This window comes from Clostridia bacterium (genome assembly GCA_024685775.1).
In the GTDB taxonomy this organism is placed as follows: domain Bacteria; phylum Bacillota; class Clostridia; order Christensenellales; family CAG-1252; genus CAG-1252.
Window position 1 is genome coordinate 1 of sequence record JAIKVL010000038.1, and the last position, 57,671, is coordinate 57,671.

General features: G+C 52.1%; 46 protein-coding genes and 1 tRNA gene. 36 read left to right on the plus strand and 11 right to left on the minus strand.

Annotation, left to right across the window (positions count from 1 at the left end; translation table 11 throughout):
* Together K5753_06955 and K5753_06960 are read left to right on the plus strand one after the other, a co-directional pair.
* A partial coding sequence (locus tag K5753_06955) for an ATP-dependent RecD-like DNA helicase (protein ID MCR4726938.1) occupies window positions 1-2,190 on the plus strand: 2,190 nt, incomplete at its 5' end.
* A 579-nt stretch (window positions 2,191-2,769) separates the two neighbouring features.
* Window positions 2,770-2,961: a hypothetical protein gene (locus K5753_06960; protein ID MCR4726939.1), complete on the plus strand. Its 192-nt coding sequence runs from the start codon at window positions 2,770-2,772 to the stop codon at window positions 2,959-2,961.
* 450 nt (window positions 2,962-3,411) lie between these two features.
* On the opposite strand, the gene K5753_06965 is transcribed toward K5753_06960, so the two are convergent.
* A tRNA-Ser gene (locus K5753_06965) sits at window positions 3,412-3,499 on the minus strand.
* A 283-nt stretch (window positions 3,500-3,782) separates the two neighbouring features.
* Between K5753_06965 and purE the strand changes: the two genes are divergently transcribed.
* From purE to K5753_07010, 9 genes are all read left to right on the plus strand, one after another.
* The gene (purE, locus tag K5753_06970; GenBank protein MCR4726940.1) at window positions 3,783-4,280 is read left to right on the plus strand and encodes a 5-(carboxyamino)imidazole ribonucleotide mutase; all 498 of its coding nucleotides are present in this window, start codon (window positions 3,783-3,785) and stop codon (window positions 4,278-4,280) included.
* Between the two features lie 74 nt (window positions 4,281-4,354).
* Window positions 4,355-5,062 (plus strand): phosphoribosylaminoimidazolesuccinocarboxamide synthase, encoded by a 708-nt coding sequence (locus K5753_06975; GenBank protein ID MCR4726941.1) that lies wholly within the window; start codon window positions 4,355-4,357, stop codon window positions 5,060-5,062.
* A gap of 22 nt (window positions 5,063-5,084) precedes the next feature.
* Window positions 5,085-6,506: an amidophosphoribosyltransferase gene (locus tag K5753_06980; protein MCR4726942.1), complete on the plus strand. Its 1,422-nt coding sequence runs from the start codon at window positions 5,085-5,087 to the stop codon at window positions 6,504-6,506.
* 15 nt (window positions 6,507-6,521) lie between these two features.
* Window positions 6,522-7,556, plus strand: coding sequence for a phosphoribosylformylglycinamidine cyclo-ligase (gene purM, locus K5753_06985; protein MCR4726943.1), 1,035 nt, complete (start codon window positions 6,522-6,524; stop codon window positions 7,554-7,556).
* Window positions 7,553-8,155 carry a phosphoribosylglycinamide formyltransferase gene (gene purN / locus K5753_06990; protein MCR4726944.1) on the plus strand — a complete coding sequence of 201 codons (603 nt, stop codon included), beginning with the start codon at window positions 7,553-7,555 and terminating at the stop codon, window positions 8,153-8,155. Before purM ends, purN begins: the two co-directional genes overlap by 4 nt.
* Complete coding sequence (locus tag K5753_06995; GenBank protein MCR4726945.1) at window positions 8,152-8,865, plus strand: IMP cyclohydrolase; 714 nt, start codon at window positions 8,152-8,154, stop codon at window positions 8,863-8,865. Before purN ends, K5753_06995 begins: the two co-directional genes overlap by 4 nt.
* A 9-nt stretch (window positions 8,866-8,874) precedes the next feature.
* Window positions 8,875-10,062, plus strand: coding sequence for a phosphoribosylaminoimidazolecarboxamide formyltransferase (locus K5753_07000; protein ID MCR4726946.1), 1,188 nt, complete (start codon window positions 8,875-8,877; stop codon window positions 10,060-10,062).
* Window positions 10,063-10,079: 17 nt separating this feature from the next.
* Window positions 10,080-11,339 (plus strand): phosphoribosylamine--glycine ligase, encoded by a 1,260-nt coding sequence (gene purD / locus K5753_07005; GenBank protein MCR4726947.1) that lies wholly within the window; start codon window positions 10,080-10,082, stop codon window positions 11,337-11,339.
* Window position 11,340: 1 nt separating this feature from the next.
* Complete coding sequence (locus tag K5753_07010; protein ID MCR4726948.1) at window positions 11,341-15,024, plus strand: phosphoribosylformylglycinamidine synthase; 3,684 nt, start codon at window positions 11,341-11,343, stop codon at window positions 15,022-15,024.
* A gap of 71 nt (window positions 15,025-15,095) precedes the next feature.
* Here the strand turns inward: K5753_07010 and purB are convergent, their stop codons facing one another.
* Window positions 15,096-16,526 carry an adenylosuccinate lyase gene (purB, locus tag K5753_07015; GenBank protein MCR4726949.1) on the minus strand — a complete coding sequence of 477 codons (1,431 nt, stop codon included), beginning with the start codon at window positions 16,524-16,526 and terminating at the stop codon, window positions 15,096-15,098.
* 213 nt (window positions 16,527-16,739) lie between these two features.
* On the opposite strand from purB, the gene K5753_07020 reads away from it, so the two are divergent.
* The 7 genes from K5753_07020 (at window position 16,740) to K5753_07050 (ending at window position 24,325) form a co-directional block, all read left to right on the plus strand.
* Window positions 16,740-17,630 carry a class I mannose-6-phosphate isomerase gene (locus K5753_07020; GenBank protein MCR4726950.1) on the plus strand — a complete coding sequence of 297 codons (891 nt, stop codon included), beginning with the start codon at window positions 16,740-16,742 and terminating at the stop codon, window positions 17,628-17,630.
* A gap of 1 nt (window position 17,631) precedes the next feature.
* Window positions 17,632-19,149 carry a ComEC/Rec2 family competence protein gene (locus K5753_07025; protein ID MCR4726951.1) on the plus strand — a complete coding sequence of 506 codons (1,518 nt, stop codon included), beginning with the start codon at window positions 17,632-17,634 and terminating at the stop codon, window positions 19,147-19,149.
* A gap of 201 nt (window positions 19,150-19,350) precedes the next feature.
* Window positions 19,351-19,884, plus strand: coding sequence for a cupin domain-containing protein (locus K5753_07030; protein MCR4726952.1), 534 nt, complete (start codon window positions 19,351-19,353; stop codon window positions 19,882-19,884).
* A gap of 17 nt (window positions 19,885-19,901) precedes the next feature.
* Window positions 19,902-21,416, plus strand: coding sequence for an ABC transporter ATP-binding protein (locus K5753_07035; GenBank protein ID MCR4726953.1), 1,515 nt, complete (start codon window positions 19,902-19,904; stop codon window positions 21,414-21,416).
* Window positions 21,413-22,228, plus strand: a complete 816-nt coding sequence (locus tag K5753_07040) for an ABC transporter permease (protein MCR4726954.1) — start codon at window positions 21,413-21,415, stop codon at window positions 22,226-22,228. Before K5753_07035 ends, K5753_07040 begins: the two co-directional genes overlap by 4 nt.
* Window positions 22,228-23,055: an ABC transporter permease gene (locus K5753_07045; protein MCR4726955.1), complete on the plus strand. Its 828-nt coding sequence runs from the start codon at window positions 22,228-22,230 to the stop codon at window positions 23,053-23,055. Before K5753_07040 ends, K5753_07045 begins: the two co-directional genes overlap by 1 nt.
* A gap of 52 nt (window positions 23,056-23,107) precedes the next feature.
* Window positions 23,108-24,325 (plus strand): extracellular solute-binding protein, encoded by a 1,218-nt coding sequence (locus tag K5753_07050; GenBank protein MCR4726956.1) that lies wholly within the window; start codon window positions 23,108-23,110, stop codon window positions 24,323-24,325.
* Between the two features lie 77 nt (window positions 24,326-24,402).
* Here K5753_07050 and K5753_07055 read toward each other — a convergent pair whose 3' ends face one another.
* Window positions 24,403-25,335 carry an AEC family transporter gene (locus tag K5753_07055; protein MCR4726957.1) on the minus strand — a complete coding sequence of 311 codons (933 nt, stop codon included), beginning with the start codon at window positions 25,333-25,335 and terminating at the stop codon, window positions 24,403-24,405.
* Window positions 25,336-25,405: 70 nt separating this feature from the next.
* Entirely contained in the window at window positions 25,406-26,716 is a 1,311-nt protein-coding gene (locus K5753_07060; protein MCR4726958.1) for a Sapep family Mn(2+)-dependent dipeptidase, read from the minus strand.
* Between the two features lie 125 nt (window positions 26,717-26,841).
* Between K5753_07060 and K5753_07065 the strand changes: the two genes are divergently transcribed.
* Window positions 26,842-27,528: a DUF421 domain-containing protein gene (locus K5753_07065; protein ID MCR4726959.1), complete on the plus strand. Its 687-nt coding sequence runs from the start codon at window positions 26,842-26,844 to the stop codon at window positions 27,526-27,528.
* A 15-nt stretch (window positions 27,529-27,543) separates the two neighbouring features.
* On the opposite strand, the gene K5753_07070 is transcribed toward K5753_07065, so the two are convergent.
* A complete protein-coding gene (locus tag K5753_07070; GenBank protein MCR4726960.1) occupies window positions 27,544-27,756 on the minus strand; it encodes a helix-turn-helix domain-containing protein in 213 nt (70 codons plus the stop codon).
* Between the two features lie 110 nt (window positions 27,757-27,866).
* Here K5753_07070 and K5753_07075 point away from each other — a divergent pair, with 110 nt between their 5' ends.
* Entirely contained in the window at window positions 27,867-30,374 is a 2,508-nt protein-coding gene (locus K5753_07075; protein ID MCR4726961.1) for a leucine-rich repeat domain-containing protein, read from the plus strand.
* A gap of 70 nt (window positions 30,375-30,444) precedes the next feature.
* Window positions 30,445-31,173 (plus strand): hypothetical protein, encoded by a 729-nt coding sequence (locus K5753_07080; protein MCR4726962.1) that lies wholly within the window; start codon window positions 30,445-30,447, stop codon window positions 31,171-31,173.
* Window positions 31,174-31,390: 217 nt separating this feature from the next.
* Here the strand turns inward: K5753_07080 and proS are convergent, their stop codons facing one another.
* The 5 genes from proS to K5753_07105 all read right to left on the minus strand — a co-directional run bounded on the left by proS (window position 31,391) and on the right by K5753_07105 (window position 36,927).
* Window positions 31,391-32,854: a proline--tRNA ligase gene (proS, locus tag K5753_07085; GenBank protein MCR4726963.1), complete on the minus strand. Its 1,464-nt coding sequence runs from the start codon at window positions 32,852-32,854 to the stop codon at window positions 31,391-31,393.
* A 78-nt stretch (window positions 32,855-32,932) separates the two neighbouring features.
* Complete coding sequence (locus K5753_07090; GenBank protein ID MCR4726964.1) at window positions 32,933-33,745, minus strand: hypothetical protein; 813 nt, start codon at window positions 33,743-33,745, stop codon at window positions 32,933-32,935.
* On the minus strand, window positions 33,735-34,226 hold the full coding sequence (locus K5753_07095; protein MCR4726965.1) for a dihydrofolate reductase: 492 nt from the start codon (window positions 34,224-34,226) through the stop codon (window positions 33,735-33,737). The genes K5753_07090 and K5753_07095 overlap by 11 nt, the downstream gene beginning before the upstream one ends.
* A complete protein-coding gene (gene thyA / locus K5753_07100) occupies window positions 34,223-35,053 on the minus strand; it encodes a thymidylate synthase (protein ID MCR4726966.1) in 831 nt (276 codons plus the stop codon). The genes K5753_07095 and thyA overlap by 4 nt, the downstream gene beginning before the upstream one ends.
* 38 nt (window positions 35,054-35,091) lie before the next feature.
* Complete coding sequence (locus tag K5753_07105; protein MCR4726967.1) at window positions 35,092-36,927, minus strand: hypothetical protein; 1,836 nt, start codon at window positions 36,925-36,927, stop codon at window positions 35,092-35,094.
* A gap of 186 nt (window positions 36,928-37,113) precedes the next feature.
* On the opposite strand from K5753_07105, the gene K5753_07110 reads away from it, so the two are divergent.
* Complete coding sequence (locus tag K5753_07110) at window positions 37,114-38,583, plus strand: hypothetical protein (protein ID MCR4726968.1); 1,470 nt, start codon at window positions 37,114-37,116, stop codon at window positions 38,581-38,583.
* Between the two features lie 107 nt (window positions 38,584-38,690).
* Here K5753_07110 and spoIIR read toward each other — a convergent pair whose 3' ends face one another.
* Window positions 38,691-39,221 (minus strand): stage II sporulation protein R, encoded by a 531-nt coding sequence (spoIIR, locus tag K5753_07115; protein ID MCR4726969.1) that lies wholly within the window; start codon window positions 39,219-39,221, stop codon window positions 38,691-38,693.
* 89 nt (window positions 39,222-39,310) lie between these two features.
* Here spoIIR and sleB point away from each other — a divergent pair, with 89 nt between their 5' ends.
* From sleB to K5753_07185, 14 genes are all read left to right on the plus strand, one after another.
* Window positions 39,311-39,991, plus strand: coding sequence for a spore cortex-lytic enzyme (gene sleB, locus K5753_07120; GenBank protein ID MCR4726970.1), 681 nt, complete (start codon window positions 39,311-39,313; stop codon window positions 39,989-39,991).
* Between the two features lie 9 nt (window positions 39,992-40,000).
* On the plus strand, window positions 40,001-41,374 hold the full coding sequence (locus K5753_07125; GenBank protein MCR4726971.1) for a germination protein YpeB: 1,374 nt from the start codon (window positions 40,001-40,003) through the stop codon (window positions 41,372-41,374).
* A 269-nt stretch (window positions 41,375-41,643) separates the two neighbouring features.
* The gene (gene nifJ / locus K5753_07130) at window positions 41,644-45,219 is read left to right on the plus strand and encodes a pyruvate:ferredoxin (flavodoxin) oxidoreductase (GenBank protein MCR4726972.1); all 3,576 of its coding nucleotides are present in this window, start codon (window positions 41,644-41,646) and stop codon (window positions 45,217-45,219) included.
* A gap of 105 nt (window positions 45,220-45,324) precedes the next feature.
* A complete protein-coding gene (locus tag K5753_07135) occupies window positions 45,325-46,158 on the plus strand; it encodes an energy-coupling factor transporter ATPase (protein MCR4726973.1) in 834 nt (277 codons plus the stop codon).
* Window positions 46,143-47,000, plus strand: coding sequence for an energy-coupling factor transporter ATPase (locus K5753_07140; GenBank protein ID MCR4726974.1), 858 nt, complete (start codon window positions 46,143-46,145; stop codon window positions 46,998-47,000). Before K5753_07135 ends, K5753_07140 begins: the two co-directional genes overlap by 16 nt.
* Window positions 46,993-47,829 carry an energy-coupling factor transporter transmembrane protein EcfT gene (locus K5753_07145; protein MCR4726975.1) on the plus strand — a complete coding sequence of 279 codons (837 nt, stop codon included), beginning with the start codon at window positions 46,993-46,995 and terminating at the stop codon, window positions 47,827-47,829. Before K5753_07140 ends, K5753_07145 begins: the two co-directional genes overlap by 8 nt.
* 1 nt (window position 47,830) lies before the next feature.
* Entirely contained in the window at window positions 47,831-48,595 is a 765-nt protein-coding gene (truA, locus tag K5753_07150; protein ID MCR4726976.1) for a tRNA pseudouridine(38-40) synthase TruA, read from the plus strand.
* An 82-nt stretch (window positions 48,596-48,677) separates the two neighbouring features.
* A complete protein-coding gene (gene mscL, locus K5753_07155) occupies window positions 48,678-49,238 on the plus strand; it encodes a large conductance mechanosensitive channel protein MscL (GenBank protein ID MCR4726977.1) in 561 nt (186 codons plus the stop codon).
* A 307-nt stretch (window positions 49,239-49,545) separates the two neighbouring features.
* On the plus strand, window positions 49,546-51,321 hold the full coding sequence (locus tag K5753_07160) for an ABC transporter ATP-binding protein/permease (protein MCR4726978.1): 1,776 nt from the start codon (window positions 49,546-49,548) through the stop codon (window positions 51,319-51,321).
* A gap of 1 nt (window position 51,322) precedes the next feature.
* A complete protein-coding gene (locus K5753_07165) occupies window positions 51,323-53,059 on the plus strand; it encodes an ABC transporter ATP-binding protein/permease (GenBank protein ID MCR4726979.1) in 1,737 nt (578 codons plus the stop codon).
* Window positions 53,060-53,503: 444 nt separating this feature from the next.
* A complete protein-coding gene (locus K5753_07170; protein MCR4726980.1) occupies window positions 53,504-54,763 on the plus strand; it encodes a hypothetical protein in 1,260 nt (419 codons plus the stop codon).
* A complete protein-coding gene (locus tag K5753_07175; GenBank protein ID MCR4726981.1) occupies window positions 54,744-55,532 on the plus strand; it encodes a response regulator in 789 nt (262 codons plus the stop codon). The genes K5753_07170 and K5753_07175 overlap by 20 nt, the downstream gene beginning before the upstream one ends.
* A gap of 14 nt (window positions 55,533-55,546) precedes the next feature.
* Window positions 55,547-56,176: a lactate utilization protein gene (locus tag K5753_07180; GenBank protein MCR4726982.1), complete on the plus strand. Its 630-nt coding sequence runs from the start codon at window positions 55,547-55,549 to the stop codon at window positions 56,174-56,176.
* 617 nt (window positions 56,177-56,793) lie between these two features.
* On the plus strand, window positions 56,794-57,588 hold the full coding sequence (locus K5753_07185; GenBank protein ID MCR4726983.1) for an HD-GYP domain-containing protein: 795 nt from the start codon (window positions 56,794-56,796) through the stop codon (window positions 57,586-57,588).
* Window positions 57,589-57,671: the final 83 nt, after the last annotated feature.

The following is a 57,671-nucleotide window of genomic DNA, read 5'->3' on the forward strand; positions in this document are numbered from 1 at the left end:
TATCAGTTGACGATTATTTCTGCCGATGATTATTCTAGCAAATTCAACCGTTTTATCGTGTTTTCTAATCGTGATATTCCTTCATTCTACTCTATAAAACTTGATTTTATTGATACGTCTATTGATATTATTAATCGAAAAATGCCTGTCAGGATTATCAATAATTATGTAGTCGCGATTCGTCCGGTTGAATTGGAAGATATAGCCACAATTTTAGATGTTAAAAAAGTTAATACAAGCACAAAAGAATACAGGTTTATGATGGATTATCTGACCAAGACCGGCGTTAGTCTTACAGAAATAATCGATTATGATCAAAAATACTACGATCAGTTAAAAAGCGAGCTAATGAACAAATGTGATTCCAATAATTTTTTCACTATGCTTAATAAATGTCGGAATCTTTCAAAAAACAAAATGACAGGACATAATATTGTTCGCTACTTGTTATTACGGTTGCATCATAGTATTATGAAAGCACAAATACAGTCATCGGAAAACAACTGGATTTCTAATTTGTGTTTAGTAAACGAATCTCTGCCATTTGATAATATGCCTTTTGATGCGTCCCTTCATGACCATAATCCGTCGCTGTTCGATATTTTTTCAAGTATAAATATCAAGGGACATGAGGATGAAATGCTTTCAAGGCGGATACGAATCAACACCGAACAAAAAGTGCAATTGTTTACGCCGATAGAGGATGTCAAAAAATATGGCGACACAGAAACTTTGGTAAAAAAGTTTAATTCGCGTCTTATTCAAAAACATAAACGCACAAGAAGTTTAGTGATAGAAAATGGGCAAATATACATTAACGGATATGTGAACGATACAATTTGGATTATCAATGATCTGTTAAGAAGAAAAGGCAGCGGATTGGCAGGATATAAGAACTCGATGTCAGCGTGGGTGGATTCAAATCCCGCAGTTGATTCTGAAGAAAAAAAGAAGATCTTGCCTTGTATTTTTTCTGATTCCAATCTTGCTATGATTTACGGCGCGGCAGGAACCGGTAAAACAACATTAATTAAGTATTTAGCGGATTTCTTTGCAAACGAGGACAAATTGTTTTTGGCAAACACGAATCCGGCAAAAGAACATCTTCGCAGAGAAATAAACACCAAAAACAGTGAGTTTAGCACTATTGCAGGAAGTAAACAGTATTTGAAACAGGCTTATGACGTGGTGTTTATTGATGAATGTAGTACTGTAGATAATTTTGCGATGAAAAAGCTTTTAGAGCAACTATCATGCAAATTGTTGGTGCTTGTTGGAGATGTGTTTCAGATCCAATCAATTGCATTTGGGAATTGGTTTGGGCTTGCTCGCTATTTCCTGCCCAAAAACAACATATTTGAACTCACTACACCTTATCGTGTTAGTCAGAGCAGTAATTTACTTGGATTATGGAATCGTGTGCGGGAATTGGAGCCCAAGATTACTGAATACATTTATCGGAATAAATACTCTGCGCGACTGGAAGACGGAACTATTTTTGTAAGTGATTTAAAAGATCGGATAATCCTTTGTTTAAATTATGATGGCTTATATGGAATTAACAACATAAACCGGTTTTTGCAGAGCGATAATCATAACCCGCCTGTCGTATGGGATTCTTGGGTGTACAAAGTAGACGACCCAATCTTATTTAATGAAAATAACCGCTTTTACCCTGTACTTTATAACAATTTGAAAGGTTGGATTAGAGATATACATAAAGACGACATGTCCATAACTTTTTCGATTGAAGTAGATATGTCAATCAATGGTTTCGGGGCAGCAGAGGCAGGTTTTGAGTTGTTGGAGTGTGATATTCCGGGACATTCGATCATTCGCTTCTCGGTCAATAAATATGTCGATGATGATATCGGAGAACGGAAGAGAGATCAGGTCGTTCCGTTTCAAGTCGCATATGCCATATCAATACATAAAGCACAAGGGTTGGAATATGATTCTGTAAAAATCGTCGTAACAAATGAAATTGAAGAACTGATCTCTCATAATATCTTTTATACTGCAATCACACGAGCGAAGAGAAAACTGAAAATATACTGGACCCCCGAAACTCAACAGAAAATATTGTCTTCAATCGAACCGATTTCTAACCAAAGGGATGCCTGTATTTTGGAGAAAAAGTATGGCATGAAAATCGTAAATATGGTGAAGCAAGTAAAAAGAAAGCTCTAAATTTTTTTCTTCTAAATAACGAAAATCGGGTTTCCCGATTGTTCGGCGCGCAGACGGCGCGCTATACGAAATACGCCGATTTTGGCTATTTCCTTATCCTGCTATAGAAAAATGCCGGATAGCCAAATAAATAGCTAAAAAAATTTTCAAAAATGTGGTAAGGTGTTTGCTACAACGAACACCTTAACCTTTACAAAGGTGTTTGAAAGTGATATAATGTGATTACAAACTGAATACGGGTGGCAGGTAAAATACCATTGCCTGTCGCTAACGTTCGTTAAGCGATTATACTTGGCAGAAGCCGTATTGACTTAAACCGCATAAAAACCCAAGAGCGGGCGGAGAGAACAGTACGAAACCGCGAACCTTTAGACTTCGGGCGAACAGATAGACCTTATTTTTGCGTTGCAGAAACGCGCGTAAGGTTTTGTCTGTTCGCCCTTTGTTTTTTACGGCGCATATTTGTTTGAATACAACCACACAAGGAGGAATGCGTATGAAAGCACGAGATCGACCTACAAATTGACAGCTACGGACGGGATAGAAACGTCGTTTAGAATTTTGGGAATCTATAAGAAAATGGATGCTTTGGAAAAGCAGGTAAAGGGATTTCCCAAAATCATAGATTTTGCTCACCCGTTTCGTGGACAAGTGGGAAACCCACTTTTTCTTGTCGGCATTGCCGACAGGTATCTTTCTTATTGCCTTCTTTCTCCCCCAAAGAGGAGTTTCTTTTCTGGCGGCGCGGCAGTAACCAAAATTGAATTTTAAATCCTCTATTAAAAAATATGGTATTTTTACCGATTTTCCATAATGGAAAAGATATGCAAATACCTCCTTATGCAAAAGATGATGACTATTGCTTTCGAGTAGTAGCCTTTTTTATGTGGGTTCGGTATCTGTTCTTTTGCCCGTCCGTTAGGGATTCGAACTCACGGAAAAATGAACGGGAGCGAAAACGTCAGCAATATTCGATGATTAGAAAAAGAATAACCCAAGTCAAACTTTAGGGGTTCAACTTAGGTTACGCTTGGCGGAGAGTTAGGGATTCGCTCTTGCTCCTCAAGCCGCAATGCTTTTTAGTTGTTTTTATGCGGCTCTCGGAGCGGCGGTCATCGCTAAAATCGACAGAAGTCAACTGTCGATTTCTTAACGCTCTCGTTCGAATCCCTAACGTTAAGTAACATTAAAAAAGCCCGATTCTCGGGCTTTTTGTTTAATTGGCGGAGAGTTAGGGATTCGAACCCCAGGAGGCTCGCACCTCAACGGTTTTCAAGACCGCCGCATTCGACCGCTCTGCCAACTCTCCGCGGGTTGGATTGCGAACGGCGTCGCAAAACTCTATTATTGTAATGGATGCGGGGCGGTTTTGTCAATGGAAAAGCGATTGCGCGCCCAAGGGATTTCTTCGGGCGGCGTCCGCGCCCGTTCGGCTTGATTCGTTCAAGGGATCCCTAAAAAGAAAACGCCGATTTTTGAGAGGCAAACCGCCGCAAATTCCCTCCGAATTCATTTGACATTTCGCGACTTCGTTTTTTATAATTTTATTGTGACCGACGCGTAAGAACGCGCGAGAAAGAAAGGAGAGCCTGATGACGAAAAAAGTCGGAATCGTTATGGGAAGTGACAGCGATTTGCCCGTTTTGCAAAAAGCGATCGACACGCTTGCGTCCTACGGCGTGCCTTTCGAAGTCCACGTCTTTTCGGCGCACCGAACGCCCGAGGAAGTTCGGGTCTTCGCTTCTACCGCAAGGGAGAACGGATTCGGCGTGATCATAGCCGCCGCGGGAATGGCTGCCCATCTTGCGGGCGCGATCGCCGCGAACACGACGCTCCCCGTGATCGGGATCCCGATCAAGAGCGCGGGGCTCGGCGGATTGGACGCGCTGCTTTCGACCGTCCAAATGCCGTCCGGTATTCCGGTCGCGACCGTCGCGATCGACGGCGCCGTGAACGCCGCGACGCTCGCCGTCCAGATCCTGAGCGTATACGACGAGGGTCTTTGTAAAAAGTCGGACGAATTCCGCCTGAAAAACGCAGAAAAGGTCTTGTCGAAGAACGCCGCGATCGAGAAACAATATAACTTATAAACAAAACCGCAGGGATATACCGCCTGCGGTTTTTTATACAATAAAAATCCCGAAAGGGTAGGAGGGGAATTATGTTGGAAAAGAAAGAGCAACTGTACGAAGGCAAGGCGAAGAAAGTGTTTGCGACGAACGATCCTGATCTCGTTATCGTTTCGTATAAAGACGACGCGACCGCTTTTAACGGCGTTAAGAGGGGAACGATCGTCGGAAAAGGCGTCGTCAACAATCGAATGAGCAACTATCTGATGGAAAAGCTCGAAAAGGAAGGAATTCCCACGCACTACGTCAAGGAATTGAACGAGCGCGAGACCGCGGTCAAAAAGGTCTCCATCGTTCCTTTGGAAGTCATCGTTCGCAACATCGCGGCGGGCTCTCTTTCCAAGCGTCTCGGACTTCCCGAAGGGACTCCGATGAAGCGCACCGTCCTCGAATACTGCTATAAATGCGACGCGCTGGACGATCCGATGGTCAACGAATACCATATTCTCGCGATGGAGTACTGCACCGAGGAAGAGCTCAAAACCATCGCCGATATGGCGCTTAAAATCAATGCGTTTCTCGTTAAGTACTTCGCTTCGATCAACGTCGAACTCGTCGACTTCAAACTCGAATTCGGAAAGACTTCGGACGGGAAGATCGTCCTCGCGGACGAGATTTCTCCCGATACCTGCCGCTTCTGGGACGCGACCACGCACGAAAAGCTCGACAAGGATCGTTTCAGAAGAGATATGGGCGGCGTAGAGGATGCTTACAAAGAAATGATGAAGAGGGTTCTCGGTTAACCGGAACGGGAGGATTGTTAAAATGGGCGCTTTTTTCGGAGTGGTGTCCAAAGAAGATTGTATTTGCGACGTTTTCTTCGGTACGGATTATCATTCGCACCTCGGAACGAAACTCGGCGGACTCGTCGCGGCGGATCCCGCGCGCGGACTGCAACGCAAGATCCATAATTTGGGGAACGCACCCTTTCGGACGAAATTCGAGCATATTTTCGATGAAATGAAGGGGAACGCGGCGATCGGCGTCATCAGCGATTACGATCCGCAACCCCTTTTGATCCGCTCCCATCTCGGGACGTACGCGATCTGCTTCGTCGGCGTTATCAATAATGCGGACGAGCTCGTCAAGCGGCATCTTGCCGAGGGCGGTTTGTTTTCCGCCGCTTCGGGAGGCGAGATCAATTCGATCGAACTCATCGCCGCGCTGATCAACCGCAAATCGAACTTCATCGACGGGTTGAATTACGCGCGAAACGAGATTGAAGGAACGGCGAATATCCTCGTCCTGAAAGAGGATGGTACGCTTCTCGCCGCGCGCGACAGAATGGGGCGGCTTCCGATCTTGGTCGGAAAGAAAGAGGACGCTTACTGCGTCGCTTTCGAGTCGTTCGCCTATCAAAAACTCGGTTACAAAGATTATTCCGAGCTCGGTCCGAACGAGATCGCGGCGATCACCGCGGACGGCGTTACGAGATTGCAGGCTCCCGGAGAGGATATGCGGATCTGCTCCTTCCTTTGGACGTATTACGGCTACCCGACTTCCTGTTACGAAGGCGTAAACGTCGAGGAAATGCGGTATCGCAACGGCGAGATTATGGCGAAGGAAGATAAAGCGCGGGGAACCGCCGTCGACGTGGATTATATCTGCGGCGTGCCCGATTCGGGAACGCCCCACGCGATCGGGTATTCCAACGAGAGCCATATTCCTTTCGCGCGCCCCTACATCAAATACACGCCGACTTGGTCGAGGAGCTTTTTGCCGAATAACCAAGTCGATCGCAACAAGATCGCGAAGATGAAGCAGATCCCCGTCCGCCAGCTGATCAAGGATAAGAGCCTTTTATTCGTGGACGACTCGATCGTCCGCGGAACGCAGCTGCGCGAAACGGTCGAATTTCTGTATGAGAACGGCGCGAAAGCCGTCCATATGCGTTCGGCGTGTCCCCCGATCATGTTCGGCTGCAAATATCTGAATTTCTCCCGCGCGACGAGCGATATGGAACTCATAACGCGCAGGGTCATTATGGAACTCGAAGGGGAAGAGGGCTTTAAGCACCTTGACGAGTACAGCGACGCGACGACCGAGCGCGGCAAGAAGATGCGCAAAGCGATCTGCGATAAATTCGGATTCGAATCGCTGGAATTCCAGTCCATCGAAGGAATGGAAGAAGCGATCGGGATCTCCCCTTGCAAACTCTGCACCTATTGCTGGAACGGAAAAGAATAAGAAAAGGAGAAGATAATGAAGAGTTTTTCCGAAAGTTACAAAGAAGCGGGCGTCGATATCACTGCGGGCTACAAAGCCGTCGAACTGATGAAAAAGCATATCGCGAGGACGATGACCGGCGGCGCCGACCAAATCGGCGGATTCGGCGGTTTGTTTTCCCTCGATCTGACGGGATACGCCCATCCCGTTCTCGTGTCGGGTACGGATGGCGTCGGCACCAAACTCAAACTCGCGTTTTTGCAGGATAAGCACGACACGGTCGGTATCGACTGCGTCGCGATGTGCGTGAACGACGTAATCTGCTGCGGCGCGAAACCCCTGTTTTTCCTCGATTACATCGCGTGTGGGAAAAACGTTCCCGAACGCATCGCCGAGATCGTCTCGGGCGTGGCGGAAGGTTGCGTCCAATCCGGAAGCGCTTTGATCGGCGGCGAGACCGCCGAAATGCCCGGTTTTTACCCCGAGGACGAATACGATCTCGCGGGGTTCTCGGTCGGCATCGTCGAGCGCGATAAAGTCATCGATAAGACCGCGATGAAGGAAGGCGACGTCATGATCGCGCTTCCGTCCTCCGGCGTTCATTCGAACGGATTCTCGCTCGTTCGCAAGGTCTTCGACGTGGAAAACAGCGACTTAAACGTCCGTTATCCCGAACTCGGCGGGAAGAACCTCGGCGAGACCCTTCTGACTCCGACGAGGATCTACGTCAAGCCGATGCTTGCCCTGTTCGACGCGGTCAAGGTCAAGGGCGTCTCCCATATCACCGGCGGCGGCTTCTTCGAGAATATGCCCCGTTCGATCCCCAAAGGACTCGGCGTCGAGATCAAAAAAGAGGACGTTCGCGTTCTCCCGATCTTCAAACTCATCCAAGAAAAGGGCAACGTCCCCGAAAGAGATATGTTCAACACCTTTAATATGGGCGTCGGGATGAGCGTCGTCGTCGAAAAACAGGACGTCGACAAAGCGCTCGCCGTCTTGAAAGAAGAAGGCGTGGACGCGTACGTCGTCGGAAAGATCATCCGTTCGGAAGACGGAGTGGTCTTGTTATGAAGAAAGCGAAGATCGCCGTCCTCGTCTCGGGCGGCGGCACCAACCTGCAAGCGCTTCTCGACGCGGAAAAGAGCGGCGCGCTCCACAGCGGAACGATCGCGCTCGTCCTTTCGAACAAGCCGAACGCATACGCGCTCGTTCGCGCGGCGAACGCCGGCGTGGAAACGGTCGTCGTCGAGAAAAAAGATCCCGCGACCTTCGAGCAGCGGATCGCGGAAGAGCTTGAAAAACGCTCGATCGATCTCGTCGTCCTCGCGGGCTTTATGGTGATTCTGTCCAAGAATTTCACCGATCGCTACCGAGAGCGCATTTTGAACGTCCACCCGTCCCTGATCCCTTCTTTTTGCGGGGAGGGGTTTTACGGGCTGAAAGTCCACGAAGCCGCGCTTAAAAAAGGCGTAAAAGTAACGGGAGCCACCGTCCATTTCGTAAACGAGATTCCGGACGGCGGGCGCATCGTGATGCAGAAAGCGGTGGAAGTAAAAGAAGGAGATACGCCCGAGATCTTGCAAAGACGGGTTATGGAAGAAGCGGAGTGGAAGATCTTGCCCGCTTCCTGTGAAATTGTCAGCAAAAAAATATCGGAGGAGAAAAAATGAACGTCTACGAAACGAAAGACATCGGAGAACTGATCTCCGGCAACCCCTACGTCGGCAGAGGGATCGTCGTCGGCAAGAGCAAAAACGGGAAAGCCGTCGCCGCTTATTTCATTATGGGTAGAAGCGCGAACAGCCGCAACCGCGTCTTTACCGAGAAGAACGGCGAAGTCTTTACCGAGCCTTTCGACGCGAGCAAAGTCGAAGATCCCAGCTTGATTATTTACGCGGCGATCCGCAGATTCGAAGATAGACTCATCGTCACGAACGGCGACCAGACCGACACGATCTATAATGGACTGAAAGAGGGAAAATGCTTCTCGTCCGCATTGAAAGCGAGAGAATTCGAACCGGACGGACCGAACTTTACGCCGCGTATCAGCGCGATGCTTACCCTCGGAACCCCCTTCTCCTATAAGATGAGCATTTTGAAATCGGCGGACGAAAAAGGTTCGGCTTGCAACCGCTTTACCTTCGACTACGAGCCGATCGACGGCGTCGGCCATTTTCTTCATACCTACGTCACCGACGGGAATCCGATCCCGACCTTCCAAGGCGAGCCCGAGCGCGTCCTGATCCCCGATTCCATCGACGAATTTACCGAGACGCTTTGGAACGCGTTGAACGAACAAAACAAGATCTCCCTTTACGTCCGCTATATCGACCTCGCGACGGGAAAGGAAGAAAACCGCATGATCAATAAAAACAAATAAGAGGTAACCATGAAAGAATTCGAATTGAAATACGGATGCAACCCCAACCAAAAACCCGCGCGTATCTTTATGGAAAACGGCGCGGATCTCCCCATCGAGATCCTTTCCGGTCGGCCCGGATATATCAATTTTTTGGACGCTTTCAACTCTTGGCAACTCGTAAAAGAGATCAAGGAAGCGACCGGGAAATGCGCGGCGACTTCGTTTAAGCACGTTTCTCCGACTTCCGCCGCGATCGGCAGGAAGCTTTCGGACAAACTCAAAAAAGCCTGTTTCGTGGATGATATCGAAGGGCTGGACGATTCTCCGCTCGCTTGCGCCTACGCTCGCGCCCGAGGCACGGACAGAATGAGCTCTTTCGGCGATTGGATCGCGCTTTCGGACGAATGCGATTTGACGACCGCAAAGATCATCGCGAGAGAGGTCAGCGACGGCGTGATCGCGCCTTCTTACGCGCCCGACGCTTTGGAACTTTTGAAGACCAAAAGGAAAGGCGCCTATAATATCGTCAAGATCGATCCTTCCTACGTTCCGCAGGAGAGAGAAAGGAAGCAGGTTTTCGGCATTACCTTCGAGCAGGGCAGAAACAATTTCAAGATCAATAAAGAGCTTTTGACGAATATCGTCACGAAGAATAAAGATCTTCCCGCCGACAAAGCGGAAGATATGATCATCGCGCTGATTACGCTCAAATATACCCAGTCCAACTCCGTCTGCTTCGCGGTGGACGGGCAGGCGATCGGCGTCGGCGCGGGGCAGCAATCGAGGATCCATTGCACCCGTCTCGCCGCGAGCAAAGCCGATCTTTGGCATTTGAGACAGCACGAGAAAGTGCTCGGATTGGTCTTCGCGGAGGGGGTGGGTCGCCCGGATAAAAACAATATCATCGACCTTTATCTTTCGGACGTGGACAGCGAGGACGTCCTCGGCGACGACGTTTGGAAAAAGTATTTCGCGGTTCGCCCCGAGCCCTTTACCCGCGCGGAAAAGGACTCCTATCTTTCTACGATCAAGGGCGTTACGCTCGCCAGCGACGCGTTCTTCCCCTTCTTCGATAATATCGAAAAGGCAGCGAAAAGCGGCGTGACGTACGTTTGCGAGCCGGGCGGTTCGATCCGCGACGATCTCGTTATCGAGGCGGCGGATCGCCACGGAATGGTCATGGCGTTTACGGGAATGCGCCTTTTCCACCATTGATAAAAGAGGAGAAAACTATGGATATACTCGTCGTAGGCGGCGGCGGAAGGGAACACGCCATCGTCAAAGCGCTGAAAAAAAGTCCGCGCGTGGGCGCGATTTACGCGCTCCCCGGTAACGGAGGGATGAAAGAGGCGATCACGGTCGCGATCGGCGCGAAAGAACTCGATAAGATCGTCGAATTCGCGCTCGCGCATAAGATCGATTACGCCGTCGTCGCGCCGGACGATCCCCTCGTCCTCGGGCTTGTGGATCGCCTGACCGAGGTCGGGATTCCCTGCTTCGGTCCGAACAAAAGAGCGGCGATCATCGAGGGAAGCAAAGCGTTTTCCAAGGATCTTATGAAAAAGTACAACATCCCGACGGCAAACTATCAAACCTTTACCGATCGGGACGAAGCGGTCGCATACCTGAAAGGGCAGAGCTATCCGATCGTCGTTAAGGCGGACGGGCTCGCGCTCGGAAAGGGCGTCATCATCGCGGGGACGGAAGAAGAAGCCGTCGCCGCCGTCGATTCGATGATGAAAGACCGCGTCTTCGGCGACAGCGGAAAAGAAGTCGTCATCGAAGAGTTTTTGACGGGGCCCGAGGTCTCGGTCTTGGCGTTTACGGACGGAAAAACCGTCGTCCCGATGGTTTCCTCGATGGATCATAAGCGCGCTTTGGACGGCGACAAAGGATTAAATACCGGCGGGATGGGAACGATCGCGCCCAATCCTTACTACACGGACGAGATCGCGAAGGTTTGCATGGAGACCATCTTCCTGCCGACGATCGACGCGATGAATAAGGAAGATAGGACTTTCCGCGGTTGCTTGTACTTCGGATTGATGCTGACGCCGAACGGACCCAAAGTCATCGAGTATAACTGCCGCTTCGGCGATCCCGAAACGCAGGTCGTCTTGCCCCTTCTCGAAAGCGATCTTTTGACCGTGATGACGGCGACGACGAACGGAACGCTTGATCAAACGGAAGTCGCGTTCAAGAAAGAATGCGCTTGTTGCGTGATTATGGCGTCGGAAGGGTATCCCGTTTCGTATAAAAAGGGATTCCCGATCACCCTCGAATCGGACGAGGGCGTCTATTTTGCGGGCGTGAAGGAAGAAGACGGAAAACTTCTGACGAACGGCGGGCGCGTCTTGGGCTATACCGCCACCGCGCCTACGCTCGAAGAAGCGATCGCGCTTGCCTATAAAGGCGTGAAAACGATCCGCTTCGAAAACGCGTTTTATCGCAAAGATATCGGCAAGAGAGCGCTTGCCGCAAAGGAGAAATAATATGGTTTTTCGTGTATACGTTGAGAAGAATCCCGGTTTGGATAACGAAGCGAGAGCGCTCGCGGATGAGATCCGTACTTTGTATGGGATCGGCGGATTAAAGAGCGTTCGCCTTCTGAACCGTTACGACGTGGAAAACGTGTCGGAAGAATTGTTCGAAAAAGGCGTTCGCATGGTCTTTTCCGAGCCTCAACTCGATCGCACGTTCGCGGAAATTCCCGCGGGCGCGGACGCCGTCTTCGCCGTCGAGTTCCTTCCCGGGCAATTCGATCAGCGCGCCGATTCGGCGGCGCAATGCTTGCAGATCCTTTCCTGCGGCGACAAGCCGACCGTTCGCACGGCGAAAGTCTATCTTCTCGAAGGCGACCTGACGAAAGAAGAGATTGCCACCGTTAAAAAGTACGTCATTAACCCCGTCGAGGCGAGAGAAGCCTCGCTCGATAAACCGTCCTCCCTTGCGGCGGAAAGCGGCGAAGTCGAAAAGGTCAAGGTCGTAAAAGGCTTTCGCGAGTTCGACGGAGAAAAGCTCAAAGCGTTCGTCGCGGATTTTTCTCTCGCGATGGATGCGGACGACGCCGCGTTTTGCCGCGATTATTTCCGCAAAGAAGGGAGAGATCCCTCGGTAACGGAGATTAAAATGATCGACACCTATTGGTCCGACCATTGCCGGCACACGACTTTCTTGACGACCGTCGATTCGATCTCTTTCTCCGATCCCGCGATCCAAAAGACCTACGAAAACTATTTGGCGGATCGCGAAAAGACGGGGACGAAAAAGCCCGTCACCCTGATGAATATCGCGACGCTCGCGGCGAAAGTCCTGAAAAAGAAAGGGCTTTTGGATAAGCTCGACGAATCCGAAGAGATCAACGCCTGCACCGTTAAGATCGAGATCGAAGCGGACGGCAAAAAAGAGCCGTGGCTCCTTCTTTTCAAAAACGAAACGCATAATCACCCGACGGAGATCGAGCCGTTCGGCGGCGCGGCGACCTGCATCGGCGGCGCGATCCGCGATCCGCTTTCCGGCAGAAGCTACGTCTACGCGGCGATGCGCGTAACGGGCGCGGGCGATCCGACCGTCCCCGTCTCGGAGACGATCAAAGGAAAACTCCCTCAACTCAAACTCGTTCGCACGGCGGCGGCGGGCTATTCCTCTTACGGAAACCAGATCGGGCTCGCGACCGGAATGGTGGATGAGATCTATCACCCCGGTTACGTTGCGAAGCGTATGGAGATCGGCGCGGTCATCGCGGCGGCTCCGCAAGAGAACGTCCGAAGGGAACGCCCCGAAAAAGGCGACGTCGTCATCTTGATCGGCGGCAGGACGGGGCGCGACGGGATCGGCGGCGCGACGGGTTCTTCCAAAGCGCATACCTCGCGTTCGGTCGAAAAGAGCGGCGCGGAAGTGCAAAAAGGAAACGCGCCCGAAGAAAGAAAATTACAGCGTTTGTTCCGCAGGACGGACGCTTGCCGCATGATCAAGCGTTGCAACGATTTCGGCGCGGGCGGCGTCTCCGTCGCGATCGGCGAACTTGCGGACGGGCTGGATATCGATCTCGCGCTGGTCCCGAAGAAGTACGAAGGTTTGGACGGGACGGAACTCGCGATTTCGGAATCGCAGGAGAGAATGGCGGTCGTCGTCGCGAAAGAGGACGAGGCGCGCTTTATCCGCATCGCAAACGAAGAAAACCTCGAAGCGACCGCCGTCGCGGTCGTTACGGACGAGGGCAGGCTCAGGATGCGCTGGAACGGCGACTTGATCGTCGATATCAGCCGCGAATTTTTGAATTCGAACGGCGCGGAAAAGCATATCGACGTCGAAGTCAAGAAAGCGGAACCCTTCGAAAAGAGCGTTCCCGCGTCTTTCCGCGAAGGGATGCTTTCCCTTGCGTCCGACCTCAACGTCTGCTCCAAGCGCGGGCTTTCCGAGCGTTTCGACTCCACGATCGGCGCGGGCACCGTCCTGATGCCGTTCGGCGGAAAATATCAGCGTACTCCGATTCAAGCGATGGTGCATAAGATCTCGGTCGAAAAGAAGCATACCGACGATTGTTCCTTTATGTCTTGGGGCTATAATCCCTTCGTTACCGAGAAAAGCCCGTATCACGGCGCGTATCTCGCCGTCGTGGAGAGCCTCTGCAAACTCGTCGCGACGGGCGCGGATCTTTCGGACACCTATCTGACCTTCCAAGAATATTTCGAGAAACCGATGCGCGATCCGAAGCGCTGGGGTAAACCCGCCGCCGCGCTCCTCGGCGCCTATCAAGCCCAACTCGATTACGGTATCGCAGCGATCGGAGGAAAGGATTCGATGAGCGGCAGTTTCGAAAAGATGGACGTTCCGCCCACCCTCGTTTCCTTCGCGGTGACGACGGGGAAGACGGAAAACGTCGTCTCGAACGAATTCAAGAAAGCGGGACATTTTAGCGTCTTGCTCGCTCCCGATTACGAGGGCGGGCTTCCCACGCCGCAGTCGGTGAAGCGCATCGCGGAGAATGTGAACGCGCTTTGCCGCGCGGGAAAAGTCTTTGCCGCCTACACCCCGACCTATGGCGGAGTCGCGGAAACGATCGCCAAAATGAGCCTCGGAAACGGGTTCGGGTTCCGCTTTGAGAATGGGCTTGCGCTCGAAACGTTGTTCGGATACCGTTACGGCGCGTTCGTCCTCGAAACGGACGACAGATCGGTGGGGACGCTCCTCGGCGAGATCACCGAAGACGGCGCCTTTACGTTCGGTTCCGAAAAAGTCGCGTTGAAGGAATTCGACGCTTCTTACGAAGGACGGCTCGAAAAGGTCTATCCCTGCTTGGAAAAAGAAAACTGCGAGACCTACGAAACGATCTCCTATACCGAAGGCGGCGCGGCGGCTCCCTCGATCAAAGTCGCGAAGCCCAAAGTCCTGATTCCCGTTTTCCCGGGAACGAATTGTGAGTATGACACCGCGAAAGCGCTTTCGGACGCAGGCGCGGACGCGGAGATCTTCGTCGTCCGCAATCTGACGCCTTCCGACATCGCAAAGAGCGTAGAGGATTTCGCTTCGGCGGTCAAGAGCGCGCAAATGATCTTCGTTCCGGGAGGTTTCTCGGGCGGCGACGAGCCGGACGGCTCCGGGAAATTCATCAAAGCGTTCTTTTTGAGCGACGCGGTCAGACGGGAAGTCAACGCGCTTTTGAAAAAACGCGACGGGCTCATCGGCGGCATTTGCAACGGGTTCCAAGCGCTCATCAAACTCGGACTCGTTCCTTACGGAGAGATTACCGACACGAAAGAGACCGATCCGACTTTGACGTTCAACACGATCGGCAGACACCAATCCAAACTCGTCCGTATTCGCGTCGCTTCGAATCGATCCCCGTGGCTCAGCCTCGTCAACGTCGGCGACGTGTTCACCGTCCCGATTTCTCACGGCGAAGGTCGCTTTATGGCGAGCGACGAAACCGTCCGAGAACTCATCAAAAACGGGCAGATCGCGACGCAGTACGTCGATTTCGACGGGAAGGCGACTTCGGATATCCGCTTTAATCCCAACGATTCCGTTCTCGCGATCGAGGGTATTACTTCGCCCGACGGCAGAGTCTTCGGGAAAATGGGGCATAGCGAAAGGATAGGGAGCGGACTTTATAAGAACGTCCCGGGCGAATTCGATATGAAGATCTTCCGCTCGGCTGTGAAGTACTTTTCATAAGAAAGAAAAAAGAGAATAAAAAAGGTCGCTCGTTCGATGAAGAGCGACCTTTTTTCGTTTGAGGTCTTTCTTTATACTTTGATTCCGACTTTTTCGTTCAGGTCGCTCGCGTTCGCTTCGAGGACGGGGCGCACGACGTTTTCCAAAAAGTCTTCGGTTTGCGATTCGGCGCATCCGATAAAGGAATTGTCCGACAAAACTTTTTCGGCTTCTTCTTTCGTCAGGCGGAAAGCTTCGTCCGCGATGATCTTCTCCAAGACGTCGTTATCCTTGCCTTCGAGTTTGATCTCTTTCGCGGTTTGGACGGAGTGTTTGCGGATCGCTTCGTGTAAGGTCTGGCGGTCGCCGCCTTTCTCCACGCAGTACATCAAAATGTTTTCGGTCGCCATAAACGGAAGCTCTTCTTTGAGATGTTTCTCGGCGACTTTCGGATAGACGTTTCCGCCTTGGACGACGTTGATATAAAGGGAGAGGATCGCGTCGATCGCGAGGAAAGCTTCGGGGATCGAGATGCGGCGGTTCGCCGAATCGTCCAGCGTGCGCTCGAACCATTGCGACGCGGCGGTGATCGCGGGGTTCATCAGATCCGCCATAACGTAGCGCGAGAGGGAAGCGATCCTTTCGGAACGCATGGGGTTTCTCTTGTACGCCATCGCGGAAGATCCGACTTGCCCGGACTCGAAGGGTTCGTCGAACTCTTTGAGATGCGACAAAAGGCGAATGTCGGAAGAGAATTTGGACGCGCTTTGCGCGATCCCGGAAAGGACGGAAAGGATGAAGAAATCGACTTTGCGGGAATAGGTCTGTCCGGACACGTCGTAGGTATCCTTAAAGCCCATCTTTTCCGCGATCTTTTTATCGAGGAGTTTCGCTTTTTCTTTGTCGCCCTCGAAAAGGGTCAAAAAACTCGCCGCCGTCCCCGTCGTCCCTTTGCAACCGAGCAGGCGCAGATTGTCGAGCTGAAAATCGAGGTTTTCGAGATCGAAAAGAAGGTCTTGGAGCCAAAGGGTCGCGCGCTTGCCGACGGTCGTCGGTTGCGCCGCTTGGAAATGGGTGAAGGCGAGCGTTTGAACGGACTTATTCTTTTCCGCGAAATCATACAGGCTTTTCATACAGGTCAAAAGCAGTTTGCGGATGCGCAAAAGCCCTTCTTTCATAACGATGAGGTCGGTATTGTCGCAGACGTAGCAGGAGGTCGCGCCGAGGTGGATAATGGGCTTCGCCGTCGGGCAGACGTCGCAGAAGGCTTTGATATGCGCCATGACGTCGTGACGGAGATCCTTTTCGTAGCGCGCGGCTTTTTCGTAGTCGATATCGTAGAGGTGGGCTTTCATCTCCGCGATCTGCGCGTCGGTGATGTCGAGCCCGAGCTCTTTTTCGCTTTCGGCGAGAGCCACCCAAAGCTTTCTCCAAGTGGAGAATTTTTTGTCCGCGGAAAAAAGGCGGCGCATCTCTTCGCTTGCGTAGCGGGTATTCAGCGGATTTTCGTAAAACTCGTTCATAATCGCCTCCGATTTCGATCTCTCGTTTTATAAAAACGAGCGGATCTTTCTGTTTTTAATTGTATAGGCTTTTCCCCGTTTTTGTCAATCGTATGCCGCCTATTTTGTCCCCGAAAGCCCGATCGCCCGTTTTCGAACCGAATTGCCGTGAGACGCTTGCAAAAACGTGCGTTCGCATTGTATAATTTCGCTTAGAAAACAAAGGAGAATCTTATGAAAATCACCAAGACGATCCCCGCTTTCAAAGATTATATTTGGGGCGGCGAAAAACTCAAAAAGGAATTCAATAAAAAGACCGATCTCGCGCGCGTCGCGGAAGCGTGGGAACTCGCCGCGCATAAGGACGGGACGAGCGGCTTCGAGGGGGAGAACTTCGATCTCGCGTATCTTTTCGAGAATCAAAAAGAACTCGTCGGCAAAAAAGCCGCGGCGTTCGAGCGTTTCCCGATGATCGTAAAACTCATCGACGCCCGCGACAATCTCTCCGTTCAGGTCCACCCGAGCGACGCTTACGCGCTCGCGAACGAGAATTCCTACGGTAAGACCGAGATGTGGTACGTCGCGGAAGCGGAAGAGGGCGCGGGGCTGTACGTCGGCTTCAAGCGCGACTTGACCGAAGAGGAATTCTGCGATCTGATCCGCGAGAACCGCTTGCAGGAAGTCTTGAATTTCATCCCCGTAAAACCCGGAGAGTGGTACTTTATCGAAGCCGGCACGGTGCACGCGATCGGAAAGGGCGTCGTCATCGCCGAAGTCCAGCAAAACAGCAATCTGACCTATCGCTTATACGATTACGGTCGCGTCGGCGCGGACGGGAAGCCCCGCGAGTTGCACGTCGAGAAAGGAAAAAAGGTTTCTTCTCTGAAAGCCTACGCGCCCGATAAGAGGACTTCTTGCGAGTATTTCTCCTGCGAAAGTTTTTCTTTCAAGGGCGAGAAAAAACTTTTCGCGGACGAAGACAGCTTCGTCGCGATCCTGATCCTCTTCGGTTCGTTTGAGACGGAAGGGAAGACCTACCGAAAAGGCGACACGGTTTTCGTTCCCGCGGGCTACGGAGCTTTTACCCTTTCGGGAGAGGCGAACGCGATCGCGATCCGCATCTGATATGACGCGGCGCAAGGGCGAACCCTTCAAACTCTATAACAAAAGGGTCGTTCCTCTCGTCGCAGTCTTTTTCATTCTCGGGATCTATACCGTTAAACTTTCGGCGGCAGTCGGGGCGATTACGTTCGCCTGCGCCGCCGTTTTTCTTTTTCTTCTCGTTCGGGCGAAGTCTTTGACGGCGCGCGAAGCGATCGTCCTCGCGGCGTTTGCGATCCTCGGTTTCGCGCTCGCCTTTTCTTCGTTTACCCTCTATAACGAGTACGGACTCAAAGGCGTAAAGGAGATCCGTTGCCGCGTAACGGAAGTCTCGGTCAAAGAAGATACGGAAAACGAAGGAGAACTTCTCTATTCCGTCGTGGCGGACTCGATCACCTGTAACGGAAAACGGGAGAGCGGAAAGATTTCCTTTCGGACGGCGCGGGAAATGGCGGTCGGCGATCGGGTTGCGGTGACGGGGAAGATCCGCATCCGCAAACTCTCGTTGGACAGCGTCTTTTCCGCGATGCAGTATCGGGTCGGCGCGAAATACGCGATGGACGATCCCTTCGTCGAATCTCGGGAGAGCGGACGCGCTCCGCTTTCTTATTCGATCCGCCGAAAGACGCTGGAAGTTCTTACGCGCTCGGAAGGGGATCGGGCGGGTTCTTTTACCTACGCGATGCTGTTCGGCGATTCCTCCGAAATGCAAAAAGAGGATAAGACGGCGATGCGCGCGATCGGCGTGGCGCACGTCTTTGCGGTCAGCGGACTGCACGTCGGCGTGCTTTCCGCCGCGATCCTGTTTCTTTTGAAGAAACTGCGGGCGAAAAATTGGGTCCTATTCTTTTCGATGCTTCCGATCCTCGGCTTTTACTCTTACGTTTGCGGTTTTACGCCTTCCGTTCTTCGCGCTTCGATCATGGTATTGCTGTCGCTTGCGGCAAACGCGCTCGGAATGCGTTACGATGGATTGTCTTCCGTCTCTTTCGCCGCGATCGCGATCCTTCTTTTCAAACCGCTGTATCTCTTCGATCTGAGTTTTATCCTGAGCTTTCTGTCCGTCCTCGGAATCTTGTCTCTTTCCCGTCCGTTGGAGCGGATCTTCCTTCGGCATAAGATGCGCCGTTCTCTCGCGCAATCGCTCGCGGTGTCGCTCGCCACTTCGATCGCGATCGCTCCCGTCTCCGCCGTCGCTTTCGGAAAGATCACGTTTATGGGGATCGTAATGAACCTCGTCGTCGTCCCGCTCGCGTCCGTAACGTACGTCGCGTCTCTCGTGTCCGTCTTGTTGACGTTCGTCTATTCGGGCTTCGGCGCGCTCTTCGAGGTCGTCCGATTTCTCCCGCTTTTTATCGCCGAGCTCAGCGTCCGCGCGAGCGAACTCGGGAAACCGCAGAGCTACGTTTTTTCCGCGGTCGAGATCGCCGTCTATTACGCCGCGCTCCTCTTCGCAGGCAATTATTCTCTCGCGAGCAGGAAGACGAAACTCATCGCGGCGGGATCGGTCGCCTGCGTCATGCTCGCGCTGATCCTCGCGTAAGGATTCGGAGCGCTTTTCTTCGGAAATCCCGAAAATTTTTTCGAATGGCTTTCAGAATTTTATTCTCATTCGTTTGACATCGTAGCGGGGATTCTTTATAATGGCATTTGTTTAGGAAAAATAAACTTTTAATTTAGTATCGGTAGAGACGCAAAACTCGGAGTTTATTTTTACGAAACCAAAGAAAAGGAGCGAAAAAGAATGGAGATCGGCGTTAAAATCAAAGCGCTAAGACTCAAAAACAATCTGACGCAGGAAGAGCTTGCGGATCGCTGCGAACTTACGAAAGGCTTTATCAGTCAGCTGGAAAACGACCTCGCGAATCCTTCGATCGACACGCTCGGCGATATCCTCGTCGTCCTCGGGAGCAACCTCGGCGAGTTTTTCCAAAACGAGGAGAGCGACGCCGTCGTCTTCCACAAAGAAGACTATTTTTCCAAGGATTACGGCGACAGCGTGACGACTTGGCTTGTCCCGTCCGCGCAGAAAAACGCGATGGAGCCCATTCTCCTCGATTTGAACGAGAAGGGCGCGTCGGAGACCGATATGCCGCACGAGGGCGAAGAATTCGGCTTCGTCGTCGCGGGAAAGATCAAACTGACCGTCGGTCGCCGCTCGTTTACCGTGGAGAAAGGTGAAACCTTTTATTACAAAGCGGATAAAAAGCATTCGATCGAAAACGTAACGGACAAGAAAGCCACCGTGTTGTGGATATCCTGCCCGCCCAATTTTTAAGAAGGAAGAAGAAAGAAATGAACGAATCGGAGAAAAAGCGCGCGATCGTAAGCGGGAAAGAAAATCCCGCGGCGTCCGTCCCCTCGCAAAAGAAGGGCGAAAACATCATTGAGATTAAAGGGATCACGAAAGTCTTTGACGGCGTCACCGTTTTGGACGATCTGAGTCTCGGGATCAAGAGAGGGCAATTCGTGACCCTTCTCGGTCCTTCGGGGTGCGGAAAGACGACCCTTTTGCGCTTGATCGCCGGTTTCGAGACGCCGACGGAGGGCGAGATCTATATCGAAGGAACGCCGATTACTAGCATTCCTCCCTTTAAGCGCCCGGTCAACACCGTCTTCCAAAAGTACGCGCTTTTCCCCCATTTGAACGTTTTCAAAAACGTCGCGTTCGGTCTGAAACTCAAAAAGGTCGCGGATTCTTCCAAAAAGAGCGGCTATCGTAAGTACACGAAAGAGGAGATCGCGGAAAAAGTAAACAACGCGTTAAGGCTCGTCGGCCTCGCCGATTACGGTCACCGCGACGTCAATTCTTTGTCGGGCGGTCAGCAGCAGCGCGTCGCGATCGCGCGCGCCATCGTCTGCGAGCCCAAAGTCCTTCTTTTGGACGAGCCTCTCGGCGCGCTCGATCTCAAAATGAGAAAAGAGATGCAGATCGAGCTGAAAAAGATGCATCAGGATCTCGGCATCACCTTTATCTTCGTTACGCACGATCAAGAGGAGGCCCTGACGATGAGCGACGTCGTCGTCGTTATGAATGACGGCGTGATCCAGCAGATCGCCCGCCCGAAGAAGATCTACGACGAGCCTAAGAACGCTTTCGTGGCGGACTTCATCGGCGAGTCGAATATCTTTTCCGGCGTTATGGAAAAAGACTTTACGGTCGCTTTCCTCGGAAAGAAACTCAAATGCGTGGATAAGGGCTTCGAAAAGAACGAAAAGGTGGACGTCGTCATTCGCCCCGAAGATATCGTCATCACGACGGGCGAAGGGAAAGGCGATTTCGACGGCGAAGTTCTGACGACCGTTTTCAAAGGCACCTATTACGAAATGGAAGTTTTGGCTTCCGACTATGAGTTTACCGTCCAATCGCAAAAGGAATTTCTCCCCGGGCAAAAGGTCTCCTTGGGGATCCAACCGGACAGCATCCATATTATGAAAAAGATCCTGACGATCAATAAGTATATCGGGCGCGTGACGGGCGAGAATTACGTCTCTTTCTGCGGCGGCGAGTTCGAGATCCCGACCGAGGGATTCGAGACGGGCGACGACGTCCTCGTCTACGTCCCGTTCAATGCGGTCGATCTTACGGACGACGAAGAGGACGGCGTGATCGGCGCGAGCGTTACGCAGAGCCTTTATAAAGGAACCTATTATCAAGTTCAGGTCTATACCGATACGGACGAGGACTTTTATATCGACACCGCGGACGAGTGGGATATGGACGACCGCGTCGGCGTCACGATCGACGGAAGCAAAGTCCGCCTCGAAAAGTACGACCCCGAAGAAGAAAACGCGGAGGAAGCGAAATGAAAAAAGGAAAGGCAAAAGTCTTTCGCCCGACGGCGTTTTCATTTCCCTATCTTGCGGTCACGCTCGTCTTCGTCATCGTGCCCTTGATCTTGGTTTTGATCTATGCGTTCCGCGGGGACGACGGCGGTTTTACTCTTCAAAATTTCCGCCTTGTTTTCACCGAGAAAGAGACCCTGCGCCAGCTCGGGCAGACGATCGGCATCGCGGCGCTTTCGACTTTTATTTGCCTTTTGATCGCGTATCCCGTGGCGTACGTCCTCGCGTCCGAACCTTTTAAGAAGATGGCGATCCTCGCGCTTTTATTCATCATCCCGATGTGGATCAACTTTATGCTTCGTATCTTCGCGCTGCAATCCCTTCTCGTCGTGATGGGGATCCGCAAGAGTTTCGGCGCGGCGGTCGTCGGTATGGTCTACGATTTCTTTCCCTATATGCTGCTCCCGATTTACACCGTCCTTTCCAATATGGATAAAAGCTACGTCGAAGCGTCGAACGACCTCGGCGCGAATCCGTTTCGCACCTTTTTCAAGGTCACGCTTCCTTTGTCGCTTCCCGGCGTCATCAGCGGGATCAGCATGATGTTTATGCCGATTTTCAGCTCGTACGCCATTACCAAAATGATGGGTGATATGAACACGACCGTCATCGGCGCGAAGATCGCGAGTTTGTTTGAAAATCAAAACTACGGGAATTACGGCTACGGTTCCGCGCTGTCGTTCATCCTCTTGTTGATCGTTCTCGCCGTTATGGTGATCAGTTCGGCTTTGATGAAACGGACGTCGAAAGCGCCCGTTAAAGGAGGGAAAGCGTAATGAAAAAGCGTTTCGGGCTCTCCTTTATCGTTAAAAGCTTGATCTTGCTCGTCGTCCTCGTCGCAATCTATCTTCCCTTGATCATGATCGTCGTCTATTCGTTCAGCACGTCGCAGTCGGTGGGCGGCGAATTCGGCGATTTTACTTTCGCTTTGTATGAGAAACTCGGGAAGAGCGAAAAAATGCTCGCCGCCTTGAAGAACACGCTCGTGATCGGCGCATCTTCCGCCTTTCTCGCGACCATCCTCGGGACGACCGCTTCCGTCGGTATCCATTATATGAGGAAAAAGACGAAAGCCGTCGTGGACGCCGCTTCGCAGATCACCGTCGTGAACGCGGAGATCGTCACGGCGATGGGCTTTTTCCTTTTGATGATCTTTTTGCGCGACACGGTCAGACTCCCCGTGAATTTCAGCCTCGGTTGGCTCATTTTGACGCACACGATCATAACGACGCCGTACGTCATTTTGACCGTTACGCCCCGCCTGCAACAGCTGAACCCGAACCTGCTCGAAGCGAGTATGGATCTCGGCGCGGGACCGATGCGCAGCCTCTTTACCGTTATGCTTCCGCAACTGGCGGGCGCGATGGTCTCGGGCTTCGCGCTTGCGTTTACGCTGTCTTTGGACGATTTCGTCGTAACGAACGTGAACTCGTTCGGCGCGGACGTAAACACGATCTCGACCTTTATCTACGCGGGGATCCGCAAGAAGGGCGTCCCGATCGAGATTCGCGCGCTTTCCACGATCATCTTCGTCGTCGTCCTGACCGCCTTGATCGGTTACAACGTCTTCAAAAACAAGAAGGCGAAAGAAATGGCGAAATAGGCTTAAAGCCTTTCGAAAAAGAACAAAATAAACCAAAGAAGGAGAGAAAACAATGAAAAAGATACTTTGCGTATTGCTGGTGATCGTGCTTCTCGGTGCGCTGTCCGCGTCGCTGTTCGCGTGTAAGTCCACCCCGCGCGACGAAATCTTGAAGCTTTATTTCCCGGGCGAATATATCGACGAGGATATTTTCCCGATCTTCGAAAGCTGGTATAAAGAGCAGACGGGGAAGAACGTCAAGGTCGTGTTGGACGAATTCGACGCGGTCGAAAACATTCAGCTTGCGGTCGAAGGAAGCAAAGCGGATTACGATATCCTTTGCCCGAGCGACTATATGGTCGAGTATCTGATCAAAAAGCAGCTCGTCCTTCCTTTCGATCAAGAGATCGTCGGCGCAGTCTCTTCCGCGACGTTCAAGAGCGATTACGTCGAACTGATGAAACTGTACGATCCCAATCTTCAATATGCGATCCCGTATATGTACGGAACGCTCGGCATCGTCTACGATAAGAGCAAGACGAATAAAGAGATCACGAGTTGGGACGCGCTGTTCGGAAGAGAATTCTCCGGTCATATCTCGGTCAAAGATTCCATCCGCGACGCATACGCGGCGGCTTGCCTGTACAATGCGCGCACGACTCTTTCCGGACTTTCGGGCGCGGAGCAAAAGGCCGCCGTCCAAGCCGTTTTCGAAGACACGACCGCGGAGACCGTCAACAAGGCGAAGAATACCCTCCTCGGCGTCAAGAGAGTCGAAGGCAACGTCTGGGACGTGGACGATATCAAATACGAAATGGGCGCGAATAAGAGCAACGTCGCGGTCGCTTTGATGTGGAGCTGCGACGCGGGTTACGTTATGAACGACTACGAGGATCTGGACGGGAAAATGCACGCCGGAAACCGCAACCTTTGGTACGTCGTTCCCGAAGAAGGCGGCAACGTCTATATCGATAACCTCGTGATCAATAAATATGCGAAAAACGCGGAAGCGGCGAATTACTTCCTGAAATTCCTTTGCAGAGCGGATATCGCGAAGACGAACAGCGAATGGGCGGGCGCCGTCAGCATCGTCGCGGCGGTGTTTGACGAACTGTACGAAGAGTACACCGCGGACGAAGACGGAATGTTCGAAGGTGCGCCGACCGGTTGGAAGGAAATGTTCCTCGAAACGATGTTCCCGTCGAGCGCGACTTTGAACCGCTGCGGCGTGATGAAAGACCTCGGCGACGGCAAGACCCGCGTTTCCACGATGTGGTCGCAGATCCAATAAGGTTTTTTTCGAAAAAAGAAAATAAAAATCCCGACGGCAATCCGTCGGGATTTTTTCGTTTGCGTCGGCTCGGCGCGTCAACTCAAAAGCGGAATCATTAAGGAGAGCAGGGGGACGGTCGCGATGCAGGAAAGCGTGCTGATAAGGACGGTGCACGCCGCGGAAGTCTGCCCTTCGTTGATGAGCTCTGACATATTGAGAACCATGCTCGCACTCGGGCAACACCCGAGGACGAAGAAACAAATTTTGACGTAGGTCGGGATCGGGATGAAGAAGATCACCGCGAAGGAAAGCAGAGGATAGACGACGTTTTTGATCGCGGTCGCGATATAGACGCGCGGATTCAAGAAGAGATCGCGCGGCGTAACGGTCGCGAGGCGCATTCCGAGGATCAGCATACACATCGGCGTCGTCATCCTGCCGAGAAGCTCGACTGCGGGCGCGATCGCGCTCGGAAGCTTCGTCGCGGTGAAGAAAAGGGGCAGGGCGACCAAAAGGGAGACGGTCGTCGGATTGACGATCATATTGCGGACGCTCATTTTATTCCTGTCCCAAGCGATGATGCCGACGGCGAGCGACCAAGAGATCAAGTTCAAGCTGACGGAAAAGACGGTCGAGAACGCGACGACTTCGGGATGCGTCGGCAGGATCGCTTCGATCAGGGGGACGCCGAAAAATCCGACGTTCGCAAGAGAGGACGCGATCGAGCAGATTCGGTTACGGACGTCGTCGAACTTGCGCTTCAAAATCAGCGTCATCGAGCAGATGACGACGATCTGCATCGCGGTGCAAAGCCCGAAGAATATCCCCATCTGACGCAAAAAATCCATCGTGAAAGTGGCGGCATTCAGGGAGTAGAGGATCAGGCAGGGCTGGCAAACGAATAAAAGAACGCGGGCGAACGCGCTGATAGATTCGGGCTTTACCGTCTTCGATTTTACGAAGAGAAACCCGGGGATCGCATAAGCGAGCATTAAAGCTACGGTCGTTAACGTCGTAAAAAATTGCATAGTTGCATTATATCACGCGTCGTTTTATTGGTAAAGAGATTTATTCGAAAGGTTTTTCGATTGCGATCGATCAAAACGCAAGTTTTTCGAGGGCTCTTTTATAGATCTCCGCGGCTTTTACGAGGGCGGAAAGGCGGACGCATTCGTCCGCTTGATGGATCTTGCTGTCCTCTCCCGGGAAGACGGGACCGAACGCAACGGCATTCGGGAAAGCGCGCGCGTAGGTCGCTCCGCCGATCGAGATCGGAGCCGCGTTTTCGCCCGTGACTTCGTTATAGGCGGCGATCAAAGCGGAAACGAGTTCGGAATCGGGCGCGACGAACAAGGGGAGATGCCGCCCCGAGACGGTGACCGTCGCTTCGGGCAGCGCGCTTTTTATCGCGGCGAGGACGGTCTCTTCTTTGACCGTGACGGGATAGCGGATATCCAGTCCGAAAGAGACGGAGTCTCCCTCGGTCTTCGCGTAGCCGACGTTCATCGTCAAAGCGCCGCTTTTTTCGTCCGAACAGGCGATTTTGAGCCCGCTGCCGTCCGTCTTGAAGAAAGCGTCGTACAGGTCGGCGATGAATTCATTAGAACTTTTCGCCGCGAAAAGGAGCTTCAAGATCGCGTTCTCGCCTTTATCGGGCGTCGAACCGTGCGCGGAGACGCCTTTCGCGGTGAGCAGGAAGCCGTCCTCTTCGAAGGTGATCTTCGCGAGACCTTTGATGCATTTCGAGAGCGTTCCGTCCGAAAGAGTCTTCATTTTGAGTTTCGCGTTGTCCGCGACCATATTGACCCTTTCGCCGCCCTCGATAAAGGAAACGGAGTCGGGCTTTTTCAAAGTAACTTCCGCGTGGCAGACTCCCTTCTCGCAGTTGATGACGGGGAAGTCCGCGTCGGGCGAAAAGGCGAGAGAAGGGACTTCCTCGGTTTTGAGATAGCGTTCGATGCATTTCCAGCCGCTCTCTTCGTTCAGCCCCGCGATCAAGCGGATGCGACGGCGCGGTTCTTTTCCTTCGCTCAAAAGGGATTTCAGCGCGTAAAACAGGGCTACGAACGGACCTTTATCGTCCTCCGCGCCTCTGCCGTAGATGATCTTGTCGTTTTCTTCTTCTTGGATCTCGCCGAGGGGCGAGCGCGTCCAGCCGCTTCCGAAAGGGACGACGTCGAGGTGGAAGGGGATCCCGAGAAGTTCGCCTTCGCCGATCTCCGCATAGCCGCACATCCCGTCGAGGTCTTTTACGCGCATTCCCTCTTTCTCCGCGAGGGATAAAAAGGCGTCGAGCGCGGCGCGCGTCCCTTTGCCGAAAGGCGCGCTTGGGGCGGGTTCCGCCTGCACGCTGTCGATCGCGAGAAAGGAAAGGAGAGTATCGGTCATTTGCTTTTCGAATTCTTTCATAAAGCCACCTTAAAAGAATAACTACGCTATTATATGCCCCCGAGAGGCGCGATTGTCAAGTCCGCGGCGGGAAAAGATCGGATCCGTAAGGAATAGCGGGAGCGTTTTTGCCCATAATTCGAAATATGGATCCCGTTCTTCGCGTCGCCGTGTTTTCCGTTTCGAGCTTTCTGTTTCTTTTCGTGATCACGAAAATCATGGGAAAGAAGCAGATCGCGCAACTTTCCTTTTTGGATTACGTCATCGGGATCTCTTTGGGGTCGATCGCCGCGGAAATGTCCACCGATCCCGAACGTCCGTTTTATCACTTCTTCATCGCGATGACGATCTATCTCGTCTTGGATCTGATCCTGACCTTTCTCGCGCGCAAAGCGATCTTTTTGAAGAAGTTCGTTCGCGGTCGCCCGATCGTCTTGATCGAGAGCGGAAAGATCAATTACGGGAATCTGTCGCGCAGTAAGCTCGATATAAACGACCTTCTCTCGATGTGTCGTGCGAAAGGGTATTTCGATCTTCGGTCGGTCGCCTATTGCATTTTCGAGACGAGCGGGGAAGTCTCGATCCTGCCCGCGAGGAGCGCCGTCCCCGCGAAAAGCGTCGATCTCGGCGCGGTGCCGCCCGAACCTTCGCTGAGTAAGGACGTCATCGAGGACGGGCGAATCATCGAAAAAGCGCTTCGGCAGATCGGGAAGGACGAAGCGTGGCTGAAAGAGCGGCTCGGAATTTCGGATGAAAGCGAGATCAAAAAGATCGCGCTTGCGACCTACTACGAGGATACGAAAGAATTAATGATTCATTACAAGGATGCATAGCGCCGTTTTGAAAAACTATTCGAAATCTTTGAGACCCAAGAGATAATCTACGGAAACTTTGTAAAAGGCGGCGAAATCCGCAAGCAAAGAAAGAGACGGTTCTCTTTGCGATTTCTCGTAATGGAGATAAGTAACGCTGTTTAAGTTAAACTTTGCGGCGACCTCTTTTTGCGTAAGTCCGCTTTCTTTGCGAAGTTCTCTCAACCGTTCGCCGAGTTTAATCTCCATTTCGAGCACCTCTCTTTTTCGATCATTGACAATCTACCATTTTGGTAGTAAAATTTCAGTATAACTACCAAATCGTTAGTTTTTCGTTTTTGTCTCAAAAAGGGGGAAATATGAAGAGAAAGTGTTTTTTGATTCTTTTAGGGATAGCTGCCGCACTATGGTTGTTCGCTTCTTGCGACATCTTAAATTCGCAAAATGATCAGAAGAGTACGACGGATTCCGATCGGATTCGTTCGGTCTATACGGCGTATGCGGAAAACGGCGGCACTCTTTCTTACGATGAATGGCTCGCCTCGATCAAAGGCGAGAAGGGCGACCCGGGAGCAAACGGAAAAGACGGCGCCGCGGGAAACGGAATTGAGAAAATCGAAAAGACCGCGACCGAAGGGTTGGTTGACACTTATACGATTACTTTTACGGATGGAACGACTTCCGCCTTTACGATTACGAACGGTAAAGACGGAGAGGATGGCAAGGACGGAAAGGGCGCCGAGGACGGAAAAGACGGGATAGACGGGGTAAACGCAGACGGCACCTCTCCGAATCCAAACGCGCCCACGGCGGATTATTATTTCCGTTTCAAACTGCTCGAAAACGCCACCTACGAGATCACGGCGCGTTATCAAGATCTTCCCCCGGTTGTAAGGATCCCTTCTACCTATAACGGAAAAGCCGTAACGGTGATCGGAGAAAGTGCCTTCCAAAATAGAACGTCAATGGATGAGATCGTGATTCCGGACAGCGTAACAACAATTGAGAGTTATGCGTTCTACGGTTGCACGGGTTTGACTTCCGTTACGATTCCGGATAGTGTAACCCGCATTGAGGGTGTTACGTTCTACGGTTGCGCGAGCTTGACTTCCGTTACGATTCCGAACGGCGTAACGAGTATTGGGATCAGTGCGTTCTACGGTTGCGCGAGCTTGACTTCCGTTACGATTCCGAACGGCGTAACGAGTATTGGGAGCGATGCGTTCAGCGGTTGTACGGGCTTAACTTCGATTTCTTATGAGGGAGATATTTCGGGGTGGTGCACGATTTCTTCGGGGTTGAGCAATTTGATCGGCACCGTGCCGATTAAGATCGGGGGAACCCTCAGAGAGGAATTGTTTGTTGGAGATGTAACGATTCCGAACAGCGTAACGAGTATTGGAAACTATGCGTTCAGAGGTTGTACGGGCTTGACCTCTATTACGATCCCGAACAGCGTAACGAGCATTGGGAACTATGCGTTCAGCGGTTGTACGGGCTTGACTTCGATTACGATCCCGGAGAGCGTAACAAATATTGGATCATATGCGTTTTCGGGTTGCACGGGATTAACTTCCATCACGATCCCGGAGAGCGTAACAAATATTGGATTATATGCGTTTTCGCGTTGCACGGGGTTGACCGCGATCAGCGGCAGCGCGGGAATGGTTTCGGTTGTCGCAAAGCAATGCGGAAGTGTCTCGTTTTCCGTAACCATTACTTCGGGAACGACGATCGGGAACAGTGCGTTTTCGGGTTGCACGGGATTAACTTCCATCACGATCCCGGAGAGCGTAACGAGTATCGGCGAAGCTGCATTCTATGGCTGTAACGGCTTAACTTCCGTTACGATTCCGAATAGCGTAACGAGCATCGGAGAACGTGCGTTTTACGGTTGCACAGAATTAACCGCGATTACCGGCAATGCGGAGATGGCTTCGGTTGTGGCGAAACAATGCGGAAGTTCCTCGTATTCGGTGACGATCTGTTCGGGCGAAACGGTAATTCCTCAAAATGCGTTTAAGAATTGTTCGGGTTTAACTTCCATCACGATAGGAAAGAGCGTAATAAGCATTGGCAAATTTGCGTTTGACGGTTGTAATAGTTTATCATCCATTACGATCTCGAACTCTGTTACGAGCATCGATTATAATGCATTATATGGTTGTTCGGGTTTAACTACGATTTATTATGAAGGCGATCTTGCAAGCTGGTGCGCTATAATGGATCACGGCAATTTGATGTCTAAAGATCGCTGCTCCTTATATATAAACGGAAAGAAGATTGAAGGTGATCTTGTTATCCCGAGCAGTATAACGAGCATTTGTTCCTGCGCGTTTTATTGCGCGGGTTTAACTTCAATTCATTATGAGGGGGATCTTTCGGAATGGTGCGCGATGGAGAGAGGCTATCAAATTATTGCGGAAGATTGCGATTTGTATATAGATGGGCATAAGATTGAAGGTGATCTTATAATCCCGAACGGAGTAACAAGCATAGGTTATTACGCGTTTGAAGGGTTCCGTAGCTTGACTTCCGTTACAATTCCATCGACTGTAACGAGCATTGGCGTGTGTGCGTTCGGAAATTGCATCGGCTTAACTTCGATTTCGATCCCGGAGAGCGCAACGAGCATCGGGAACGATGCGTTTTACTGTTGCACGGAATTAACTTCCATCACGATCCCGAACGGTGTAACGAGCATCGGTGACACCGTGTTCTATGGTTGCACGGGTTTAACTTCAATCTCATTTCAAGGAACGATGCGGCAGTGGTATGATAGTTGGTATGGAACGCATCAACAAGGCGGAGAGTACGTAATCCATTGCACGGACGGGGATATAGTTGACACAAAGTATATGGATTAGTGAAACAGTTACTGATAGTATTACAAGGCTAAATCGCCGAAATGTAAAAAAAACAAAAGGAGGAACAAAAATGTATATCATAGACAGTTCTTTGAGGGGGAGTTTTGCATCCAAAATCGGGAAGTGTATGCTGATTAAAGGAGATCTGACTCTCCTTACGGATATTGAATGCGCCGCGAAAGAAGTATATCCCGTAATCAACCCGCGAAATAAAGGTTTCAAAATAATTTTGCCCAAAAACGTACATATAGTGGTGCTTAATAGTATTGCTAAACGGGTTTGGGAATATTTCAATCTCAAACCGAACACGCCCAATACGCAAGCGAACTTCGACGCATTCCACGGCGATCTTTGCTGCGATTTCCTTTCTGGAATGAATGTACTGCGGGCGAAAGCCGGATTCCAGCCGATGACCTACGGAATCGCGCAAAAATATATCAATATGCTTTTCAAATATCTTGCTTGTTTCGGTAACTATTTGCGATTCGCGGATCTGTTCTCCTATTGTCATATTCCGATCGACAGACAAATCTTGAACCTGTTCGAAAAGTTAGGTGTTCCGAGAGTCAAAAAGGAACAATTCAAAAGTTTGAACTGGAGCGATCTTAGCGTTGCCGATTATCAAAATCTCCTCGATGATTACCGCAAAGTTCTGACGCCCTTAATGCCGAATCATCCTTGGCTTGCGTTTGATTTTGTTGGTTGGACGCGCGGTGCGAAACTCTCTTGCGCAACCGTACGTTCCTATTTTTTAAAAACGGGAACGTTCGCGACTTCGATCAGCGGGTTTTTTAGATAAGTAACGATCAAAAAAACTCGGGCGAAAACCACCCGAGTTTTTTTATTTCTGTTTGATAAAAATGATTTGTGAAACGACTGACGTAAAACTCAAAAGTCAGAGAAGGGTTGCAGGTGCGAGGCGCATCGAGCGAAGAAGGTCCGAGCGTACTTTTGTACGTGACGCCTTCGTCGCGATGATCGGAAACGAAGCAAATGCGCCCTTATACGGCCTTTGCTTAATACGCTTTTGCGAAGTAAATCACCTTGCCGTCCGTCGAGCCGTCCTCTTTTAAGAGGTTCTTGCCGCAGCAGACGCATTTCGAGCCGACCGGGGTCTGGTCGAAGGGCATAACGCGGGTCGAAGCGCCGGTCAATTCTTTGACTTTGTCCTCGCAGGCGCGGTCGCCGCACCACATCGCTTTTACGAAGTTTCCGCTGTTTACGGCTTCGGTAAGTCCTTCCATATCTTCGCAGACGACGATATGCGCGTCGCGGAAAGTCCTCGCTTTTTCAAGCATATTCTTTTGGATGTCGGCGAGGAGCGCGGGGATCGCGGTTGCAAGGTCATCAAGCTTGATCGTCGTCTTATTCGCGAGATCGTCGCGGCGAGCGACCGTTACGACGCCGTTTTCAAGGTCGCGCGGTCCGACTTCGATGCGGACGGGAACGCCTTTCATTTCCCATTCGTTGAACTTCCAGCCCGTGCTTTGCTCGCGCTTGTCGATCTCGACGCGGACGCCCGCTTCTTCGAGAGCCGCCTTGATTTCGTCCGCCTTTTCGTTTACGCCGCCTTTATGCGCCGCGATCGGGATGATGATCGCTTGGATGGGTGCGACTTTCGGGGGAAGCGCAAGACCGCGGTTATCGCCGTGCGCCATGATCAAGGCGCCGATCATACGGGTCGAAGTCCCCCAGCTCGTCTGATAGACGTACTTCAAATCGCCCTCTTTGGATGAATATTTGATATTGAACGCTTTGCTGAAATTATCGCCGAAATAGTGGCTCGTTCCGGCTTGCAGGCTCTTGCCGTCCAGCATCATCGCTTCCATTCCGTAGGTCGCTTGCGCGCCCGCGAACTTTTCCTTTTCGGACTTCCTGCCGACGAGGACGGGGATCGCGAGGACGTTCTCCGCGAATTCGCGATAGACTTCGAGCATTTTCAGGGTCTCTTCCTGCGCCTCTTCGGGAGTCTCGTGGACGGTGTGACCTTCCTGCCACAGGAATTCGGAAGTCCTGAGGAAGGGGCGGGTCGTCTTTTCCCAGCGGACGACGTTCGCCCATTGGTTGATGAGGATCGGGAGATCGCGCCAGCTCTTGACCCATTTGGAATAGCTGTCGCAGATGATCGTCTCGGAAGTCGGGCGGACGACGAGTTTTTCGGGAAGCTCGGTGTCGCCGACGTGGGTAACGAGCGCGACTTCGGGCGCGAAGCCTTCGACGTGCTCCGTTTCTTTAACGAGGAAGCTGTACGGAATAAACATCGGGAAGTACGCGTTCTTATGCCCGGTCTTCTTGAAACGGGCGTTGAGTTCCGCTTGGATATTTTCCCAAATTTCGTAGGCATACGGGCGAATGATCATCGTACCTTTGACCGGACCGTAATCGACGAGTTCGGTTTTCAGAATGACGTCGGTGTACCAGCGGGCAAAGTCCACGTTCATATCGGTGATTTCTTTGACAAATTGTTCTTGTTTCGGCATAATTACACTCCAAGAAAGTTCTTATCTTTATTATATCGGGAAGACGGTCGAAAGCAAAGCGATTTTACCCCGTTTCGCTCAAATTCCTTCGGAAAAACGGGTCACGAGGGCGCTGCAAGGAAGCCGGGCGGCTTTTTCTTCCGCTTGACGCTTATCAAGGTAGACGGAAAAGAGGGTGCTTCCGCTGCCCGTCATCCCCGTCAAAAGGGCGCGGTCGTCCTGCATCTCGCGAAGGACGGGTCCGATCTCCGCGTTCAGTCGCATCGCCGCGGGCAAAAGATCGTTCGCGTAAAAGCGGTCGGCTTTTTCTCCGCGGGACAAGGCTTCGTAAAGCGATTTGAGGTCGGCTTTCTTTTTCTCGTATCCGTCGGAAAGAGCGAATGCGTCTTTCGTCAGGACGCCCTTTTCGGGGAAGCACAAAAGAACGAAATGATTCGGAAGCGGAGGCAGGGGCGTTATGATTTCGCCCATTCCTTCCGCGATTGCCGTTCCTTTCGTCATTTGAAAGGCAATATCGCCGAAAAGGGGCGCGGCGATCTGTTTTACGCGCGCGATCGGGAGAGAAAAGAGCCTCGCCGCGGCGATCGCCGCCGCAGCCGCGTCCGCCGAGCTTCCTCCGAGCCCGCCGCCGACGGGGATCCTTTTTACGATGCGAACGTCCACGCCGCCGAAATGAAATTCGTCTTGCAGTTTTTTGAGGATGACGAGAGAATTATCTCCCTCGAATTCCGAAACGAGGAGATCGTCTCCGCGGGGAGACAAAGTGACGTCGTCGAAAAGATCGATCGTTTGATCGAGCATCCGTAGCTCGTGATAGGAGCCTTTTACGCCGAGGATATTCAGAGAAAGATTGAGCTTGGCAAACGCCTTTTCGGTTATGCTATCGGACATATTTGTCGAAACGGAAGCGGATCCCGTTCGCTTCTTTTTCCTCGCCTTCGATCAAAGAAAAATCGGAAGGGATCTCGGGAAACGCCGCGTCGCCTTCGTCTTGTAAGAAAACGCGGGTGATATAAAGAGTCTTGCAATAGGGAAGGAGCAAAGAATAGACCTCGCCCCCGCCGATTACGAAGACGTCTTCTTCGGAAATTCCGAGCGATCTCGTGATTTCTTCGATCTCTTCGGGGGATCGCGCGAGGATCGCCGAGCGGCTTTCCGCTTCTTCTTTCGTCATCGTCCGCGAAAGGACGATATTCGTCCTGCCTTTCAGACCTTTCCCACCGGGGAGAGATAAAAGGGTCTTTCTGCCCATAACAAGGGTTTTGCCCCTCGTCGTCGCGGCGAAGTACGACATATCTTCTTTGATCGAGTAAAGAAGATCGCCGCCTTTCCCGATATAGCCTTTTTCGTTTACGGCTGCGATCGCGTTCATACCGCCACCGGGATCTTTTTACCGAGTTTGTGATACTCGTAATTTTCCAAGGAGAAGCTGTCCACCGTGAAATCGTAAAAGTTCGTGATGCTCTTGTCCATAATAAGGCGCGGCGCGGGAAGCGGCTCTTTCGCGATGACTTCTTTGATCATATCGATATGGCGATCGTAGATATGCGCGTCCGCGATGACGTGGACGAATTCTCCGACTTCGAGTCCGCTGACCTGCGCGAACATATGGACGAGAAGGGCGTACTGGACGACGTTCCAGTTATTCGCCGTCAAAAAGTCCTGCGAACGCTGGTTCAGGATCGCGTTCAGTTTCCCGTTCGCGACGTTGAACGTCATGGAATAAGCGCAGGGGTAGAGATGCATTTCGGAGAGATCGGCGTGGACGTAAATATTGCTCATAATGCGGCGGGAAGCCGGATTGTGTTTGAGATCGTACAAAATGCGGTCGACTTGGTCGAAGTCGCCTTCTTTATAGTGGTGCTTTACGCCGAGTTGATAGCCGTACGCCTTTCCGATCGAGCCCGTCTCGTCCGCCCAAGCGTCCCAAATATGGGAATTCAGATCGTGGACGTTATTGCTTTTCTTTTGCCAGATCCATAAAAGCTCGTCGAGCGCGGCGCGAAAATTCGTGTAGCGCAGGGTCGTGATCGGGAATTCTTTCGAGAGATCGTAACGATTTACGATGCAAAACTTTTTGATCGTGTGCGCGGGCGCGCCGTCATCCCAGCGCGGGCGGACTTCCATATCCGCGTCGCTGACTCCGCTACTCAAAATGTCGTTTACGTTTTGAATAAAAATCTCGTCGGCTAAACTCATTTTTATCTCCTTTTCGCCCGTCGGGCGCTTTGTTTTCGTTATGCGTTTTCTCCGCCTTCTTCCGCAGCGGAGCAAGTGACGACGATCTCCAAGATTTTCGGCGTGAGGTCGTCATAGACGGTCAAAGACGCGGCGTCGATCAATCGATACGCTTCGTAAAGCGTGGATTCGAATTCGTACGCGTCGAACGCGCCGCAGGTCAGATAGGTGGAAGAGAACGATCCGTCGGTCACGGGGAAGGTACGGACTTCCTCTCCGTCCGCGAAAATCCCGATGCTTTGCGCTTTAACGAGATCCGCGCCCATCGAATTCAGAATCGTGTTCAGATGATAGCCGCAGTAGTAGGCGGTCATCCCGCTGACGGACAGCGCGAAATACGAGGGGTTGAACGTGTCGCGAAGCGAGAAAGATTTTACGAGTTCGGTCTTTTCGCCGCGGATCTGCTTGAAGGTCACCGAAAGCGGAAGCGGCTCGAACGTTATGGCGGAGCGGCGAAGCGCGGGTCCTTCTTCTTTCATTTCCCAAATTTTTTCGAAATCAAGGGCGTAGCTTTCGCCGACGAGGTATTTCTCTTTGTTTTTGAGTTCTTCTTCCGTCAAAGGATAGGCGGTTTGCCCCGTCCCGAGTTTCGCTCTCGTCCCCGAGACTTGGGGAACGGACGCGCTGTAAAAGAGATTGTAGATCGGGACGCTGTTGATCCCGGAAGAACCCGCCGTGTTTCCGAAAACGCCCGAAGTGATCGAAGATTCCGACGTCCCGTCTCTCGTCGTCGAAGCGGAAGCGGAACCGATCGCAAGACAGGAAGAAATGCGGTCCGAACCCGCGATCGAGCCTGCGAGGACGCCCGCTCGCGCGATCGCCGTGCTGGTCTTCGAGGTCAGATTGTAGCCCGTCGCGCTCGCTTCGACGGTCGCGTTCGCATAAGAATTCGTCATAACGAAACGCGGCGAAGCGTTCGACGCATAGCCGAGAAGCCCGCCGAGGAAGACGCAGGAGTATTGCGCGTAGACGGTTCCTTCGAAAGAGGTCTTGAAGATCTTTCCCGAGGCGACTTGCCCGATCGCGCCGCCCGCGTACATATTGACGGAACCCGTCGTCGAGATTCCTTCGAGGATCTTCATTTCGCCGGTTACGCGGCAGTTATCGAAGACGGACGCATTCGCGTAGCCGCAAAGCAACCCGACGTTGATCGAGTTCCCTTTGACGTTCGAATCCTTTCCGAAGACGAGGCTTGCGCCTTCGAGGGTGAGATTCTTGATCACGGCGTTTTTGATCGATCCGAACAGACCGACTTTCGCGTCCGCGTTACAGGTCTTCAAAGTAAGCCCCGTGATCTTGTGTCCGTTTCCGTCGAAGACGCCGATGAAGGGGGTCGAGGTGTTTCCGATCGGAGTCCATTCCGCGCCCGAAAGATCGATATCCGCTTCCAAGCGATAATGCAGGGGCGCCTCGACCTTCGTCTTTCCGAAGGCGACCTCGACGGAACCGGAGAAAATGGTTTTGAGTTCGTCCGCGCCCGAAATCAAATAGGGGTCGGCGTAGCTTCCTTCGCCGAGGTGATAGACGATGCTTTCCGATCTCGCGACGATTTTTTTGGACTTGTCGTGCGCCGTAACGGTGTAAAGATAATCGCCCGCCGCGCTTTGGGGGCAAGCGTAAGATTCGGTTTTCGAGGAGACGGAGTAGCCCGTCCCGTCCGGGAAAGTGCAATTGACGGTGTAATACGACGCGTTCGAGATCTTTTCCCAAGAAAGGATCGCCCCGTTAAAGGAAAGTGAAAAGGTCGGCGTTTCTTTTTTTCCGCAGGAAAAAAGGCAACCGAGCAGAGCGACAGATAAAAGTAAAAACGGGATCCAATGTTTCAATTTTCGCATAATCAAGCATCCGTGCGTTAAGTATTATAGATATTATAAACAAAAACATACTTCAAGTCAATATAAAAAGATCGCCCCGCGGCTCCGCGCGGATAAAAGGACAACGCGGGATTTCGCCCGAAAAGGCTTGTCATAAATCCGCCTTTTTCGGCGTATGTTTTAGCATAAAACTTCGGGAGGGGGATTATGGAAATCGAATTTAAGGACGTTTCGTTCGGTATCAGAAAGGTTTACGAGGATCAGTTCGCGGTGGAGACGCGGGTGGACGCGTCGGAGCGAGGCGGCGTCTCGAAGACGCTTTCCGTCGAAGCGGAAGCAAAAGTCTCGGGAGTGGAGCTTTTGTCCGGCGAAGCAAGGATCAGCGGAAAGGTCAATTACAGGCTGCTATATCTCGATCGGCAGGAGAAACTATGCGGACTGGATTATTTTAAGGATTTTGAATTTGCCATAAAGGGCGAAGAGATCCGCGCGGACGAAAGACAGACCGTCGATCTGTCCGTGATCGAAGCGACGGGCGTCGCGGACGGGAACGGGATCGAACTTTCCGCCGTCGTCGGCGCGGTGCTTACGACTTACGGGGAGAGAGAAGAAAGGGCGGTCGCGGCGGTTCGCGGGGCGGAGATCAAAGAAGAGATTTTTAAGACGCAACGTTTTCGCGCGAAAAAGGACTTTTCGATCGAACTCGAAAAAGAGGAAAGCGCGGGTGCGAACATCAAAAAGATCGTGCTCTTCGACGCGGCGGCGGCGATCCGCGAAGCAAGCGCGGAAAACGGGTTCCTTCGCGTTACGGGCGAAGCCGAAGCGAACGTCGTCTACGTTACGGAAGAAGGGGAGACTGTCGAACGCGCGTTCTCTTTCCCGTTTTCGAGGGAAGAAGAGACGGACGCGGAACGGGCGAGCTTCGATCTCTCGGTAAAGAATGCGCGCGTCGTCTTGTCCGGCGACGAGGAAAATTCTCTGATTGAGATCGAGATCGCTTTGACGCTGACGGTTTGCGAATTCTCGGATCGCGAGATCTCCGCGGTGACGGACGTTTACCCGCTCGAAACCGAAGCGGAAGAGAAGAGAAAGGTGATTCCTTTGCGCCCGTTCCTTTCCGAAGCGTTCTTCCGCGTGCCGCTCTCCGGCGTGATCGAAGAGGAAGGCGTTCGACGCGTCGTGACCGTTCGACCGGGCGGATCGGCGATCGCGACCGTCGCGGTGAGCGACAACGCGGTCAAAGTCGAGGGCGTGGCTTCCTTTACCGCAGTCTTCGAAAAAGAAGAAGGGTATTTCTCGAAAGAAAAAGAATTTCCCTTCTCGTTCGATCTTCCTTACGTCGGTGCGAAAGCGGGCGATTCGGCGGAAGCGGCGTTCGAAGCTCTTTCGGTAACTTCTCGATTGACCGCAGGCGGGATCGAAGTCGCCGCCGAGACGAGCGTCAAAGTCTCTTTGTTCGGGAACGAGGAGATCGCTTTCCTTTCCGATCTTACGGAGTGCGGTCCGCGAGCCGAAGAAGATGCGGGCGTCACCGTCTATTTCGCGGAAAAAGGAGAGGATCTTTGGTCGATCGCCAAAGCGATGCGCGCGGCGCCGAGTGCGCTCGTAAAGGCGAATCCCTTTCTCGCGGAGCCGCTTGATGAAGCGAAAAAGATTATGATTTTCAGAGGAAAATAAAAAAAATATTCGGATTTTTCCGAATAAAATACAAATCGACGCCTTTCCGAGAATTCGGCGAGGCGTCTCTTTTTTTACGGTTCGAAATAATACACAAGTCATATATTCTATTTATGGAATAACTCGGCGATCCAGCTGCGATATCGTATCTCTTCCGTCCCCGTTTCTTTCGCCGCCACGAAGCATAAAGGCGGGAACGCGACGCACCACCAATTTTTACCTTTCCCCGTTCCGAGTTCGACGACGACGGCGTCGTAGGTTCCCTTTTCGAGGGTCAGATCGCCGTAAGATTTTGTGGGAAAATCCTCTTTTCCGAGTTTTACCCTCGCCGTGTAGGAATAACCGCAACCGAGAAGAGTGTCGTCCGCGATCTTTTCGATCTCGCTTTTTCGATTTTTCATAAGTTCCCACATTTCCTCTTTGGTCTTCGCGGTCACCGCGAGCGGCGCGAGATATTGGACGATGCTGTCGCGGACGGCGAGTTTGATCGTTTGGTCTTCTTCTCTGTCGGAATTTGCGCGAATATGAATCCTTATATATTTTTCGCGGGCGGGCGCAGGCGCGCAGGAAGTCAATAGGAGAGTGCCGACGGCGGCGAAGAGAATCAAACAAAGAAAAATCAATATGTAACGTTTCATATCGAAAGTATGGGCGGATTTTTCCGTTTCAAACGGTATAAGCGAAAAATCTTTTTTCATACTAACGGCAAATTCAACGTGAGGTATTTATGAAAAAGATCGCGATTTTTCTTTTATTGGTCGCCGTTTTCGCTTTCGTCCTCTTTCCGTTTTTTTCGGAATCCGAAAGTTCGGCGGAAGTTTTGAAAAACGGTTCCAAGGGAACGGCGGTGAAGACCGTCCAAACCAAACTTAAAAACTGGGGGTATTACACGGGCTCGGTCGATGGGATCTACGGTCCGAAGACCGTCGCCGCCGTTAAGTATTTTCAGAGGGTGAACGGGCTTGCGCAGGATGGGATCGTCGGCGCGAAGACCGCCGCGGCGATGGGGATCTCGCTCTCGTCGGGTTCGTCCTCTTCGGGCGGATCGACCTATTCTTCGAGCGATTCCTATCTTCTCGCGAAGTGCATCTACGCCGAAGCGCGCGGAGAGCCGTACACGGGGCAGGTCGCGGTCGGCGCGGTGATCTTGAACCGCGTTCGTTCTTCGAAATTCCCAAACAGCATTTCGGGGGTTATCTATCAGCCGTATGCGTTTACCTGCGTGGCGGACGGGCAGATCAACCTGACGCCGGACGCGAACGCCAAAAGGGCGGCGCAGGACGCTTTGAACGGGTGGGACCCGACGAACGGTTGCCTGTACTACTACAACCCGTCGACCGCCACGAGCAGTTGGATTTGGTCGCGCCCCGTGATGCTCGCGATCGGCAAACATAATTTCGCGCTTTAAGGTGGGAATATGGCACAAGGAACTTATAAAAATCGAAAATGGAAAGGGAAGGACGTCGCGGCGATCGCGGTGATCGTTTGCCTGACCGCGGCGGCGGTGCTGTTCGCCTCGTTGTATGCTCTGTCTAAGTCAAAAGCCGAAGCGGAGAACTCCCGTTACAAGACGACGATGGAGAACGTCTATCGCAAAAGCTATTACGGACTCGTCTATAATACGGACGGGCTGGAAACGGCGGTCACGAAGCTTTCGGTCGCGCGGTCGAAAGCGATGAAGCAGGAATATTTGTCGGATATGACCGCCTATTCCACGGCTGCCGCGGAGAATATGGCGAACCTCTCGGAAAGGGGCGCGGACAATAGCGCGATCTTGAAATTCATCAACCAAACGGGAGATTTCGCGAAGTATCTCGATAACAAACTGAATAAGGGCGGCGACCTGACCGAAAAGGATAAAGAGACGATCGGCGAGATCGCGTCCGTCCTTCGCGAGATCAAGACTTCCCTGCAAAAAGTTTCGGGCGAGGTCGAAAAGGACGGCTTTTCCTTTTTGACCGCGATCGGTGAAACGGAGGGCGGATTTTCGGGGATGGTCAAGTCGTTCGAGAACGAGGAGATCGACTATCCTTCGATGATCTACGACGGACCGTTCAGCGATTCGATGACGGAAAGGCGGGCGAAAGGTCTTACGGGGAAAGACGCGACCGAAAACGAAGCGATCGATAGGCTTTCCGAGCTTCTTCCGAACACGGAAATTTCAGAAATATCCGTGCATAACGGAAGTAAAAACGTTTTTGAAACCTTCGACTTCGAGCTTTCGACTTCGCGCGGAAAATGCTTCGTTACTCTCGCGAAAAAAGGCGCGTTCCCCGTCGCTTTCTCCTTTGCGGAAGAGCGCGCGAACGCTCCGACTCTGACCGCCGAGCGGGCGGAGCGCGCGGCGGAAGCATATGCGGAGAATATCGGGCTTTCCTCGATGAAAGCCGTTTGGGCAAGTAATTACGACGGCGATTATTACGTCAATCTCGCGTATGCGGAAAAGGGCGTGATTTTCTATCCCGACCTGATCAAAGTCAAGGTCAACGGCGAAACGGGAGAGATCGAAGGAATGGAGAGCCTGAACTATATTTTCAATCATACCGCCCGAGCCTCCTTCGAATCTCCGATTCCGCCGTCGGAGGCGGTTTCGTCGGTCAGCGAGGATCTCGATATTCAAAGCGTACGGCTCGCCGTTGTCCCGACCAAAGGGGACGGGGAAACGCTTGCTTACGAGGTCTACGGGACGAAGGGAGAGGAGAAGTACTTCGTGTACGTCGGAGCAAGCTCGGGCGAAGAACTCAAAGTGATGAGAGTCGTGGACGGGGAGCGCGGTCTGTTGTTGCAATAAGCGGGCGCGTCCGATCGCCGAGACGCGTCCTGCCGGAGCTTCGGTTTTTATGCGTTTTACCGCGCGGGGAGTCCCGCGCGGTTTTTCGTCGCGCGCCAGAGCGAAGAATGTGCGGGGCGGCTGCCGATCGCTCGGATTTCCCCGATTTTTTTCGGCGTTTCCGCACATTTTTTTTATTTATAATAAATAAAGATGATTGACAATGCTCAAACGATAGTTTTATAATGTTCTTAATTTACTTTACAGTATCCATATTAAGGAGGTACGTTATGAGTTTCAAACAAACTGTGGACGGTAACACCGCTGCGAGTCACGTTGCTTACGCATTTTCCGAAGTCGCCGCGATCTACCCGATTACTCCCTCTTCCCCGATGGCGGAAGTGGCGGACGAATGGTCTGCGCAAGGTCGCGTCAATATGTTCGGTCAAAAGTTGCGTCTCGCCGAGATGCAATCCGAAGGCGGCGCCGCCGGCGCTGTGCACGGCTCCTTGGTCGCCGGCGCTTTGACGACGACGTATACCGCGAGCCAAGGCTTGCTCCTCATGATCCCGAACATGTATAAGATCGCGGGCGAGCTCCTTCCGACCGTCTTCCACGTCAGCGCTCGCGCTCTTGCCGCGCACGCTCTGAACATCTTCGGCGATCACGCGGACGTTATGGCTTGCCGTCAGACGGGCTTTGCGATGCTTGCTTCCAACTCCGTTCAGGAAGTTATGGACCTCGCTCTCGTCGCGCATTTGTCCACGCTCAAAGCGAAAGTTCCTTTCCTCCATTTCTTCGACGGTTTCCGCACCTCTCACGAAGTGTCCAAGATCGATATGATCGAATATGACGAGATGAAGACTCTCGTCGATATGAAAGACATCGAAGATTTCCGCGCTCGCGCCCTCAATCCGGAGCACCCGATCCAGCGCGGCACCGCGCAAAACGCGGATATTTACTTCCAAAACCGCGAAACCGCGAACAAGTACTACGAAGCGACCCCCGCGATCGTCCAAGAAATGATGGATAAAGTTTCCGCTCTTACCGGCAGAAGCTATCACTTGTTCGATTACGTCGGCGCGCCCGACGCGGAGAACGTCATCGTCCTTATGGGCTCCGGTGCGGACGCGGTCGAAGAGACCATCAACAGAATGAACAAAGAAGGTCATAAAGTCGGCCTTTTGAAAGTCAGACTTTACAGACCGTTCGCGGTCAAGGCGTTCCTTGCCGCGCTTCCGAAGAGCGTCAAGAAACTCGCCGTCCTCGATAGGACCAAAGAAGCCGGCTCGCTCGGCGAGCCCTTGTACCTCGACGTCTGCTCCGCGCTCCTCGAAAACGGCAGAGCGGATATCAAAGTCGTCGGCGGAAGATACGGCCTCGGCTCCAAAGAATTCAATCCTTCGATGGTCTTCGCGGTTTATAAGAACCTTGAACAAGCCGAACCGAAGAATCACTTCACCGTCGGTATTTACGACGATTTGACCCACACCTCTCTCGATTTCTCCGAGAAGTACGACGCGGCTCCCGCGGGAACGATCTCCTGCAAATTCTGGGGTCTCGGTTCGGACGGAACGGTCGGCGCGAATAAGAACAGCATCAAGATCATCGGCGACCATACCGACAAGTTCGTCCAAGGTTACTTCTTTTACGACAGTAAGAAATCCGGCGGTATCACCGTTTCTCACTTGCGTTTCGGCGACACGAAGATCCAATCCGCGTATTTGATCGACGCGGCGGACTTCGTCCAATGCTCGAACCCCTCCTACATCACCCGCTACAACATGACGGGCGATATCAAAGAGGGCGGCTCCTTCCTTCTCAATACCTCCGCTTTGACGGTCGAAGAGCTCGAACACGTCCTTCCCGCTTCCGTTAAGCGCGACATCGCGAAGAAGCACGTCAATCTGTACGTCATCGACGCGATCAAGATCGCTGCCGGTCTCGGACTCAAAGGCAGAACGAACACGATCCTTCAATCCGCTTTCTTCAAGATCGCGAACATCATTCCTTACGATCAAGCGGTCGACTTTATGAAGAAAATGGCGTATAAGTCCTTCGCGAAGAAAGGCGACGCCGTCGTCAATATGAACTACGCGGCGATCGACTCCGCGGAAGCGAACCTCGTCAAGATCGACGTTCCCGCTTCTTGGGCGGAAGCGACGACCGGCGCGGAAATGGCGAAGGTCGAAGGCAGCGACTACTTTATGAACACCGTCGCTCCGATCATCGCGCAAGAAGGCGACAAGCTTCCTTCTTCGGCGTTCAACGCGGACGGCTCCGTCCCGACCGGCACGACGAAGTACGAGAAACGCGGCGTCGCGGTCCTCGTCCCGAAGTGGAACGCGGAAAAATGTATCCAATGTAACCAATGTTCTTTCGTCTGCCCGCACGCTTGTATCCGCCCCGCGGTCGTGAAAGAAGATGCGGAAATGCCCGCTTCCTTCACCACCAAGGCGATGACCGGAAACAAGGGCTATGCGTTCCGTATGCAGGTTTCCCCGCTCGACTGTATGGGTTGCGGCGTTTGCGCGAATATCTGCCCCGTGAACGAAGGTGCGGATAAGAAGGCGATCGCTGCGGGTCAAAAAGCGGCGGCTCCCGCGGAGCGCGCGCTCAATATGGTTCCGCTCGGCTCCCTCGTGGACGATGAGACCGTCAACTACAAGTTCGCCGAAAACCTCCCCGCTGTGGACGTTTCCGCTTGCCCGGGTTGCAAAGAAACCACCGTTAAGGGCAGCCAGTTCAAACAACCGTACTTCGAGTTCTCCGGAGCTTGCGCGGGTTGCGGCGAAACTCCTTACGTCAAAGTCATCACCCAAATGTTCGGCGACAGAATGATCGTCGCGAACGCGACGGGTTGCTCTTCGATCTACGGCGGCAGTGCTCCGACCTGCCCGTACACGGTCAACAAAGAAGGCCACGGACCCGCTTGGGCAAACAGCCTCTTCGAGGATAACGCCGAGTTCGGTTACGGTATCAACCTCGCTTATGCGCAGCGCAGGGCGAAGCTCGCCGAGAAGATCGAAGCTTTGAAAGAAGCGGCGCAGAAAGAGGAAGTCAAGGCGGCGGCGCAAGAATGGCTCGACAACAGAAAGAGCGCGGAAGGCAGCAAAGCGGCTTCCGAGAAGCTCCTCTCGTTGATCTCGAAATGCACCGAAGAATGCGCTTGCTATCCGATCGTCAAAGAGATCCTCGCAGCGAAGGATTGCCTCGTTAAGAAGTCCATTTGGATCTTCGGCGGCGACGGCTGGGCGTACGATATCGGTTACGGCGGCTTGGATCACGTCCTCGCTTGCGGCGAAGACGTCAACGTCCTCGTCCTCGACACCGAGGTCTACTCCAACACCGGCGGTCAATCCAGTAAGTCCACCCCGACCGGATCCGTTGCGAAATTCGCCGCGGCGGGCAAGAGGACCAAGAAGAAGGACCTCGGTATGATGGCGATGAGCTACGGCTACGTCTACGTCGCACAATGCGCGATGGGCTCGAACAAACAGCAATTCCTGAACGCGATCACCGAAGCGGAAGCTTACGACGGACCGTCCCTCGTCATCTGCTACGCGCCCTGTATCAACCACGGTATCAACATGGCGAATTCGCAGACCGAAGAGAAGAAAGCGGTCGATTGCGGCTACTGGCAGCTCTATCGTTACAACCCGACCTTGGCGGACGAAGGCAAGAACCCGTTCTCGCTCGACTCCAAAGATCCCACCGCGGATTATCAAGCCTTCCTTGCGGGTGAAACCAGATACGCGTCCTTGAAGAAGACGCAACCGCAAATTGCGGACGCGCTCTTCGCGAAGACCGAAGCGGATTCCAAAGCAAGGCTTGCCGGATATAAGAAACTCGCAGGCAAAGAATAAGCCTGAGGTTGCTTAGAAAGCGAGGGGAGCGCCGGGAACGGGGCTCCCCTTATAGTGTATAAACGACGAAACGCGATTTCCGTCGCGTTTCGGGGAATAAAGAAAATGCCCGTAAAATTTCAAAACGTCAGTTACGAATATCCCGCCGAAGAGGACGCGCTCCTCGCGGTCAAGAATGTCAGCTTGGAAATAGCCGACGGAACTTTCGTCTGCGTTTGCGGCGAGAACGGGAGCGGGAAAAGCACGCTCGCCAAGCTGATGAACGGGCTTTTGATCCCCTCGGAAGGGGAAGTTACGGTGGACGGCGACAGCACGAACACGACGGACGAAACCGCTCTTTTCGCGATCCGCAGTAAGGTCGGAATGGTCTTTCAGAACCCCGACAATCAAATGGTCGCGTCTATTATCGAAGACGAGATCGCGTTCGGCCCCGAGAACCTCGGCGTTCCGCGCGAGGAGATCGAAGAGCGCATAACCTACGCGCTCGATGCGGTCGGAATGACGGCGCACAGGCATCACACGCCCTATAAACTTTCGGGCGGGCAGAAACAGCGCGTCGCGATCGCCGCAGTCCTTGCGATGCGCCCGAAGATCCTCGTCCTCGACGAATCGACGGCGATGCTCGATCCGAAGGGCAGGACGGAAGTCTTGTCCGTCGCGCACGAACTCAATCGGCAAGGGATCACCGTCGTCCTGATCACTCACTTTATGGAAGAAGCGGTCAAAGCGGACCGCGTCATCGTTATGAAAGGCGGTTCCGTCGTGATGGACGGAGCGCCTTCGGAAGTCTTTCGCGACGCGGAAAAGATCAAGTCGTTCGATCTCGAACTGCCCGTCCCCGATTACGTCGCGTCCGAACTTAGAAAGAAGGGCTTTTCTCTCCCCTCCGCGATCTACGGGGAAGAGACCTTAGCGGAGGCGATATGTCAATCTCTGTAAGAAATCTGTCATACGTCTATTCTCAGGGAACGCCCTATGCTTCCTCCGCTCTCCAAGGCGTCGACCTCGAAATCACCGAGGGCGAATATCTTGCGATCATCGGCAAGACCGGTAGCGGAAAATCGACTTTTATTCAGCACTTAAACGCCTTGATCAAACTGCAAAACGGCGAGATCAAGGTCTTTGATATCGACCTTTCCGCGAAGAAACCCGACCTGAAAAAACTCAGGGGAACGATCGGAATGGTCATGCAATACCCCGAATACCAACTCTTTGACGAAACCGTCGAAAAGGACGTCGGCTACGGACCGAAAAACCTCGGTCTTTCGGACGAGGAGATCCAAACGCGCGTTCAAGAAGCGATCACCCTCGTCGGACTCGATTACGACGAGATCCGCGATCGTTCTCCGTTCGAGCTTTCGGGCGGGCAGAAACGGCGCGTCGCGATCGCGGGCGTCATCGCGATGAAACCTCGCGTCTTGATCCTCGACGAGCCTACGGCGGGGCTGGATCCCGTCGGAAAGCGGGAAATCCTTTCTTTGATCCGCAAACTCAAAGAGACGACCTCTCCGACCGTCATCATCGTTTCTCACGATATGGAAGCGGTTTCGGAGAATTGCGATCGCGTCGCGGTCTTTTCGGGCGGCAGAATTCTGAAAACGGGTTCTCCCCGCGAGATCTTTTACGATGAGGAAACTTTGATCGACGCCGAGATGGACGTCCCGTCCGTCGTCAAGATCGTAAAAGCGCTCGAACGGCGCGGCGTCACCCTTTCGGAAAAGCCCGTCAAAAAGAGCGAACTGATCGAAGCGCTTGCGAAGCGGAGGGCGAGAAATGAATAATATCGTTTTCGGACAATATTATCCGACGGAATCCGTCGTCCATAAGCTGGATCCCCGCGTAAAGCTTCTTCTCGTGATCGCGTATATCATCACGATCTTTTTCTGCGAAGATTACGCGATGTACGGCGCGCTGTTCCTTTTTATCGTCGGGATCGCGCTTCTTTCCAAAATCCCTTTGAAAATTCTTTTCCGCACCGTTCGGACGGTCGTTCTTTTGGTCTTGATCACGTCCGTTATCAACTTGTTCTTTACGAAAGGGGAGAACCTTTTGTGGGGGTGGAAATTCATAAAAATCTATTCGGAAGGCGTGGAACGCGCGATCAAACTCGCGCTGAGGCTGATCCTTTTGATGCTGTTCCCCGCGCTTTTGACGCTGACGACGACGCCGATGGAACTCACCGACGCGATCGAGAGTCTGCTCGCTCCCTTGAAACTCATCAAAGTTCCCGTGCACGCGCTCGCGCTCATTATGAGTATCGCGCTCCGTATGATCCCGATCCTCGTCGAGGAGACGGATAAGATTATGCTCGCGCAAAAGGCGCGCGGCGCTTCGTTCGACACGGGCGGGGCTTTTCAAAAAGCCAAAGCGATGATCCCCGTCCTCGTGCCGCTGTTCGTCGGCGCGTTCCGCAGGGCGGATGAACTCGCGCTCGCGATGGACGCGCGCTGTTACAGCTCGGTCGCGAAGCGGACGAAATATCGCGTGATGAAATTGCATATCCGCGACGCGGTCGCGGCGATCCTTTGCCTTTCCGTCTTCGCGCTCGTCTTTTTGAATAAATATCTTTTGCCTTTCGATTCTTGGATCGTCGGGCTTTTCCGCCGTTGATATGAGAGTTTTGCTTCGCGTGGAGTATAACGGCAGCAAGTATTGCGGCTGGCAACGGCAGAAGAACGGGCTTTCGGTTCAGGCGGTTTTGGCAAAAGCCGTCTTCGAAGTCACGGGGGAGAACGCCGTGATGCACGGCAGCGGCAGGACGGACGCCGGGGTCCACGCGATCGCGCAAGCCGTCCATTTCGACACGGCGACGAAGATCCCGCTCGAAAAACTCCCGATCGCTTTGAACGCGCATCTTCCGAAAAGCGTCCGTGTAAAATCCGCGCGCGAGGTGGAGAAGGATTTCAACGCGCGTTTCAACGCTCTTTCCAAAACGTATTTATATCGTCTCGTTTGTTCGCCCGTAAGCAGTCCTTTGCGGGAAGATTTCGCCGCGTTCGTCCCCAAAAAACCGAACGTCGAGGAGATGCGCCGCGCCGCGGCTTTTCTTATCGGGGAGCACGATTTCAAATGCTTTCAGGCGGCGGGCGGTCACGTCAAAACGACCGTTCGGACGATCTATTCCTTTACGATCGAAGAAATGGGCGACGAGATCCGATTCGAAGTCACCGGAAACGGGTTTTTATATAATATGGTCCGTATTATGGTCGGAACTCTTTATTACGTCGGGATCGGGAAGCTCAAAGCGGAGGAGATCCCCGAGATCATCGCTTCCCTCGATCGCACCCGCGCAGGCAAAACGATGCCGCCCGAGGGCTTGTATCTGAAAGCCGTCCGTTATGCGTTCGACGAAGCGGACGAACCGAAAAACGAGTGACCGTATTGACAAAAATCGACGAAACGCGCTACAATAAAAAAGAACAATTCGCGCGTTGATCGCGATAAAAGGGAGGATTGCTATGAAGAAACTTATCAAAGAATTCAAAGAGTTTATCAGTCGCGGCAACGTTATGGATCTTGCCGTCGGCATGATCATCGGAGCGGCGTTCACCGCGATCATTACGGCTGTCGTAAACGGCATTTTGAAACCGCTTATCAACCTGATCCCGATCAGCGAGACGGGCTTACAGACCATTCTTCGTCACGCTGTCGTGGACGCGGAAGGAAACGTCCTGACCGAAGCGTTGGTCCTCGATTGGGGCGCCGTCATTTCCGCGATCATTACGTTCCTTTTGACCGCGCTCGTCCTGTTTATCATCATCAAGGCGTACAATAAGGCGCAAGCGGGTCTCGGAAAAGTCAAAAAAGGATTCCTCGTCCTTATAAAACCCGAAGTCCGCGCGCTCCGCAGAGAAGGCAAGAGCTGGGCGGAGATCCGCGAGATCGACCAAAAGCTCGCCGCGGAGAAGAAAGCCGAAGAAGAGAAGGCGGCGGCGGAAGCGGCTGCCGAAGCCAAAGCGAATTCCACCGAAGGTCTTTTGGCGGAAATTCGGGACCTTTTGAAGGAAAAGAAAAACTGATCTCAAATCAAAAAGAAAAACAAAAAAAGAGAGCGGAGCGATCCGCTCTTTTTTTTTGCGCAAATCGCAGAATCGTACGGTGATCCGAAAGAGATTCATCACAGTGTGAAAATAATTTTATTCGAAAATATGAAATAAAATTCATATTATGCCGTGTTTTTCTTGACATCGGCGCATCGGCGGGCGTAAACTTGATTCGGTTAGCGTAGACTAACTTGCGTCGGCTGCTTGATCTTTTTTTAGAAGTGGAGTAGTCTTTGCCGAAAAAACGATAAAGGGGAGAGGGGATTTCTCTCGGAGGGGGAATATGAAAAAGAAGAAACGAGGAATTTTATCGTGGGTGCTCGAATTCGCGGGGAGAAAGCGGGCGTATTTCGGCGGCAGCGTCGCGCTTGCGATGCTCGGAGTCGCTGCGTCTTTTATTCCCTATATTATCATTGCGGGGATCGTCGAACGCTTGCTTGCCGGGAATGGGAATTGGGGCTATTATTTGATTCAGGTCCTTTTGATGGCTTTGTTTTGGCTTATCAGAATGACGTTGCACTCCTTTTCGACTTCTCTGTCGCATGTCGCGACTTTCACCGTCTTGGGAGGTATCCGAGAACAGCTTTGCGAGAAACTTTCAAAAATTCCGCTCGGATCCGTTCTCGACGACAACAGCGGAAGCTATAAGAATATAATCGTCGAACGCGTGGATTCCATGGAAACCACTTTGGCTCACATCGTGCCGGAGTTTACGGCAAACCTCATTTTGCCTATCGTAATGTTCGTTTACATTATGACGATCGATTGGCGTATGGGACTCGCCAATCTTGTCGGAGCGTTTATAGGGCTTATATTCATGGCGATTATGATGGCAAAGTCGAAGGGCGGATACGAGCTTTCGGTCGCGAAAACGAAAAAGCTCAACGATACCGCCGTGGAATATATAAACGGCATAGAAGTAATAAAAGCCTTCGGCAAGACGGGCAGTTCGTACGAAAAGTTCGTTACGGCGGCAAGAGAAGGTGCGGACGTGTTTATCAGCTGGATGAGAAGGTGCATTTGGCCGCAATCGGGCACGATGGCGTTTTTGCCGGCAACTTTTTTGGGAGTTTTGCCGATTGGTTTGCTCCTCGTTCGCGGCGGTTCGCTCACTGTGGGTGAATTCATAACCTGCATCATTTTGTCGGCAGGGTTGATCACTCCGCTCGTGGTCGCGTTCTCTTATACAGACGACTTATTGAAAATGGGGACCATCTTTGGGGAAGTTACCGAGATCCTCGAAAGAAAGGAAATGGAAAGACCTTCCGAATTGACAAGGGTTCCGCAAGGCTCGGATATTTGTCTTAAAGACGTAAAATTTTCGTATAAAGAAAAGGAAGTTCTGCACGGCGTGAATATGTCGATCAAGCAAGGAGAGTTCGTCGCGATCGTCGGTCCGTCCGGATCGGGGAAAAGTACCGTCGCGCGGCTGATCGATTCGCTTTGGGACGTCGATTCGGGTTCGATAACTTACGGCGGCGTGGACATAAGAGAGTTGCCGCTGAAATGGTATATGGAACAAATCTCGTACGTCGCGCAAGAGAATTACCTATTCGATCTGTCGATTAAAGAAAATATCCGCCTCGGAAGAGCGGGCGCAACGGATGAAGATGTCGTAAACGCTGCCAAAGCAACGGGCTGTCACGAGTTTATTATGGGGCTTGAAAACGGCTACGACACGGTCGCCGGCGGAGCGGGCGGTCATTTGTCGGGCGGCGAAAGGCAACGCATCTGCATCGCCCGAGCAATGCTCAAAAACGCCCCCGTCGTTATCCTTGACGAAGCGACGGCGTATACCGATCCCGAAAACGAGGCGCTTGTCCAGACGAGCGTGGCGAAGCTCGTTGAAGGCAGAACGCTTATCGTGATCGCGCATCGACTTTCGACGATAACGGCGGCGGATAAGATCTTCGTCATAAACGACGGCAACGTCGTGGCGTCGGGCAAGCAAGAGGAGTTGCTGGACGATTGCGATCTGTATAAAAAGATGTGGGAAGCTCACAGTATCGCAAAAGATGAAGACACCGATGCGGGCGTGATTTCCGCAAAGGAGGCTTAAAATGATTAAAATGGTAAAGAAATTCTTTGCGTTTTGCAGCAAAAAGAATAGGAAGAAATTCTATCTATCCGCCTTGCTCGGCGTAGTGGAAGCGATTTTTACCGCGATGAAGATCCCCGCCGCATTTTTCGCGATGAAAGCGGCGATCGGAAACGCAATCGACGTAAAAGCGATTCTTCTCGTTGTCGGACTTATGCTTATAAGCACGCTCGGCAAAATGTGCGTCAGCCGCTTTTCCTCCATGCTTCAAACGGAAGCGGGTTACGATACCTGCGCATTGAAAAGAATCGAGATCGGCGAACATTTAAGGTATCTTCCCATGGGGTACTTTAACGATACGAGCCTCGGGCATATCACGTCCGTCACGACCAATACGATGGAGCAGACGGGTGATATCGCGACGCGCGCGATTATGATGGTAATGCAAGGCAGTATCACGACGGTGGTGGTCGCGATCTTTATGTTCGTTTTCGACTGGCGCATCGGTCTGATTGCCCTTGCGGGGATAGGCGCATTTTTACTTGTCAATATGTGGACGAACAAAAGCGTCGCCAAGGTCGCGGATGAAAAACTTTCGTCGGACAGGGATATGGTCGGCGTGATATTGGAATACATTCAAGGCATCGCCGAGATAAGGAATTACAATATCGTCGGGCAGAATCGGTCAAGACTGAAAAATGCCATCGAAAGAAAGAAAAAAGCCGATATCAGAGCCGAACTCGCGGCAATACCCGCGGTCGGAGTGCAAAACTTTATCGTAAAACTGATCGGCGTCGTCATAGCCGGCGCGTCTGTCGCCTTGTATTTAGGCGGCTATATGAAACTCGTTTATACCATAACGATGTTGCTATGCTCGTTTATCGTGTTCGAATCTTTGGATCTTGCGGGGACTTATACGGCGCTTCTGAAAATAATCGGCAAAGGCGTCGATCTCGCAAACGAAATACTCGACGTCGAGCAAATGGATATCGACGGCGAAACCATCAAGCCCGAAAACAGGAATATTCATCTCGAACACGTCGGATTCGCTTACGAGAAACGCAAGATCATCGACGATATCACGCTCGATATCAAAGAAAACACGACTACGGCGATCGTGGGTCCTTCGGGCGGGGGCAAGACGACGATGACTGCTCTTATCGCAAGATTTTGGGACGTAAACGAAGGAGCTGTCACGCTCGGCGGAAGAAACGTCAAAGATTTCAGCTTCGACTCGCTGATGGAAAATTTCAGTTTCGTTTTCCAAAGGGTCTATTTGTTTGAAGATACCATTGCAAACAATATCCGATTCGGAAGACCCGAAGCGTCGATGGAAGAGGTAATAGAGGCGGCGAAGAAGGCATCCTGCCACGATTTCATTGCCGCTCTTCCGAACGGGTACGAAACGATCGTCGGCGAAGGCGGCGCGTCGCTGTCGGGCGGAGAAAAACAGCGCATAGCAATCGCGCGCGCCATAATGAAGGATGCACCGATTATCATTTTGGACGAGGCGACCGCAAACGTCGATCCCGAAAACGAAAAAGAACTCACCGAAGCGATCGAGAATCTCACCAAACAAAAAACGATCATTATGATCGCGCACAGGTTGAAAACCGTCCGTAACGCAGATCAGATCGTGGTTGTCGATAAAGGGAAAATCGTTCAGCAGGGCAAACACGACGAACTCGTAAAGCAAGACGGTATTTACAGAAACTTCATTACGGGCAGGAAAAAAGCCGTCAGCTGGAAATTGTCGTAACGGATTCGTACGCGGAGCGTCGAAGGATTGCTCCGAGAACTTATTACGAACGAAAAACTCATAAAAAGCACCTCATGCGAGGTGCTTTTTTGCACTATTAAAATTTTTCGTAATCGTTAAGAAAAGACAGGTCGGAATGAAAATGCCACGTCGCGTTTACGCCGAAACGGCGGCTCTTTTTGCATCCGAAACCGATCGGGAAAGAAAGAAATCAGTCCTTCCCGTTTTGAAAAAGATATGCGCGATTGAGCGGAGCAAGCGAGCGGATCGCCGACGGAGCGGGTAGGGTATTGACGGTATCCTCGCGATTGAAGTATAATGGATTCGAAAAAAAATATAACGCGCGGAATCAAATGATTTCAGAGATCGACGCTTTTTGTAATATTTTTGTAATACTCGCGGTGCTACAATGAGAGTATCTCAGAGTAGATTGGAGTGTCGGTCATGGGCGCATTGAAGGATCTGTATCAGATGATTTGGAAAGAACTCGGCGGAAGTCGAGCGTTTTCCGACGCCTCCGAACCTCTTTCTCGGGAGAATCTCAGGCGGGAGATCGCTCGCCACGGCGTCGCCAGAGAAGTGAATAATTTAGCTTGTATGTTGTTGCTGAATCCTCGGCAGAAAGGCTCGTTGCCGCTTTATAAAGAAAGCGACGAAGCCGCTCCGATCGATGATTTGGAACTCATCGTCAAAAACAACGTTACCGCAAAAAAATACGTTAAAACCATAAAAGATTGCATCCTCGATTTGGATGAATTATCCGCGGGCGCGGACCAAGCGGAAACGGAGGCTCTGCATAAGGACGAGCTGTCCGTCGCCGTCCTCAATCTGCTGCATCGCCAAGCGGCGCAAATCCTCGTTTTAAGCGGCGCGGATGAGAAAAATCAGCTGGAACTCTTTCTCAAACAGCCGAAGAATTTCGTTCGATCCGTCTTGCTCAGCGGGGATCGGGCTCCTTTCGCCTTCGACGGTATGGAATTTGCGAAAGACCTTTCGTCGGTAGATTCCGATTGCCGCGAATTCATTCGTAAATCGCATTTGGAGAAAAAGCATAACGCCGTTCGCAAAGAAGACGAACGGTTTAACAGAGACGCGCTGAAAATCGGCAGAATCATTCGGAAATTGGATCGGGCGTTGATCGAGGCGAAAGGCAAAAAATACGAGACTTTGGAGAGCAAGAAGGCGAGGGCGGAAGAGCTTCTCGCGAAATCGACGATGCTTCGGCGCAGCGCTCTCAGGGACGCTTTCCGCGCGGGCGATATCAGCGATTATTATTATCGTGAACGTGGCGAACAGTTGCAAAACAGCATATTTACGCACGTTCCGGAGATGTTTGAAGCGGACGCGCTCAAAGACAAAGAGGAGTACTTAAAGGAGCACGATCTGCAAGATCTCAGCAAAGAAGAAAGAGAAGACGTTTGCAATCTTGCGAGAAAAAAGACCGAAGCGGACAAAGAACTCTATTTCAAAAAGAGATTTCTGACCAATCGGAAACTTGCGCGCTCGAATCGCTATATGATCTCGGAAATGTTTTTGATCAAAGAACGGTTTTATCGAGGTCTTGCAGAGGAGAACGGGGTTTATGAAGACACGCCGAAAACGGGCGAAGCGATAGGAAACGGAGAAACCGAAACGGCGATGCGGCAAAACCCGCCGACCGAAGAAAAAACAAGGAGCGTGAAAAATGATCATTTTAGCAGTTGACGACGAAGCTTTGGCGTTGAAATCAATTTCGGACACAATAAAAAAGATCAAGCCGGACGCCGAGCTTTATATGTTTCGCGATCCTGTTCCCGCTTTGCAGGCGTTGGAGAGCGGGGTGAAGCCCGACGTCGTTTTCAGCGACGTCAGAATGTATGATATGACGGGAATCCAATTCGCGCACCGCGTAAAAGTGATTTACCCGCGCGCGAATATCGTTTTCGTGACGGGATATTCGGATTATATGATGGACGCGATCCGCCTTCACGCCAGCGGGTACTTGCTGAAACCCATCGACGAAGGTCAGCTGAAAGAACAATTCGAAAATCTCCTGTACCCGACGACGGGGAAGGGGAACGGACAGAAGTTTTACGCGCAAACCTTCGGAAATTTCGAATTTTATTGCGACGGCGCGCCCGTCCGATTCGCCCGCGCGAAAGCGAAAGAACTCTTGGCGTATTTGATCGATAAGAACGGCGCCGCATGCACGCGCTCGGAATTGCTTGTAAACGTCTTCGACGACAGTGCGAGCGGGGATCAATCCTTGTCGCAGGCGTTTTCCGTTTTGAGTAAGACGCTGGCTTCTCTCGGCGGCGGCTCGATCCTTCTCAAAGCGCATAACTCTTACGCGATCGATCCCGATATGATCGGTTGCGATTATTACGATTATCTGAAAGGCGATATCAAGGCGATCAACGCGTATCAGGGCGCGTATATGGCGAACTACGCGACTTGGTCGGATCTGACGGGACCGAAAAAATACAGGATGTAAGGAGACTCGGCGCTATGGACGAAAACGTCAAAAAAAGAAACGAACTTCTCGCCGGAAAGATCATAAAAGGACTTTCGTCGCGCAATATGCAAGGCTATTACGCCGAGAACAAAAGCGAAGCGTTGAAGATCGCTTTGTCATTGATCCCCGAGGGATCGGTTGTTACGATGGGCGGCAGCATGAGCGTAAAGGAGATCGGATTGACGGACGCGTTAAAGGCGGGGAATTACCGCTTTATCGATCGCGCCGAATATCAAAACCCCCGCGAGGCGATGCTTCTCGCTTATGACGCGGACGTCTTCCTCGCAAGCGCAAACGCGATCACCGAAGACGGGATCATGGTGAATATCGACGGCAACGCAAACCGCGTGTCCGCGATCGCGTTCGGTCCGAAAAGATTGGTTTTGGTGGTCGGGATGAATAAAGTCGCTCCCGATCTCGACGGCGCGATCAAGCGCGCCAGAAATATCGCAGCCCCCATAAACGCGCAGCGTTTCGGGCTGAAAACGCCCTGCGCGCTGACGGGATCTTGCGCCGATTGCAAAAGTCCCGACACGATTTGCTGTGAGTTTCTGATCACGCGGTATTCCCGCCACAAAGATCGGATCCACGTCATTTTGGTAGGAGAAAATTTGGGATATTGATCGCGTTTTCGATCGAGGAAACGCAAAGCGGAAAGCGAGGGTCGCTTCCTGCGGCAAAAGAGAACGTCCGACGATTCGAGAGGTGATAAATGGAACGTTTGCAAGCGTTACAAACGGAAATAATGATCGCGTTGATCGGCATTTGCGTCGTCGTCTCTCTTTTCGCGGTAATCACGAAATCCATTCCGAAAAATAAAAAAATTCCGATGGTCCTTTTGGAAATCACGGCGGCTTTCCTCTTGCTCTTCGATTATTTTGCATACATGTACAGGGGAGACGTCAGTCGACTCGGATTCTGGATGGTTCGGATCTCCAATTTCGCGGTCTTCTTCTTGACGATCTTGGTTTTATTCGCGTTCAATCTTTATTTGACCGACGTTTTCAAAGATAAGTGGAACGGGGAAACGCCCTTTCGTCTCAAACTCGTAAAATGGCTCGCGCTGGTCGGCGTCGCTGTCTTGATCGTTTCGCAGTTTACGGGATTGTATTACACGTTCGACGAAGCCAATCGCTATGTTCGATCCCCCGGATTCATCGTTTGTTATCTTTTCCCGATTATCATTTTGATTCTTCAACTTTCCGTCATCATTCAATATCATCGGAATCTTTCGACTCGAATGCAGATCGGTTTGATCGTCTTTTCCGTCGCGCCGTTGATCTCTTCCGCCGTGCAGGTGTTTACCTATGGATTGTCCCTGACCAATATTTCCACCGCCGTTACCGCGGTCATTCTTTACGTCTTCGTTATTTTCGATATCGATAAAACGATGATGGAAGCGCACGAACGCGAAACGGAGTACTTAAAAGAGCGCAAGCATCAAAAGGACGTCTTGCTCAATCAGACGGCGTTGGTTTTGGCAAACGCCATCGACGCGAAAGACAAATACACGCACGGTCACTCTACGCGCGTTGCGAAGTATTCCAAAGAGATCGCGTCTCTCGCGGGAAAGAGCGAACAGGAATGCGAAGAAATCTATTACGCGGCTCTCGTCCACGACGTCGGGAAGATCGGAATTTCCGACTCCGTTATCAATAAGAAAGGGCGGCTTACGGACGAGGAATACGAGGAAATGAAAAAGCATCCCGTTATCGGGAAAGATATTCTTTCAAGCGTCAACCTCTCTCCGTTCTTGGTCGAGGGTGCATACTCGCATCACGAGCGATACGACGGCAAAGGATATCCGGAAGGGAAGAGGGGCGAAGAAACGCCCGAACTCGCGCGGATTATCGCCGTCGCGGACGCCTACGACGCGATGACTTCCAAGCGCAGTTACCGCGATCCGCTTCCGCAGGAAAAAGTCAGGGCGGAGATCGAGCGGGGCGTCGGAACTCAATTCGATCCGAATTTCGCGAAAATTATGCTTCGATTGATCGACGAGGATACGGCGTACGAAATGCGCGAAAGAGGTTGAATCGACAACGAATCAAGAGGGCAGGACAAAATCCTGCCTTTTTTTCTGCGACGGCAGGATCGGCGGCGGGGCGGTTGTAAATC

What these genes read in the sequence shown, in the direction of transcription:
- K5753_06960 (MCR4726939.1), top strand. Translation starts at nt 2,770, where the DNA reads ATGGATGCTTTGGAAAAGCAGGTAAAGGGATTTCCCAAAATCATAGAT.
- purE (MCR4726940.1), top strand. Translation starts at nt 3,783, where the DNA reads ATGACGAAAAAAGTCGGAATCGTTATGGGAAGTGACAGCGATTTGCCC.
- K5753_06980 (MCR4726942.1), top strand. Translation starts at nt 5,085, where the DNA reads ATGGGCGCTTTTTTCGGAGTGGTGTCCAAAGAAGATTGTATTTGCGAC.
- purM (MCR4726943.1), top strand. Translation starts at nt 6,522, where the DNA reads ATGAAGAGTTTTTCCGAAAGTTACAAAGAAGCGGGCGTCGATATCACT.
- purN (MCR4726944.1), top strand. Translation starts at nt 7,553, where the DNA reads ATGAAGAAAGCGAAGATCGCCGTCCTCGTCTCGGGCGGCGGCACCAAC.
- K5753_06995 (MCR4726945.1), top strand. Translation starts at nt 8,152, where the DNA reads ATGAACGTCTACGAAACGAAAGACATCGGAGAACTGATCTCCGGCAAC.
- K5753_07000 (MCR4726946.1), top strand. Translation starts at nt 8,875, where the DNA reads ATGAAAGAATTCGAATTGAAATACGGATGCAACCCCAACCAAAAACCC.
- purD (MCR4726947.1), top strand. Translation starts at nt 10,080, where the DNA reads ATGGATATACTCGTCGTAGGCGGCGGCGGAAGGGAACACGCCATCGTC.
- K5753_07010 (MCR4726948.1), top strand. Translation starts at nt 11,341, where the DNA reads ATGGTTTTTCGTGTATACGTTGAGAAGAATCCCGGTTTGGATAACGAA.
- purB (MCR4726949.1), bottom strand. Translation starts at nt 16,526, where the DNA reads ATGAACGAGTTTTACGAAAATCCGCTGAATACCCGCTACGCAAGCGAA.
- K5753_07020 (MCR4726950.1), top strand. Translation starts at nt 16,740, where the DNA reads ATGAAAATCACCAAGACGATCCCCGCTTTCAAAGATTATATTTGGGGC.
- K5753_07025 (MCR4726951.1), top strand. Translation starts at nt 17,632, where the DNA reads ATGACGCGGCGCAAGGGCGAACCCTTCAAACTCTATAACAAAAGGGTC.
- K5753_07030 (MCR4726952.1), top strand. Translation starts at nt 19,351, where the DNA reads ATGGAGATCGGCGTTAAAATCAAAGCGCTAAGACTCAAAAACAATCTG.
- K5753_07035 (MCR4726953.1), top strand. Translation starts at nt 19,902, where the DNA reads ATGAACGAATCGGAGAAAAAGCGCGCGATCGTAAGCGGGAAAGAAAAT.
- K5753_07040 (MCR4726954.1), top strand. Translation starts at nt 21,413, where the DNA reads ATGAAAAAAGGAAAGGCAAAAGTCTTTCGCCCGACGGCGTTTTCATTT.
- K5753_07045 (MCR4726955.1), top strand. Translation starts at nt 22,228, where the DNA reads ATGAAAAAGCGTTTCGGGCTCTCCTTTATCGTTAAAAGCTTGATCTTG.
- K5753_07050 (MCR4726956.1), top strand. Translation starts at nt 23,108, where the DNA reads ATGAAAAAGATACTTTGCGTATTGCTGGTGATCGTGCTTCTCGGTGCG.
- K5753_07055 (MCR4726957.1), bottom strand. Translation starts at nt 25,335, where the DNA reads ATGCAATTTTTTACGACGTTAACGACCGTAGCTTTAATGCTCGCTTAT.
- K5753_07060 (MCR4726958.1), bottom strand. Translation starts at nt 26,716, where the DNA reads ATGAAAGAATTCGAAAAGCAAATGACCGATACTCTCCTTTCCTTTCTC.
- K5753_07065 (MCR4726959.1), top strand. Translation starts at nt 26,842, where the DNA reads ATGGATCCCGTTCTTCGCGTCGCCGTGTTTTCCGTTTCGAGCTTTCTG.
- K5753_07070 (MCR4726960.1), bottom strand. Translation starts at nt 27,756, where the DNA reads ATGGAGATTAAACTCGGCGAACGGTTGAGAGAACTTCGCAAAGAAAGC.
- K5753_07075 (MCR4726961.1), top strand. Translation starts at nt 27,867, where the DNA reads ATGAAGAGAAAGTGTTTTTTGATTCTTTTAGGGATAGCTGCCGCACTA.
- K5753_07080 (MCR4726962.1), top strand. Translation starts at nt 30,445, where the DNA reads ATGTATATCATAGACAGTTCTTTGAGGGGGAGTTTTGCATCCAAAATC.
- proS (MCR4726963.1), bottom strand. Translation starts at nt 32,854, where the DNA reads ATGCCGAAACAAGAACAATTTGTCAAAGAAATCACCGATATGAACGTG.
- K5753_07090 (MCR4726964.1), bottom strand. Translation starts at nt 33,745, where the DNA reads ATGTCCGATAGCATAACCGAAAAGGCGTTTGCCAAGCTCAATCTTTCT.
- K5753_07095 (MCR4726965.1), bottom strand. Translation starts at nt 34,226, where the DNA reads ATGAACGCGATCGCAGCCGTAAACGAAAAAGGCTATATCGGGAAAGGC.
- thyA (MCR4726966.1), bottom strand. Translation starts at nt 35,053, where the DNA reads ATGAGTTTAGCCGACGAGATTTTTATTCAAAACGTAAACGACATTTTG.
- K5753_07105 (MCR4726967.1), bottom strand. Translation starts at nt 36,927, where the DNA reads ATGCGAAAATTGAAACATTGGATCCCGTTTTTACTTTTATCTGTCGCT.
- K5753_07110 (MCR4726968.1), top strand. Translation starts at nt 37,114, where the DNA reads ATGGAAATCGAATTTAAGGACGTTTCGTTCGGTATCAGAAAGGTTTAC.
- spoIIR (MCR4726969.1), bottom strand. Translation starts at nt 39,221, where the DNA reads ATGAAACGTTACATATTGATTTTTCTTTGTTTGATTCTCTTCGCCGCC.
- sleB (MCR4726970.1), top strand. Translation starts at nt 39,311, where the DNA reads ATGAAAAAGATCGCGATTTTTCTTTTATTGGTCGCCGTTTTCGCTTTC.
- K5753_07125 (MCR4726971.1), top strand. Translation starts at nt 40,001, where the DNA reads ATGGCACAAGGAACTTATAAAAATCGAAAATGGAAAGGGAAGGACGTC.
- nifJ (MCR4726972.1), top strand. Translation starts at nt 41,644, where the DNA reads ATGAGTTTCAAACAAACTGTGGACGGTAACACCGCTGCGAGTCACGTT.
- K5753_07135 (MCR4726973.1), top strand. Translation starts at nt 45,325, where the DNA reads ATGCCCGTAAAATTTCAAAACGTCAGTTACGAATATCCCGCCGAAGAG.
- K5753_07140 (MCR4726974.1), top strand. Translation starts at nt 46,143, where the DNA reads ATGTCAATCTCTGTAAGAAATCTGTCATACGTCTATTCTCAGGGAACG.
- K5753_07145 (MCR4726975.1), top strand. Translation starts at nt 46,993, where the DNA reads ATGAATAATATCGTTTTCGGACAATATTATCCGACGGAATCCGTCGTC.
- truA (MCR4726976.1), top strand. Translation starts at nt 47,831, where the DNA reads ATGAGAGTTTTGCTTCGCGTGGAGTATAACGGCAGCAAGTATTGCGGC.
- mscL (MCR4726977.1), top strand. Translation starts at nt 48,678, where the DNA reads ATGAAGAAACTTATCAAAGAATTCAAAGAGTTTATCAGTCGCGGCAAC.
- K5753_07160 (MCR4726978.1), top strand. Translation starts at nt 49,546, where the DNA reads ATGAAAAAGAAGAAACGAGGAATTTTATCGTGGGTGCTCGAATTCGCG.
- K5753_07165 (MCR4726979.1), top strand. Translation starts at nt 51,323, where the DNA reads ATGATTAAAATGGTAAAGAAATTCTTTGCGTTTTGCAGCAAAAAGAAT.
- K5753_07170 (MCR4726980.1), top strand. Translation starts at nt 53,504, where the DNA reads ATGGGCGCATTGAAGGATCTGTATCAGATGATTTGGAAAGAACTCGGC.
- K5753_07175 (MCR4726981.1), top strand. Translation starts at nt 54,744, where the DNA reads ATGATCATTTTAGCAGTTGACGACGAAGCTTTGGCGTTGAAATCAATT.
- K5753_07180 (MCR4726982.1), top strand. Translation starts at nt 55,547, where the DNA reads ATGGACGAAAACGTCAAAAAAAGAAACGAACTTCTCGCCGGAAAGATC.
- K5753_07185 (MCR4726983.1), top strand. Translation starts at nt 56,794, where the DNA reads ATGCAGATCGGTTTGATCGTCTTTTCCGTCGCGCCGTTGATCTCTTCC.